Here is a 51,292-nt window from a genome sequence, read left to right as displayed (position 1 = left end):
GGTGAACCAGTATAATAGAATTTAAAGAAAGAACTAGAAGGAGCGAGCAAAATGATCATTGTAACGACGAATGACATACCAGGAAAAAATATTACTGAGGTAAAAGGATTAGCACAAGGAAGTACAGTAAAAGCGAAACATGTCGGACGGGATATCGGCGCTAGCTTTAAGACGCTTGTTGGTGGGGAAATTAAAGGATATTCTGATCTCATGAGAGAAGCAAGAGAAGAAGCACTCCAGCGCATGGTAAAAGAAGCGGAAGCACTTGGTGCCAATGCAGTTGTTGGGATGCGCTATCAAACGGCGCAAGTGATGACCGCAGCAGCAGAAGTCATTGCATATGGAACAGCGGTGGTTGTGGAGTAAGCATGTTAAAAATAGATGAGTCTATTAGAAGAAAATATATCCCAAGCCATGTTTGGACTCAGCTTCATCCAATCCATGTTAAAGATGTTAAAACATGGATTTTATTTTTGACTTTCCTTTTATTAGATGCCATATGTATTCTTCCAGTGGTAGGAAATACGTTTCATAAAGGCTTTTTTCTTGCTATTATTATTCCGGTTATCTTTATTAATGGATGGGCAGTTACTATTCTTGTAAGAAACTCTTATTCCACCCAAATGGAAATGCTTTATTTCGTTTTAGCAAACAGTGTGGTACTGGTATTGTGTATGTTTTTAGTTGCCCAAAAAATAGTTTATATAGATGCACAAATTGAATCAAGTGCATTTTTCATTATATCAGTTCTTTTTTACATCGGGTGGATCATTTATTTTACACAATATATCTTTAAAAAATATGCAAATATGAAATGGACATATGGTCAGAAAAATGTATTACTTGAATTACTGCGGATCATAATGCTGCTTTTACCTAGTAACGGTTATAATTTTTATCATTTTTATGTAAAAGGAAATCCGTTTGAAGATTATATAACATCCTTCATTTTTTTGAGTTTAGGTATTTTACCGATCTATTTAGCCGTTTTGTTTTTACACAGAATTTTGTTCATCCTCGCAAACCCACGACTGTTCCGTTTTTATGAGCCAAGTAAAAAAGAAGTAAAACAAGCGGAAGCGAAAGGGAAGAAGATTAAGGTTGGATAATCATCAATCGTTAAAAGAGATAATTGCAATTGGAATGAGAGCTTACTTTAGTTTTTTCCATATTATGTTATAATAGACGAAATTGCCGTAATTTACATAACTGAAAAGTGAAAGAATAGGGAGTCTTACTTAATCATTCTAATAAATTTAGTAAAACTTTGAGGGGTGAGATGAAGTGTTTGAACAAATTGATCAAAAAAAAGCGCTTCTTGATGAAAAAAGACCTTTACCAAATTATACATTAAAAAGTTTACGCGAAAAATTATTGCTTGAATGGACATATCATTCAAACGCAATAGAAGGAAATACATTAACAATAAATGAAACGAAAGTTGTTCTTGAAGGTATTACAGTCGGTGGAAAAACGATGCGTGAACATTTGGAGGTAATAAATCATCGCGATGCCATAACGTATGTAGAAGAAATTGTTCAATCTAATGAACCTTTATCTGAGTGGCAGATTAAAAATATACATCGCCTTATACTTAAAGGAATAGACGAAAAGTACATAGGAGTTTACCGAGACCAGCAAGTGTTTATTTCTGGCGCTAAACATATACCACCAGCTCCATTCCTTATTAAAGAACAAATGGATGAACTTATAAATTGGTATGGACAAGAAGCGGACCAACTACATCCGGTTAGTCGAGGAGCGATGTTACACGTAATTTTCGTTGGTATTCATCCCTTTATTGACGGTAATGGACGCACGTCTCGTTTATTACTAAATTTAGAACTGATGAAAGAAGGTTTTCCTCCAGTTGTCATTAAAGTGGAAAATCGCTTGCAGTATTATGAAGCATTAGATAAAGCACATACTGAAAAAGACTATGATGATTTTATTCAGTTAGTTGCAAAGGAAGTAGATGATTCATTAGATTTATATTTAAATGTTATTTCATAACGGATTCTACTAGAAACGTTTGGATATGATACCAAGCGTTTTTGTTGTATACATATAATTCAAAAGAGAAAGAAGTAAAAGGAAAGCGGTTATTGTGAATAGAACGCTACCCGTCTATTCACAATAATCGCTTTTCATTTAAAGACTGTTTACAATATTTTTCGGCTGTTCGTTTTGAATAACTCTTATTACATTTAACGCTGTTTCAGTCTGCATTTGTTCTTCCGCTTCCACCGAATAGTATGCAGCATGGGGTGTTATAATTGCTTCTTCTAATTGGAGTAATTCGTTACTTTTTTTCGGAGGTTCCTGTAATAATACGTCTAACCCTGCTCCAGAGAGATGCTTCTCTTTAATTAGTGTTGCTAAAGCCTCTTCATCAATAATGCCACCACGACATGTATTGATAATAATTGCACCTTTAGGAAGCTTTCTCATTCTTTCTTCATCAAGTAAATTTTTAGTCTCTTTTGTTAGTGGTACGTGCAAACTAAGTAAATTCGATTGTTCCAGTAGTTCATCCAAAGAGACAGAAGTGACACCAAATTGTTTAAATACATCTTCATCAACAAACTTATCATGAGCAATGAGTTTGACGCCAAACGCTTCAAATCTATTCGCTACTTTTCGAGCGATTTGACCAAATCCAAGTAGTCCAACAATAGTATGGCTTAATCGGTGAATTGGTTCTGAATCTGTTGGATTCCAAATTCCGCCTTTTACCTTTTTATTATAGGTAAATAATTTCCGCAGCATCGAAAGGCTTAAAGCTAGTGTGTGGTCTGAGACTTCTTCTGCACAATAGTCAGGGATATTGCAAACGTATATATTCCGAGCTTTTGCTGCTTCAAGGTCGACATTGTTAAAACCCATGCCAAATGTACAGATGATTTTGCACTGCTCTAACTTGTTAATCAATTCAGCTGGACATTGGAAACCAACCTGAGCAACAATTGCGTCAGCCAGTTTCCCGTAGTTGTCCAAATCTTTTTCAAAGGTATCCTTAGTTGTTATCTTATATCCGATATTATGCTGTTTATACATTTTAATCTCTTTCTCATGGTTTAATCCTTCATCATCTAAAATCCAAACTTTTGCTGTGTCTTCCACAGAATCTCCTCCTTTATTGTTAATGTCGATGTTAACGGTTACTTTGTAATCATTAGAAATATAGATAACTTTCTTTAATGTTTACAAATAGTTTAACATAATCTACAATGATTGTATACAGTATACTATGAAGTGTTGTTCTTATATATAGGAGTGATTTTATGTTAAACAGGATAAATGACCGTGTAAAAGATATTAGCGTACCTCGGATTAGAATATTTGCAAATAAAGTAGCTCAATTTGAAAATGGAATTAATTTAACAATTGGTGAACCTGATTTTTCTACTCCTGAATTGGTGAAAAAAGCTGGAATGACAGCAATTCAAAATAATTTAACTGGCTATTCCCATAATGCTGGATTACTTGAGTTAAGAGAAAGTGTAGCGAATTTTTTTGAAGATACATATCATTTTCGTTATGATCCAGAAACTGAAATCGTTATCACAATAGGTGCCAGTGAAGGGATTGACGCTGTTCTTAGAACTATTTTGGAGGAAGGGGATGAGGTAATTATACCTGCTCCTATCTACTCTGCTTATGTACCTATTGTTCATCTGGAAGGAGCAAAGGTAGTTTACTTGGACACATCAGCGACCGGATTTTTACCTGATCCTGAAAAACTAGAAGGTCTAATAACGGAAAAAACTAAAGCGGTCATTTTGAATTATCCTTCAAACCCAACTGGTGTAACGATCCCGAAAGAACGGTTGGACAAAATCGTTGATGTATTGAGTAAGCATGAAGTATTTGTTATTTCTGATGAAATTTATAGTGAAAATACATTTTCCGGACAGCATCATTCTTTTGCAGCCTATCCAGAATTAAGAAATAAATTATTTTTGCTACACGGTTTATCAAAATCCCATGCGATGACTGGATGGAGAATTGGTTATGTGCTTGGGGCTAAAAATTTAATGGAACAAGTGTTGAAAGTTCATTTGCATAATGCAATATGTGCTTCGTTGCCAAGTCAATTTGCGGCTATTGAAGCCTTGGAAAATTGCCGGGATACTCCAAAGGAAATGAACAAAGCATATATAGAACGGCGTGATTATGTTCAAAATAGATTAAGGAAGATGGGATTGGATGCCATTCAACCAACAGGGGCATTTTATATTTTTCCTTCGATAAAGAATATAAATGTATCTTCTCTCGAATTTGCCGAACAATTACTAGAAAAAGAACATGTGGCAGTTGTTCCGGGGAGTGGATTTACAAAATACGGAGAAGGTTTCATCCGAATTTCGTACGCAAATTCGCTGGAAAACTTAAAAGAAGGGTTAGACCGGATGGAGAACTTTATAGCATCAATTAAATAAGTGATGGAAATTAAAAACTTGGCTTATCGCCAAGCCTTTATGGCGAAAGCCAAGGTTGAACTTATGGAGTAAGAAAGTTTTATACTTTTGTATGTAAATACTTTTCATGATAGATGGTGGCGGTGTGCTTTTGACCGCCATGAGAGTTTCTTACCTTCCAAAAAAGGCACATAAGCCAATCATGCGCCTTTTAAATGACATTATTTATTTAATACAGCCTTAATTTTGTCGATGGCCCAGTCTAGGTCTTCTTTTTCAATCACTAATGGTGGGGCTAAACGAATCACATAATCATGTGTTTCTTTACAAAGCAGTCCTTCCTTCATTAGAGCCTCGCAGTAAGGACGAGCTAATTCTGTTAACTCAACTCCAATGAATAATCCTTTTCTACGAATTTCTTTGATGATTGGATTATCGATTTTTTTCAGTTCACTTATGACGTAGTTTCCTAATTGTTCTGAGCGTTCCGGCAATTTGTTATCAACAATTACATCGAGAGCAGCTACTGAAACTGCACAAGCCAGCGGATTTCCGCCAAATGTGGAGCCATGTGAACCAGGTTCAAACACTCCTAGAATCGATTCATTTGCTACCACACATGAGATAGGGAAGACTCCGCCACCAAGCGCTTTACCTAAGAAAATAATGTCTGGTTCAACATCTTCCCAGTCACATGCTAAAAATTTACCACTACGACCAAGACCGGCTTGAATTTCATCAGCAATAAACAGGACATTTTCTTTTTGACAAAGTTCGTATGCTTCTCTTAAGAAACCTTCAGGAGGGATATTGACTCCTGCTTCTCCTTGGATAGGTTCAATTAAAAAACCGGCTGTATTTTCATTAATTGCAGCTTTTAATGCATCAATATCTCCAAAAGGAACAACTTTGAATCCTGGAAGCATAGGGCCAAATCCACGTTTATTTGCTGGTTCAGAAGAAAGAGATACAGCAGCCATCGTACGACCGTGGAAGTTATCGACACAAGCAATTATTTCAGCTTTGTCTTCCGCTACATCTTTTACTTCATAAGCTCAGCGACGAGCAGTTTTAATTGCTGTCTCTACTGCTTCTGCTCCCGTATTCATCGGTAACGCCATTTCTTTATTTGTCAGTTTACAAATTTTTTCGTACCAAGGATCAAGCTGATCATTATGAAAAGCGCGTGAAGTTAATGTTACTCGTTCAGTTTGTTTTTGTAGTGCTTCCAAAATTTTAGGATGACAATGCCCTTGGTTAACGGCCGAATAGGCACTTAAAAAGTCCATATAACGATTTCCTTCTGGATCTTCAACCCATATTCCTGAAGCTTTCGATATAACGACAGGTAGTGGCGAATAATTTCGAGCACCATATTGTTCTGTTGTTTCGATTATTTGTTTACTGCTTTGTACCATATAATCACTCCATTTTATTAAATTTAGTAAAATCATTATGTAAAAAATATTTACATGAAAGTGTTTACAAATACAATAACATACTCTATACTATTTGTATACAGTATACGTAAGTTGGAAAGAGGTGATTTCCTTGCGAGTAATCCGACCGACGGAAACGTTAGCAGACCAAGCATATAACTTACTTAAAGAAGCGATCACTACAGGTAAACTTAAGGCAGGAGAATCTTTACCGGAAGAAAGATTAGCAAAAGAAATGGGTATTAGTCGTACCCCGCTTCGTGATGCGTTGAACCGTTTGGACGTGGAAGGTTTGATTCAACATCAGACAGGTAAGCCTGCTGTCGTGGAGGGCTTTACGAAAGAAGATTCGTTGAATTATATGGAACTTAGAAGTATTTTGGAAGTGAAAAATATTGAAAAGATAATTTCTAAAGTAGATGAACCCTTCATAAAAGTTTTAAAAGAAAACTTGAAGGAACAATTAGCTGCTATCAAAGAAGATAATTATAAAACTTTTATTGAATTAGATAGAGACTTTCATTTACTATTAGCGCAACTTAATCAAAATAGTGAGTTTCGGAAGACGCTACACCGGATGAACACTGGAGTCAACCGTGCATTCTTAATTTTATCGAGTACAGTTGTTCAAAGTGCAGAAGAAGCCTATCAAGAACATGAAGAAATAGTTGATGCTTTAGTAGAAAAGGATGTAATTTTAGCGAGAAATAAAATGATCGTCCATATGAATAACATTGAAAAAAGATTTTTAAATTATTATAACAAGAGCGAAAATAAATAATAGAAAGTAATCTATTAAGGGAGGGGTTGCATGGGGAATACAAAGTGGAGTAATTCTGAACAATTACGTGCATTATTATGCGAATTAGTAAGTTGTGATAGCAGAACTGGTACACAAGGTGAAATTAACTTTGCACATAAATTGAAAGAAAAATTGCTAGAACTAGACTATTTTCAGACAAATAGTTCACATATAAATTTGCATGATGCAGAGCGAGAACGAAATGCGGTTACTGCTTTTTATAATAGTGAAGTTACAGATGAAACAATCGTTTTGATAAGCCACTTCGATACTGTCCATACAGAAGAATATGGCGATCTAGGAGATCTGGCTTTTCAACCTGAAAGATTAACTAAAATCTTGAAAAATCGTATGGAGCTACTAACTGAAGATGCACAAGTCGATTTGAAATCAAATGAATATTTATTTGGCCGGGGAACGATGGACATGAAGATGGGACTTGCTTTACATATGCATTTATTGGAAAAAGCAAGTAATGAAAACTGGCCCATTAATTTGCTGCTTGTAACTGTGCCGGATGAAGAGGTTAATTCAGCTGGAATGAGAGAAGAGGTAAAAGGACTAACTGAATTACGAGAGAGATATAATCTTCACTATAAATTATTTTTGAATAGTGAACCATCATTTTCTCAAACACCACGAGATGAAAATTATTATATATATTCTGGGACCATCGGTAAAATCATGCCTTCAGCCTTGTTTTATGGTCGGGAAACACATGCAGGTGAACCATTAAATGGTTTGACGAGTCATTATATGGCTTCCTACTTAACACAAGCAATGGAATTTAATGAAGAGTTTGTTGAGGAAGTTTATGGAGAAGAAACCCCTTTACCAATATGTTTGCAAGTAAACGATTTAAAACTAGATTATTCCACGCAGACATCGCATCATAGCTATGCATTGTATAACGTGTTTATGATGGAACGAAATGCAAGAGAGATCATGGATATTTTTAAGGCAACTGCTGAAAGAGCAATGAAGAACTGTCAATATGATTATTTAGGAATTTGCAAGAGAAAAGGAATGGAACCAATTGGAGAAATTAAAGTATTAGAGTATGGTCAATTGCTAACATATGCCGAAGAGAAATTTGGGGCGGACGCGGTTCAAGAATTAATTAAATTGGTGACGACAGATGAATCATTAGACGATCGGGAAATGTCCATTCAAATAACCGACACCCTTATGTTGCACTGTTCAGAACTTGCACCAGCTACCGTACTATTTTTTGCACCACCATACTATCCCGCGGTCAACTCAAGCGAAAATCGAAAATGAAGTGATTAAGGAAAAAATCAAATTGTCCGAAGAGACATTACAGGAGAAATTTGGGGTGCAAGCGAAACAGATTCATTATTTTAATGGAATTTCCGATTTAAGTTATGTTAATTATAATGGAACAGACAATGGGTGGCAGGCATATCGAAACAATATACCTGTATGGGGAGATGTGTACAGTATACCGTTTGAAGAAATGCAAACATTGCAGGCACCAGTGATCAATATCGGACCGTTTGGAAAAGATGCTCATAAATTATCAGAACGTATCCATAAAAACAGTGCATTTTTGTATACACCGTATGTGCTTAAGGAAGTAATTTCTAGTTTATTCTCTAAAGAGGTAAATGTATGATCTACCTTTAGTCTTTTTATTGGAAATGAAAACGATACCAAGGAGGAAGTAAAATGTTAAATTATCAAAGAACTGAATATGGAAGATTAAAAAAAGTGTTATTGTGTAAACCCGATTATTTGAAAATTTTACAGCCGATTAATGTTATTCAAGAGAAGCATTCTGAAAATAATATTGATACAAAAAAGGCATGTGCAGAACATGAAGAGTTTATCAAAGCATTAGAAGATGAAGGAGTGGAAGTAATTCTTGCAAAAAACCATGTACGTTATCCTTATCAAGTAAATACTCGCGACTTAGGGGTTACTACTCCAAAGGGGATTGTTTTTGGTCGTTTTTATAATCCATACCGTTGGGGCGAGCACCGATTAGTTGAAGAAACGTTTAAAGAAAATGATATCTATATCTATGATAAACACACGGAAGGTATATTTGAAGGTGGAGATTTCATGTATCTTGATGAAAATACGGTAGCAATCGGAACTGGAATCCGTTCAGATATAGTTGGAGTAAGACAACTTGAAAACACATTAAGCGATTTAGGGATAAATGTTATTCCTGTGGATTTTGCGGAAGAGTTTTTACATTTAGATATGATTATGAATGTAATAGGAGAGAAGACTGCAGTAATTTGCGAGGAGGCGGTTCCTGTTGAATTTGTAGAATACTTAAAAGAAAAAGACTTTACATTAATTACTGTATCAAAAGAAGATGTATTCTTGCATAAATGTAATTTACTTAGTGTTGGTAATAAAACTATTATTTCTCATAATCAGGCAGAAGACGTGAATGACAAACTTGAAAAAAAAGGTTTTAAAATTATTCAATTAAATCTTAAAGAAGTATTAAAAAGTGGTGGTGGTCCTCGTTGTATGAGTTTTCCGTTATTGCGTGAATAACAATAGAAATGGAGTGTGATTGTTATGGAAGCGAAACTTAATGAAACAAACAAGAATGAAGACTATAAAATAACAAAGTCGGGTCTCTTGAAATTTATTATCCCTTCATTATTCGGTATCATTATATTTTTGGTACCGATCAAAGAAGGTGAAGCGTTTAATATTCCACTTGGTATAATTACGGAGTCTTTAATTAATGCATTTGAAGGCGTTTTACCATTTATTATTACCTTGGTCATCATAGTTTCTACTTTACTTTCAGTAGTCGAGTATTTTTTAAAACCAAAGTTCATTACATCATCCAAAACTATGGTATCTTTATTTGGTGTTTCTGCTTTTTGGTTGGTTATTCGGATTATTGGAATGGTCGCTATTGTCATGACGCATTTTCAAATTGGTTTTGAAGTCGTTTATTCCGATATTACTGGTGGCACCATGTTAGGGTTACTTTCGACCTTGATTATGTGGTTTTTAGTCGCATCATTTTTGCTACCTTATTTGATTAATTTCGGGATTATGGAATTCACCGGCACAATTCTTAGAGCGTTTATCAAACCGCTGTTTACGTTGCCGGGAAGATCAGCTATCGATTTGTTGGCTTCTTGGATAGGTAACGTAAACGTGGGAGTCGTATTAACTAGAGAACAATATTATAGTGGATTTTATACAGGTAGGGAAGCAGTGGCTATAGCTACGAATTTCTCGACAGTATCATTACCGTTCTGTCTTGTAATTGCACGCGTGCTTGAAGTTGATCATATGTTTCCAATTTTTTATCTAACAATCGTCATTGCAGGGATTGTTTGCGCGATGGTTATTCCTAGAATACCACCGGTCTCAAGAATTCCTGATACTTTTTATGTAGAAAATCATTACACAGAAGTTGTACCCAAAAATAAATCGAAATTTGCTTGGGGTTTAGAGCAAGCTGTAAAACGTGCTGAAAGTGCCGGCTCATTAAAGGAACAATTGAAACAAGGGTATGACGTGTTTGTCGGTATCGCTTTTGTTTTGATCCCTCAAGTTATGGCAATAGGGACAATCGCGCTAATTATTGCAGAATATACATCATTTTTTAATATCATTTCGCAACCAATGGTCTATCTTTTAGAATTGATGCGAATTCCGGAAGCGCAAGCTGCGGCACCTGCTACAATAGCTGGTTTTATCGATATGTTTATGCCGGCAGTGCTTGCATCGGGAATTGAAGCGGAAATAACTCGCTTTTTCGTTGGAGCCTTATCGATTGTCCAAATTATATATTTAACTGAAATGGGTACATTGCTCCTTATTTCAAAAATGCCAGTTAATTTTTGGCATTTATTGGCTATCTTTATTCAAAGAACATTAATTTCCATTCCGATTATCGTTTTAATTGCTCATCTGATCTATTAGCCTTTATCTAGATAAATAAAAAATATCTCCCACCGATTACTAAATGTAGTCGGTGGTTTATTTGGGTAACCTCGTAAAATACTAATTTTTTACATAATGTGGTTGTTCCGATTTTTATGAACCGAGTAAAAAAGAGAAGCATAGGGAAAGAAGATTAGATGGACTGCTACATTAAGTGGTGGATATGGAAAAAAGGGGGCAAATTCACCTTTGCATTTTATGAAAAACTTCAGGGACATTTTTTGGATACATTGCAAATCTCTTAAGCTCCCTCACAACCCTAGATAATGGTAGTCCAACGACATTATAATAATCGCCGACAATCTGTTTCACAAACATCGCACCAATACTCTGAATCCCGTAAGCTCCCGCCTTATCATACGGTTCATCTGTAGAAATATACCAGTCTATTTCCTCTTTTGATAAGCGCCAAAATTCAACTTCAGTCCGTTCCGTAAACACGACCTCTCCATCTGAAGATCGAATTAGCACCCCGGTAAATACTTCATGGACGTGCCCACTTAGTGCCGAAATCATGTCGAAAGCATCCGTTTTATCTTTCGGTTTTTCAAAAATTTCACCGTTATAGGAAACAACCGTATCGGCAGCTAAAACTACTTGATCTGTTATTGACACACTGCTGCCTTTTAATATGGCTAATTGTTTCACTTTCTGTTCTGGAACACTAGTAGTAATTTGCGATTCATCAACATTTGTAGCTTGTACTATAAAAGGAATATTTACTTGTTTCAAAAGCTCTTGCCTTCTTGGTGAGGAAGAAGCTAAAATTAATTTGTTTTGCATGAAGGATTCCTCCTAAAAATTTAAACGATTTTTATCTATTATACCGATGTATATATTATCACACTATCGTCTACATTAAAGTTGTATAACTTATTTGACAATGAGAATGGTGAGGATGGGGTCGATGAATAAAAAACCGGTAATTTTGCTAAATATTGATTCGTTAATGTCAAAGCCTCTTGAGGTTGCAGTTCAAACGGGAAGAGCTCCTGCACTAGCGTTTTTAAAGGAGAAAGGAATTTATCTTTCGGATGTTGTTAGTTCGTTCCCGACGATGTCCGTGACGATTGACAGTAGTTTATTAACGGGTACCTATGCTGATGAACACCATATACCAGGTTTAAACTGGTTTGATACAACCAAAAAAGAAGTTGTCAATTATGGTACAGGATTTAGGGAAACATGGCGTTTAGGAACAAGAAGATCTATTCATAACATGCTTTACCGACTGAATCATGAACATTTAAGTCCAAATGTATCGACAATTCACGAAGACTTAGCGAATCAAGGGATTCCTTCCGCCTCCATCAATTCATTTGTATATCGGGGAAATACTGCTCAGAAGTTAAAAGTGCCTAAACTGCTTACAACACTTACTTACTTTCAAGATGGGGAGTGGATAGCAGAAGCACCGCAAACTTTTTCATTAGGAGCTTTTTCTAGAATAAAGCCTTGGAATTTTACCGCAAAAATAGCAGCTGGAAACTATAAATATGTTTCTAGAGAATTACGTCATTTAATTCGGAAAGATAAACTGCCAGCTTTTACGTTTTGTATTTATCAAGATTTAGACTTACGTATTCATTATAAAGGACCGATGGATTTAAAAGGAATTTCCCGCATTGATAAACAAATTCAAAAGATATTTAACTTATATTCCAGTTGGGATGAAGCACTAGAGCGAAACATATGGCTTGTTATGGGAGATAATGGCCATGCGCCGATGCATGTAGATACCAAAAAAGCATTAATTGATTTACGAAAAACTTTTAATAAATATCAAATATCAAAACTGGAAAGACCTATCCATCGAAAAGATCAGCTCGTCTTTTGCGTAAATCAGCGAATGGCTTATATTTATGTTTTAGATCAAAGAATCACTATGACAACGTTAGTTGAACGATTAAAAAAGGATAATCGAATCGATGTCATCGCTTGGAAGGAAGAAGAGTGGATTCGGGTGGAATCTGGTGTAAAGCCAGGCTCATTACATTACAGACGTAGTGAAGAAATGAAAGATGAGTTTGGCCAAACGTGGAAAGTAAGAGGGGAGCTTGAACTGTTAGATCTAAAACTGAATAAAGATGGTACATTAACTTACAATGATTTTCCAGATGCACTTGCACGTCTATATGGTGTATTGAACTCTCAGAGCGGTCGATTTATCGTCGTTAATTCTAAGCCAGGTCATGAATTTAAAAGCCAATTAACACCTACTCATCTAGGTGGTGCAGCTCATGGATCGTTACATAAGCAAGAATCCAACGTTCCGATGATTATTGCTGGTACAGCAGAAAAACCAATATATCCTCGCATCGTTGACTTAAAAGAGTTTATTATGCGGATTGTTTCATAAATACGGATTATTTAACCCATAGCAAACTTAGCTATGGTTTTTTATTATGATATAATTTTAACAAGTAGCTTTTAGGAGTTGATATCGATGGAAATAAAGGGGCAGATCGTAAAAGGAAACGTTATCGATAACGAAACGCGGTGTACCCATTATCATACTGAAAAAGATCGAATTGCGATTAAATTTTATTGTTGCAAAACATATTTCCCTTGTTACCAGTGTCATCAAGAGTCCGGATGCGGAAAGCCAAAACAATGGCCGAAAGACAAGTTTAATCAAAAGGCTATTATATGTGGTGCTTGTGGTGACGAAATGACGATAAATGCTTATTTGGAATCCGATCATATTTGCCCCAATTGTCGAGCCGCTTTTAATCCAAATTGTTCCCTTCACAAACACCTATATTTCAACACATAATTATTACTAATTTAGTCAGTAAAATTAATTATTTTAAGATTAAAGATTGAGTAGTATTTTTATGAAGTATCATAGTGATAGTGGTGATTTAAGGAGGGATTTAATTTGGATTAAATACGTTGGGGTGTTTTAAGTACTGCCGGGATTGCACAAAAACAATTATTTCGTCATTTATACGTGCTAATAAATGCACAAGTTACAGTGATTGCTAGTAGTAGTGGAATGAAATCGTGGCGGAGAGAGAAAAAATAATCATCGAAAAAGCGAATGAAACTCGAATGGAGACGTTAAATAATGATCTGTATCGATAGGAAGTAGAACATATTTCGCAGGGCAATCATGGATGGGAAGACTGAATTGAAATATAAGCTAGAAAATACATTCCATAATATGCGTGTAATTGAAGCTTGCTATGAATCAGTTCGTAGTGATAAAGCACTCACTATAAGCTATATAAAGGGACGAATTTAGTCCCTTTTTTCACTCATATCCACTGGTTGTTTAAAAAATTTTACCTCTTTATAACACTTTCTGCAGACAGGTAAATATTTTTCGTTTCCGCCGATTTCGATTTGCTTCCCTTCATATATAGGGTACCCGTCTTCATTAAAGCGGAGATTCATAATTGCTTTTTTATGACAAAACCAACACTCCGTTTTTAGTTCTTTAATATTATCGGCGTAAATTAGTAAGTATTCTGAGCCTTCAAACAAGTGATTAAAGGAATCATTTTTAAGTCCATAACACATAACCGTAATATTGTGATTATCAACAAGTTCCGAAAGTTGTATAACTTGATCTTTTTTCAAAAACTGGGCTTCATCAATCAAAACGGAGGTAGGCTTTTCAGATAGTTGTAGTATAAATTCCTTTATATTTAATTCGTGATCGAATGTGTAAGCATCTATTTGAAACCCTGCCCTACTCCATATTTTTCCTTTTTCGAAACGATCATCTATATGAGAGGTCATCGCAATAACTTTTTTTCCTTGTACTTCATAATTATAAGCAACTTTAATAATTTCAAGGCTTTTTCCTGCAGCCATTGTTGAATAATAAAAGAATAATTTTGCCATCATAGTCCTCCGCTTCAGAACAATTTATAGTTTTATATCAGTTATTATACCATTAAATAGATTCAATGATATAGGTAATGAAATACAAAAAAACAATGTACCTAAAATAGATACATTGTTTAATCCACTAGCTTCTGAAATTTTTTATTATCAATAATATCGGTTAACAAAGGATCTTCGTTAGCCCAATCGGCTATGGAAGGGTCGGAATGAATTGCTTTAGATAAATGATCTAAGCCCTCCTCTATTTCACCTACATTAATTAACGCGACGCCCTTTCCGTAATAGCTATATGCTTCATCAGGGTATTGCTCAATCAAGTTATCATATACATCAATTGCATCATCGAAGCGCTCCATTAAAGTTAGTAAATATCCTTTATAATCCAAGGTATTAAGTATATCTTCTTCTCCGTTTTCTATTAACAGATCCAAGTATTCGATTGCTTTTTCGTAGTCTTCAAGCTCTTCATATATATTCGCGAAGTACCACAGAGTATCTAAATCGAAAGGAGCAAGTGTTAAATATGATTCAAAAGCTTCAATTGATTCTTCATATTCATATAAATAAAAATGTGTCGATCCTTTACCGTATAATGCAAAGTCTAGCTGTGGTTCAATATCCAATGCTAAATCATAATAGGTTAATGCTTCCTCATATCGTTCAAGATAAAATAAGGAGTTTCCCATATTTGCATACTGTTCTGGCTCATTTGGCTCTATTTCGATTGCTTTTTTTGCATTGTCGATTGCTTCTTCATACCGGCCTAGACCATTTAACGCAACAGCCTTGTTATTAAATATTGTACCCATATCTTCTTCATATTCCAATGCCGTATCGATCACATCAAGTGCTTCCTGAAATTCATCCAATTCCAAGAATATATATCCTTTTTCACTTAGCAAATATGGATCTTCCGGATATTTCTCAATCCGTTCATTTACATAAGCTAATGCTTCTTTATACTCCCCTTTATCATAATAGTCATCGAACAACTCCCTAGAAAAACTTGGATCAGATGATGAAAACAACGTACATCCAGCTAACAATAAAAATGCAAAAGGTAAAAACAAAATTTTTCTCATCGTGTAAGACTTCCTTTCTGAGATGTAAAACACTCTTTCACGAGCTCCTTTTCAATAAAACCAAAAAAAACTGAAAAAAGAAAGAGGAAAAATACATGCGCCTAAAGTACCGAATATATAAGTTTAATGCATGTTATAATTGGGTAAACATATAGATGGTTACATAGATAAAAGAATTGAGGGGGAAGAATATGGCGAATTGGTCAGATAAAATCAATTGGAGTGAAGTTTTTTTCGATTGGGGAATTATTGCATTAAAACTAATCATCCTTTTTGTATTATATATGTTAGTAAAATCAATTGGTCACAGGGCGATTCGTAAATCGTTTGAAAGAAAACATAGAAGAGAATTAGCGGCAAAGGAACATGCTATTTCTATTGGACGTAGAAAAACACTTCAATCCATTGCTAGTAATGTGTATGCTTATATGTTACTATTCGTATTTATCAGTATCATCTTCGAACTTTTTGGATTAGATATTAAAGCTCTTTTAGCCGGGGCTGGTATTATTGGACTAGCGATCGGATTTGGAGCCCAAGGATTAGTCAGTGATGTCGTTACGGGATTTTTTATACTGTTGGAAAGACAAATCGATGTGGATGATTATGTCACAGTAGCTGGATTTGATGGGATTATTGAAGAAATAGGTCTCCGAACAACAAAACTAAGAGGTTTTGATGGAACGCTTCATTATATCCCAAACAGAGAAATTGCCAGTGTTAGTAATCATTCCCGTGGTAATATGCGTGCACTCGTTGATATTACTCTTTCCTGTGAAGCGGATATTGATGAGACAATTATGCGCATGCAACAAGCATGCGATATGCTAGCTTTAGCAGAGGAGTCAATTATTGAAGGTCCTGATGTTTTAGGGGTAGAATCACTTAATTCTTCGGAAGTTGTTATCCGGGTTATTTGTAAAACGAAAAACATGGAGCAATGGAACGTTGAACGACAGCTTCGTAAAATTCTTAAAGAAAAGTTAGACGAATTAAAATCATAAAGAAAAACTTCCTCAACCTAAAAAAAGGATAGGCTAGGAAGTTTTTTAGTTATTTTAACCGGCAATTGGAGATGATCGTGCATTTTCTTTTAATGCGATTTGATGAATCGTAATTTCTGGACGGCTGCCGATCCGAATGTTTACACCAGTTTGGCCGAGCCCTTCGCTAATATAAAACGGCTTACCGTTATGTCGGTGCAATCCTTTAATCATATTCATTCTAACGAGTTTTCCCATTTTAACTAAATGGTACGGTTTTGGCCAATGAATTTGTCCGCCATGAAAATGACCAGAAAGTAAGTAGTCAAAATGATAGTTTTGCATTACTAAGACAACATTTGGATCGTGCGTTAAAATGAGATTATATCCCTCTGCTGTACCTTCATATGATTTTTCCACATCGCTGCGACTTGTACTGAAATCATCAATTCCAATAATATTTAAGCGATTACCATTTATATCGATAGACTCGTTATTATTTTGCAACGTTTTAATTCCATAAGTATTTAATACTTCTTGCAATTGCTTAAAATACGGTTCCTGAAGAACATAATCATGATTGCCGAAAACAGCATAGATCCCGTGTGTCGGTTCAAGTTTTTGTAGTTCTTCTAGATAAGGAATTAGCTTTGGAATACTTTTTTTCCGATCAAGAAAATCACCGGTTAGTGCAATTAAATCTATATCATGATTTCTTACATTTTCCGTAATCATTTCTGGCGAAACAGAAATGTTTTCCAAATGCATATCGGAGAGGTGAAGAATTCTTAACTTAGCTTGATTCTCCCCGCCATCCAATTTTATCACATTAACCGCAACAGACTTTGTGTTCTTATATCCTCTAAATACATAGTAACTTAATAATAAAAATAATGAAGTAAATAGCAAAATGTCCCCTCCCTATTACCATTATAAAGGAAGGGGAGTAAAGTTTAACTTGTAATTACTGGTAATTAGCTTAAATGATATTTTTTCATTAATGATTTCTTCGACATAAATAAATACATCGGTTCTGGAACTCTTTTATTCATAGCATTGGATGAGGCTAAAAAATATATGGGAAAAAGTGCCACACGTTTAAAAGATCTAAAGTAGTAATTTTGAATCGTAACCGGCTCAAACCCTAATTTTTTACTCCCTTTATGTAGCAATGTAATACCGATAAGTCCTTTGATTTTTGATTCCTGTTTATGCGTATTTAAATAATGGTAAACAAATGGAAGCGAATCTTTAATACTTTTATATACAGCTAACCCTCTTTTAATTTCACTAAATTCGTGAAATCGGCTTAATAGTTTGACATTATGAAGGTGAATTTTTATAAGAACATCATTTTTATTTATTTCAGTTCCATCGGATAATATTACGTTTTGTCCTTTATATTTGATAACTCTAACACGCAAAATTGTCTTTTCACCGCAGCTTTTTTTAACATATTGTAAACGAGTGAAATTATAATAAACCCAATCGATCATACTCCAGATAAACAGACAGTATATTTTTATGTTCATCGTGCACAGAACTCCTTTTTTAAACTTATTATTCAAAATAAATATAAAAATATGAGCGGAAAATTTAGGGGAATGAAATTTTAAAAAATTCGTAAACTATGTTCGGAAGGATGATGAATGTTGCGAATTTTATTTTTACCATTTTTAACGATACCTTCTGGTCATCATCATGCTGCAGATGGAATTAGAGCAGAAATCGAAACATTAAACATACCGTGTCAATTTGAGAAAGTTGACATTCTTTCTTACGGTTATGGAAACATAGAAAAATTAATTTCTTTGATCTATCTCCAGTGGATTCAGAAATTTCCACAATTTTACAGCTTTCTCTACTACTTAGTATCTGTAAAAGAAAAGAAAACAACGAAACGGTATTATTTATATGAATGGTTATTTTTAAGAAAAATGAAGCAATTAATCAAGGAAATGAAGCCGGACATTATTATTTGCACTCACTCCTTACCGTCTTATCTTGTCGCACAGTTAAAAAGTGTTCAAGTATGGAATGGTATTGTAATTAACGTGTATACAGACTATTTCATCAATCAATTATGGGGACGGGAGCATATTGATTATCATTTTGCTCCAAGTCCTTGTATGAGAGAGAAATTAATTGGAGAAGGAGTAAAACCTCTACAAACAATCGTTACTGGAATTCCGATTCATCCTGTATTTAGGAAAGAGAATAAGAAAGCCAAAGTAACCAACTATACCGTTTTAATTTGTGGGGGAAATACTGGGGCAGGCTCAATTGATCGATTTCTTGATCAATTAGCCCCATCAGGCTTGATTATGTACAAGGTACTTTGTGGAAAAAACATCAAACTTTATCGATCCATAAAAAATAGGAATCATCCATATATAGAGGCTCTTCGTTATATTAATGATAAAGAGGAAATGAACAAATTATATGATAAGGCAGACGCAGTTATCACGAAGCCAGGAGGAATTACAGTTACGGAATGTCTATGGAAGAAGATCCCGATTATTGTGTATGAAGCTTTACCTGGCCAAGAAGAAATGAATTTACGTTTTTTAAAAAAGAACAAGCTAATCTTCCATTTGAAAGACTGGAAACATTCCCAACATGTTGAAAAGCAGATTTTACATATGTTACACCAAAATCTACTAATTCAACAGCAAGTAAATTATTTTAAAAATAATCTTGTCCAAGAGGGGATTTGTGCAACAATAAAAAAAATAGTCTTGAGTAAGCAGTAAAATAGAAGCTGCCCAAAGTTTAGGTCAGCACTTTTCCAACTTAATGAAATTTTTTAACAGCTTCAATGATACTCTTATAAAAGCTGGTAGGTCGTCAGGGGTTCGGCTTGTGACAAGTTGGTTCTGGCAGACAAATACTTCCTCATCGTGATAGGTTGCTCCAGCATTTTCTAAATCAACTTTAATGGATTTATATCCAGTTACATCTCGACCTTCTAATGTTTTAGCTGTAATGGTAATTGTGGTCCATGGCAGATTGCAAATACTGGCTTATCCGCGTCCATAAACGCTTTTGTAAACCGATCATCGGCGCTCGTAATATATCTGGAGAAAACCCCGCCTGGAAGAAATAATGCATCGAATTCCGTCGATTGAACATGATCAATACTTTCGTTGCTTCGACATCGGTTTCATTTTTACTTTTAATCTTATTGCCGCTTTCTTTTTCGATGATAATGACTTCATGTCCATCTTCTCTGAATGCATTGGCTGGCTCTGTGTACTCGGAATCCCTCAAACATATCCGTCATTAATTGCTATTTTAGCCATCAATATGTCTCTCCTTTTAGAATACTTACTTTATCTAATACTTTAATTGAAAAAAATTAAACATTTTACCGAAATTTTGATACATAGGGATTATTTTTTTCAAAGAAACGCCACGGATAATTAGCAGCTTCGCCTGTATTTCTTACACCGACTCGTGGTGAGGTGGCGATATCGCCGATAGGAGTCCCCTTCACAATATAAAGAGGTTTTTTTGATATATCGTGACCGTAATGGTTCATTGTAATTCCAAGCGCTTTTGTTAGTTTACCTGGTCCATTCGTCAAGTCTATTTCTTTAATCGTTTCACCTCGATTACGTTTCATTTGTTCAATGCCTCCAGCTGGTTCAATCGCTCGAATTAGTACAGCATGAGGCGTTCCAATTTGTCCTGCTACAATATTTAGTAAAGTATGTGAATGCATTTGATATGTATAAACAAGTCCCGCTTCCTGAAACATAACTTCTGTTCGTTTCGTTCTTCGATTACGATAACTATGTGCAGCTCGATCCTCTGAGCCTCGATAAGCTTCCGTTTCAACAATTCGGCCGACTAGTTTTTGATCAGAAATCTCATGTACAAGAAAACACCCTAATAATTGTTGAGCAAGTTCTAAACATGGAGCTTGATAATATGATTTATCCAATGGCTTCATTCCAATTTACCTCCAACCATTCTGTTTCTATATGAGGATGTTCAAAAAGTCCGGTAAAAATGACACTACGAATTTCGCACGAATGCTTGCTTTTCCGCTCCTTGAAAAAGGAAAGCACTTTTTCTGCATGCCAGATCTTTGCTCATGTATTTAAAAGCATACATTTCGTTGACGGGAGCTGCGCCGCCTCGAACTTCTTGATCCTTTTTCCTTTTTAAACACGCACTATATATATTATCAATCTGAAATAGAATAATTAAAACTAAAATGTTTGATGAAGAATGAAACTAGTTATAAATGCTTAGGTCGTTTTTACGTTGTGTGCTTTTATGAAATATGAAACAATAAACGATGAAAATATATTAAAAGAAGGGAGGAGACTAGTTTGGAGGATCTCTTTTTTGCAGGATTCTTTTTGGGAATGATGGCATTTGCTGGACTCTTTATTATTGCCGGTATTGTTCTTTTTATATTGCAGGCAATCGGACTTTTTAATATAGCGAAAAAAGAAGGAAGAGGAGATATTGCTTGGCTAGCTTGGATTCCAATTGTCAGCCAATTTTTACTCACGTACTTAGTGGAAAAACATGTTCATGAAGGTCTGAGAGGGAAAGTAACGTTATTATATGGTATTGCGATAGCTGTATCTGTATTCTTTGGATATTTTCTCCCATTTGTTTTCTTCATTCCAATTGCAGTACTCTGTTATGCTCTATATTTTATTGCAGAGTTATATTCAGATAATCCGCTATTTCATACTGCACTGGCTCTTGTCTCAATTGGTTGTTCAATTCCCATTCAAATTTTTATGTTTAGAAAGAATACAAAACCATTGGTCAATGAATCTGTGGGAGAGGGAACATAATATAGTGGAAACAAGCATTATTTGTTTCATGCAGTAAAATGATGAGTTAATATTTGTAACAAAACTAGCAAAGAAACATAAATAGGTAAAGAGCTTCATATGGTTAGGTGGCAACGTTAAAATGTTGACAAATAATGAATGAATAGAGTTATTATTGTAAACATGATATTATTGGAAAGCCTAAGTGTTTATTGTTTATATTAGCTTATAAAGGAGGTGTAAAAATGGAAGAAAACGTACTTATGGGATTAATTGCAGCATTTCTTGCATTTTTTGTATTCTTATTTATCGTTGCTATCATTCTATTTTTCTTTCAAGCAATTGGATTATTTAAAATTGCTAAACGTGAAGGAAAGGGAGATATTGCCTGGTTAGCATGGATTCCAATTATTAATGTATTTTTAATGACTCTCTTGGTAGAAAACGATGTTCACCCTTCAGTTAGAGGGAAATACACGTTATGGTATGGAATAGCTTTTGTACTTTCTATAATCTTGAGCTTTTTCGTACCGTTTGTTTCTTTTGTTCCGATGGCGATGTTTTATTATGCATTCTATTTCCTTGCAAAAAGATACTCGGAAAAAGCTGTTATACATTTAGTTATCGGAATTATTACATTCGGTTTCACTATCCCAATTCAAATTTTCATGTTCAGAAACCGTGAGATGATCGATCCACCAGAAGAAATCGTGATGTGAACAAACAAATAGAATCCTTATTGAGTACAGCATTCTCTCCCTGAGTGCTGTATTTTATTTCTACTTGAATTTTTAATCATCAAGGTTACAATGAACTAAATACTTTTTAGATTGGTGTTATTATGACAATTATTGCGAAACTGCCGTATATAAAGGTGATTCGAGAAGTAAAAAGTGTTAAAAAAATAGAGTGGGAAGATCAGCGAATGATATGTTTGTTTGAAGAAAAAATTACTACAGCTTTTCGGGAATTTCCCCTAGAAGAAGTTATAGATCTTTCTCATCGAAAAATAGGAGAGGAAAGTGGATTTTTATTCATCCATACGAATCATGGTGTATATTCTTATACGTTAAAAACGTCACCAGAATATTTTATTAACGCATTCAAGACTTTAAAAAATAGCTGATCACTATGAATCTTGCTAAGCTGCTTATGCCCTTTAATGGGGAAACATGGTGAACGGTCACAAATCCAGGAGTACATGTGTCCATTGTATCCAAAATTCACAGAGAATGGTCATATAGACAATGTCTATGTGACCGTTAAATCAATGTTTCCCAAAGAACGGTCAAAAAGCAAGTCGTTATGTTCCACAGAATTATGTAAAATTTTAAAAAAGTATGTAGTCAAAAGATCAAAAGAGAAATCAAAACAAACTAATAAGAGTTCTGATTTTACCATGACTATATACTTTTTGTCTCATCCACTTTTAATAGTAAGGAGATATTAACAAATAAACGAGTACTCCTGATAAACTAACATATAGCCAAATTGGCATTGTCCAGCGAGAAATTTTTCGATGTTTAGCCACATTTCCGGATAATCCCCAAACGAGGGAGAACAGTGCAAGAAGTACAACGATCGGCGCTAAGGAAATATGTGTAATCAAAATAAAGTAATAAATATTTTTCAATAAACCTTCTCCACCATATGATGTACTAGGTGCTAAGTAATGATAGGTTAAATAGGTGACAAGAAATAAAGTTGTCGTTGTAAAAGCCGCAAAAATAAAATTACGATGCATTTTGATATTTTTCCGTAAAATAAAAAATAATGCCGCTAATAAGAAAATAAATGTAAAAGAATTAAAAATGGCGTTTAATCTTGGTAATAGTGTTAAATCAAACGGGATATCGCGATCTTGTTTAGGTAAAAAAAATAAAAATACAATAATAAGATTGATTAAGATAGTTAATGAAATAATCATTGGTGTATAATTTTTTTCCTTAACAGTTTGTTTCGGCTGCATACTTTCTCCTCACTTCTTAAAATAATCTTACTTTCTATCGTATCAAAATTACTTTATATCTACAGTAAAATGATATAAATTTTACAGATGTTTTGTCCAAACTGTGACAAATAGAAAAAGTGGAACTCAATTATTTCCCTAAGAAGTAGAACAATGTTTACTAAATCATACATTAATTAAGGAAGCGGCCGTAATTGGCATTCCAAATGAAAAATGGGGTGAAAAAGTAATCGCGTTTTTAACTGTTTATGATGAAGAAAAATTTGATGTGGCAAAAATGAAGGGATACTGCAAAGAGTTTCTTGGCGGTTATAAAATTCCTAAACAATTTTTCATACTAGATGAATTACCTAAAACGGATGTAGGAAAAATTGATAAAAATAAACTGACAAAAAGCCTAGTGTAAGTAGCTAGGCTTTTATTATATAGAGATTCACAACACGATTAGTCCCCAAATGTATAAACTAATTAATGTAATAAATAATGTCGGAATTGTTAAGATAAAACCAACCTTGAAATAATATCCCCAAGAAATATGGATACCGTCTTTGTTTAAGACGTGGAGCCAAAGCAATGTTGCAAGTGAGCCGATCGGTGTTATTTTTGGACCTAAGTTTGTTCCAATAATATTGGCATACACTAGCATTTGTTCCGTCATTTTATCTATGGAGATGTCTCCAATTGCAATAGAGTTAATCATCACTGTAGGTAAATTATTCATGATAGAAGATAAGAAAGCTGCAAGAAACCCAGTTCCCACTGTTGCTATAAATAGTCCTTTATCGATCAAAAAAACTATTATTGTTGAAAGGATAGATGTCATCCCTACATTTTTCAGTCCATATACGATTACGTACATACCAATAGAGAAGAAAATAACCGACCAGGGCGCATTTTTAACTACTTGATGTACATTTGTTACTTGAAAATGTTTTCCGCTGATTAATAGAAAAATTGCAGCCGCTCCTGTGATGAACGATAAAGGAATCTGAAACACTTCACTTAAAATATAGCCAATAATTAGGATAGCGATCATGTACCAAGTAATTTTAAAAAAAGCAATACTTTTAATCGCATCGATTGGTCGCTTTACTAAATTCTTATCAAAGTCTTTAGGAATTGTTTTTCTGAAATATAAATATAAAACTAGTAAACTAGCAAGAATACTAAATAAATTTGGCACAATCATGGCAATCGCATATTCGACAAAACCGAGTCCAAAAAAGTCTGCGGATACGATATTGGTCAGGTTACTGATGATAAATGGTAGTGAGGCTGTATCCGCAATAAATCCGGATGCCATAACAAAAGGTAATAACATTTTATCAGTAAAATTAAGAGAACGAATCATCGCAAGTACGATTGGCGTAATAATTAACACTGCTCCATCATTAGCAAAAAGTGCAGAGACAAGCGCACCTAAAATAATGATGAAGATAAACATTTTCAACCCATTCCCATTAGCAAGCTTTGCCATATGTAATGCTGCCCATTCGAAAAAACCTAATTCATCAAGAACTAATGAAATGATGACTAACGCAACGAATGTAAGAGTAGCATTCCAAACGATTTCCGTTACAGCAATCACGTCTTGAAACGAGACAACTCCAAATATAATTGCAACCATTGCACCGATAGAAGCAGACCAACCGATAGACAACCCTCTCGGTTGCACGATTACTAAAATAAGTGTAAAAATGAAAATAAGTAAGGCAATTAATACTTCCATATTTATCCTCCCATTTCATTGATTATATAACAATCTTCATTTTTTCGTAATCTTTTAATCGAAACTTAATTTACATCAATTCTTAGATTGGCGGAATCGTTTAAGATAAAGATAGAACAAATAAGGAGCATTAAACATGACAAAGGCAATCTACCAATTAGAACCATTAAGTTGCCCATCATGTATTAAAAAAAATTGAAACAGCATTAGGAAAAACAGAAGGAGTTAAGCTGGTAAAAGTATTGTTTAACTCAGGAAAAGTAACAACAGAATTTGACGATTCTGTTGTTAAAGTAGATGAAGTTGCAAAAGTTATTAGGTTATCCGGTTATTAAAACAAAAGTATCTTAAATGAGTACCTTTTCCAATCACTTCATTAATCATTTAAGATAAGATGGAGCTTATTTTTCTAAACTTAGAGATGATAGGCTCTTTTTTCGCCAGCTTAGTAGCTCATATAGTATAGAAGCGCATCAAAAAAAGTTAGCGGAATAGTTAGAAAGTATTATTGACGGATTAATTTTTTTATACTATTATACATTATAATCTTATAATCTTATATTATTGTAACTAATCATAAAGGTTGTAGTTATAAATTAATAGAATTGTAAGGTGAAAATTATTTTTAAGGAGGATTATATTGCGAGCGCTTACAATGTTTGAGAGTAAAAGGTGGTCGGCTACTTTATTGAGTTTTTTATTAGTTATACCTCTATCAATTATTTTTCAAGGTCAAAAACAAACGATTGATGCAGCAAACAGTGAGTACAAATTAGTTGGGTATTATACATCATGGGCACCTCCAGCAAATCTTGATCCAAATAAATTGACTCATATTAATTTTGCTTTTGCTGATGTTTGTTGGGACGGAGAACATGGAAATCCAGAAGTTTGGGCACCAGAAGGGGAAAGTAGTACATGGCCATGTACTGATTTACAGGGAAATGAGACAGAAATTCCAAACGGTAGTGTTGTTTTAGGTGAACCAGATGGAGATTTTAAAGCACTTCAAAAATTACGAGAATTAAAAGAAATCAACCCTAATTTGAAAACACTTGTCTCAATCGGTGGTTGGTCATGGTCTTATAATATTTCTCTTGCAGCTAGAACAGAAGAAACTCGTAAAATCTTTGCCCAATCTGCAGTAGAGTATATACGGGAATTTGATATGGATGGCGTCGATCTCGATTGGGAATACCCGGTCGAGGGAGGTATGTGGAATAATCATCGTGACCCAAGTGACAAACAAAACCATACATTATTGCTACAAGAAATACGAAATGCACTTAACGAGGCAGAAGTGGAAGATGGAAAGGAATATTTATTAACAATTGCTTCAAGTGTTAGTTTCACCTACACGGAAAATAACGAACTAGATAAAATCTCTGAAATTGTTGATTTTATCAATATTATGACATATGACTTTAATGGAACATGGGCGCCAATGAGTGCACATAATGCCCCTTTATATGAAGATGGACGAGCTATGGATGCTGGAGTTCATCCATATCACATTGATCAAGCTATTGAAGGGCACTTACAAGCTGGAGTACCTAAAAATAAATTAGTAATGGGTTTGCCTTTTTATGGAAGATCATGGGGTAATTGTAATGAAGAAAATAATGGTGAAATGACTACTATCAATGGTGGATATCAACTGTGTGATGGTAATGGAGGAGGTGATTTAGAGCCGGGAGTTTATAGTTATGACTATATAAGAGCAGAATTGATTAATAAAAATGATTATAAATATTATTGGAATAATATTGCCAAAGTTCCTTACTTATACAATGATGAAAATGGTGAATTTATCACATTTGACAACGTAGAATCAATAGGATATAAGACGAGTTATATTAAAGAAAAGGGACTCGCTGGCGGAATGATTTGGGAATTAAATCAAGATGATAAGGATTTTAATCTACTAAAAACAGCATCTAGCAATCTAGGAATTTCTAGTGAAGTCCCAATTGATGAACCAGAGGCTCCGATAGAGGACCCAGAAAACCCTAATAATGATGAAAATATTGAAGATGGCGACGAAGACGACGATACCGGTGAAGATGAAAATATTGAAGATGGTAACGAAGACAATGATACCGGTGAAGATGAAAATATTGAAGATGGTAACGAAAACAACGATACCGGTGAAGATGAAAATATTGAAGATGGCAACGAAAACAATGATACCGGTGAAGAAGAAAATATTGAAGAAGGCAACGAAGACAACGATACCGGTGAAGATGAAAATATTGAAGAAGGCAACGAAGACGACGATACCGATGAAGATGAAAATATTGAAGAAGGCAACGAAGACAACGATACCGTTGAAGATGAAAAGGTTGAGGATGGCAACGAAGACAATGATACCGTTGAAGATGAAAATATTGAAGATGGCAACGAAGACAACGATACCGGTGAAGATGAAAATATTGAAGATGGCAACGAAGACAGCGATACCGGTGAAGATGAAAAAATTGAAGAAGGCAACGAAGACAACGATACCGGTGAAGATGAAAAAATTGAAGATGGCGACGAAGACAACGATACTGGTGAAGATGAAAATATTGAAGATGGCAACGAAGACGACGATACCGGTGAAGATGAAAATATTGAAGATGGCAACGAAGACAACGATACCGGTGAAGATGAAAATATTGAAGATAGCAACGAAGACAACGATACAGGAAACGCAGAAGATAACAAAGATGATAACAAGGATAACGGCTCAGGAACTGGTGTTGACAAAGGAGATATAGAAGACATAAATGAAGGCTCTAAAGCAGAGGGTAAGCTGCCTTCAACAGCATCAAATATGTTCAACAAATTAGTCGTAGGTACCATTGTAATTTTGATTGGTGTTGGTATATTTTATATGCAAAGAATGAGACAGGACAAAAAGGAATAATTAAAAAATTTTTTTAACATTTAAGAGACCTAAAGTAATAGCCTCCTACGTGTAAACGAAGAAGGCTATTTTTAACTTTCAAGTAAACTATTTATCTTATAGAGGATGTTCAAAAAGTCCGGTGAAAATGACACATCGCATTTCTTCGTTGGCTTGCTTTTCCGCTACTCACGTATTTAACTGCATACGTTCCGTTGACGGGAGCTACGTCGCCTCGAACTGCTCGATCCTTCATCCTCATTTTGAACACGCACTTATAGTGGGCTTTTTTTAATATTTAAAAACTTCTTATCTTAATGAATTGATTTGTTTATTGTAATTGCCAAACGCTAGATTCACCCGGTGTTTCACCTTGAGTCCACCATAAGGCTTTATAAAGCTTTCCACCATATGATACGACATCACCATTTAAATAAACTGTATTGGCACTCCACTCTGGTGCTTCCGGATTTTCATCATTTCCGTCATCTCCACCATTTACGAGCAACCAAACACTAGATTCACCTGGAACATCTCCTTGTGTCCACCATTGTGCTCGATAGGTTTTACCATTGTATGTTACTTCATCTCCACCTACATATACTTCATTAGGATTCCAAGCTGATGCATCATCTCCTGGTTCACCTGGTTCTCCCGGATCCTCTGGTGGAACGAAATCACCATCAAAGTTTGCATCAATTACTTGATAGAAAGCATTTGCTGTATCAGCGACTTCCCAATATGCTAGAATAACATGATATCCTGTACGCTCAGGGACAACACAATCGTGAGTAACATTGAAATCAGGACGTTTTCCACCATCGTCAATGCTACAGAATAATTCTAAGTCAGAACGTTTTAATGGTGAGTTAGGATCCCAATTTTCTTTAGTAATATAATAATCCCAATTTGCTGTAGCATGTGGAGCTGTTAATGTCCAACTGAAAGTTTGAGCTCCACTTGACATTGGAACTTTTGCCCAGCGGTTTTCTCCTTGTTCATCCAATTTTGGAAAAACTCCGCCCCCGCTTGCAATTTGTCCATCTGGTACTCCAGCTTCGGGGAAATTCCCAGGTCCTTCAATACTATGTGGTTCATAAATAACTGCTCCACAATCAGAGTTAACCCCTTCTTTACATAAAACAGCTCTACTCTTTGGACTATCTACATACCCATGTGCAGAAGCTTTAATACTAAAACCAAAAGAAAGCGTTAATAAAATTAATCCACCTAATAGTAGGTATAACGGATTTACTCTTAATGAACGTAATTCCAAGAAAACCATCCTCCCATATTTAATAATTTATTTTGTGAATATTTTGGAGCTGTCTAAAAATCTTTTTCCACCCTCCTCCTTTTCCTGAAGAACATAACATTATAATGTTAATAAACTTATAATATATTAATTTATAGTAAAATAAAAGGGTCTTACTATTCATTTTTTACAGAAGTTTAACGTAAATTAATACATTACTCATAGACAGTTTGAAGCATGTTTAAAGTATTTTCCGACAAATTACATTACCTTGAATCATTTTGGCTCCGCAGAATATTAGCTTTTAGAAGGTCGGACGCTAGGAAAAACTCGTTCATCCTTAAGAGAGCTTACTGAAATGGCACCTGAAGAAGCGGTTGTTTTACGAGATGGCATCCAGGAAACTATCCCTGTAGAAGAGGTTGTAAAAGGGGATAGAGTCATCATTCATCCAGGTGGGATAATTCCTGTTGACGGTAAGATCGTCATAGGGAAAGCATTCATTAACGAAGCAGTAGTTACGGGAGAATCGATACCGGCGCAAAAAGAGGTTAATGATTCGGTATTTAGTGGTACAATTGTAGATAATGGGTATATGGAAATGATCGCACAAAAAGTCGGTGATGATACGACATTTGCTAAAATTATTGAACTAGTAGAAGAAGCACAAGAATCAAAATCGAAAAGGGAAAAGTTTTTGAATAAGTTTGCGAGTACTTATACACCAGCTGTTGTTGTTTTATCAACGGAAAAAGTGGAGATGAGATTAGCGCTATTCTTTGCTGAACTTATTGATAGTGGAAATGATGGAATCACGGTGGAGCTTCCAATGAGTAAAAAAGACTTGGCATCCTTTTTAGACCACACCGAAACATTAAGTAGACGGCTAACAGATTTTGAAGCAGAAGGATTTATTAAACAAAAAGGACAACGTAAAATTACTATATTGGATTTACATGGATTGTTGTTGTGTGAGGTGAAATACAGTGCAAATTTATCACGCGAAAACTATTAAGGAAATAGACCAAAATGCAGAGCGACAAGGTTTTAGCTTATTTACTCTCATGGAAAATGCTGGTCGCGGTCTTGCTGAAAAAATAAAGCCATTAATTAAAACAGATGACCGCATGATTATTTTATGTGGTAAAGGCAATAACGGAGGAGATGGTATCGTTATTGCTCGTTATTTATTACAAGAAGGGTTTAATGTCACTTTAACATTTCCACTCGGTATGCCGAAAACAGAATCCGCTAAAGAACATCTACATTATTTTAAAGAACAAAAATTTAAAATTGATTCTTGGAATCGCAACGAACAATTTGATGTTATTATTGATGCCATCCTTGGGATTGGAACGACTTTGCCACTTCGGGAAAATGTCCGGGAAGTTATTAGTTGGAGTAATTCTAAAGCAGCATTACGAATTTCAGTAGATGTACCAACTGGTGTACAGTCAGATGATGGAGAGACAGACGATATTGCTTTTTTAGCGGATTATACATTTGCTTTGCACGGAGTCAAGCCCTCCGCATTTTTACTACCTTCAAGTACATATTACGGGAAATTGGATGCAGTTTCGATTGGGCTTAAGCAAAACAGTAACGTACATATCACTTCAAGAAAGAGAGTAGTCGAGACCATGCCAAAAAGAGATCCCGATGCTCATAAAGGCACATTTGGAACTAGCTTACTCCTTGCAGGTAGTGATGAAATGCCCGGAAGTGCGCTTTTGGCAGCAATAGGCGCTATTCGATGTGGCACAGGAAAATTATTGATTGGAACAACGAAATTTGCTGCCTCTGTTATTGCAACGGTTGTTCCCGAAGCGACTTATTTATTTAACGGATTGGAAAGAGTAGCAAGAGGAGAGTTTCCCGGGAAAATTACAGCGGTCGGCATCGGACCTGGAATTAATGATGAAGAACTGGTTCGAAAAGCACTTGATCATTTAGTGGAAGTTGAAGCACCTCTCGTTGTTGACGCGGGTGCACTTTTAAAGCGAGAGGATCATTGGGTTGCAAAAAGTCCTCTTATTTTTACGCCGCATCCGGGAGAGTTTAGTCGCTTAACAGGATATTCTGTAAAAGAAATCCAAGCAAATAGACTAGAGGTTGCAATTAAGTTTGCGAAGAAGCATAACGTAATTCTCGTCTTAAAAGGGAACTATACAGTTATTGCATTTCCGGATGGAGAAATTTTTATAAACCCAACGGGAAATAGTGGACTAGCAAAAGGTGGCAGCGGAGATGTACTAACTGGAATGATCGTAAGTATGCTGAACACACATAAATCGATAAAAGATGCTGTTATAAATGCAGTTTATATTCACGGACTATGTGCAGAAAAATGGGCTGAAAATTATGGAGAAGGGAGTATGGTTGCAAGTGATTTTAATAAATTATTACCGGTGGTACTAAAAGAGTTAGTATAGAATAACTACTGTATTAGTTAATGATAATCAAAACTAGTTCTAAGCTCGATTAGCTTATCTATTCATCAAATAAATTTTCCCTCAAATCACTGTATGTTACTATATGAGGATGTTCAAAAAGTTCGGTAAAAATGACACTGCGAATTTCGCACGAATGCTTGCTTTTCCGCTCCTTGAAAAAGGAAAGCACTTTTTCTGCGTGCCAGATCTTTGCTCATGTATTTAAAAGCATACATTCCGCTGCCGGGAGCTGCGCCGCCTCGAACTTCTTGGTCCTTTTTATCCTCCTTTTTGAACACGCACTATATGAATACATTGATGGTAAAGAGGGGAAATTGATGGGAAAAGAGGAAAATGCATTTAAACAGATAATCCCGGGATTAATTATCTGTTTAGCAGTCATGTTTCTAGGAATATATGGAGCAGAATTTATCGGCTTTTTAATGAAAAAAATTGGGTTATTGTCTTCAGAAAGTAAAACACCTGTTTCCGGAATTTTTGTTGCGATTATTATTGGCATCATTATTCGAAATACGATAGGTTTACATAATAGATTTAAAAAAGGGGTATCTTTTTCTGTAAAATATGCACTTAGAGCAGGGATCATTTTATTGGGACTGCGCTTAAGTTTAGTTGAAGCAGTAAAACTTGGTGCATTAGGGATCCCATTAATCGTTGCTTGTATTGCGTCAGGACTGCTATTGACGTTATATTTAACTAATAAAATGCAACAGTCTACTCGTCTTGGAACATTAATTGCCTGTGGTACGGGGATTTGTGGAGTTACAGCAATAATGGCTACTTCGCCCGTTATTGAAGCAAAAGAAGATGAAATATCTTATGCTGTTGCTAATATTACAATTTTTGGGTTAACAGGCATGGTGCTTTATCCGTTTGTGGCAAATTTCCTTTTTGCAGATGATCCAATTAAAGCTGGGATGTTCCTTGGTACCGCTATTCATGATACAGCACAAGTTACAGGAGCAGCGCTTATTTATGATCAGATGTACAATGTGAATAAAGTAGTCGATGTAGCTACAGTTACAAAGTTAACTAGAAATCTATTTATAATCGCGATCATTCCTTTAGTATCGTATTTATATTTTAAAAATTCGAGTAAGGAAGAGGCTAACGTAAGGAACGAGCTCCCAAAATGGTATACGTTCATTCCATTGTTTGTCATAGGATTTATATTTTTTTCATTATTGCGTACAATAGGTGACGTTACATTAGAAAATATGGGAGCTGCATTTGGAATTTTTACGCATTTATTATGGAACGCAATCTATATAAAACTCAGTTCATTTGGCACAACTTATCTACTTGGAATGGCAATGGCCGGGGTAGGTTTATCAACTAATTTTAACATGTTCCGTGGGATTGGCATTAAACCATTTTATATCGGCTTTATTGCTGCTGTTTCTGTAGGGATTATAAGTATAACTTTGATTTCTTTATTTGGACACTTAATTGTCATTTAGTCTACTGTTAAAACTTCGAATATTTTCATCTGTATCGTTGTATGTATTCAGCAAAACTATGATATTCTATAGTAGCATGGGAGGTATTAACAGTGAAGAAATTTACATTATTCACATTATTTATTTTAGTATTAGCAGCTTGTAACTCTCCTCAGGAGTCAAGCGAAAATGAACAAGCAGACGATATAGAAACAGAAGAGGCAGTAGACGGGGCGGCTCAGGAGGAAGAAGAAAAAGAGGAAAATGCCGAAGAAAAATCTGAACAGACAGAAGATGGAGGGGAAATGTCAGCGGAAGAAGAGGAAGAACAAGATACTGCAATAGAATCTACTGATGAAAATGAAAAAGACAAGCATCAAGAGATCGTTGATTTAGCTTATGATATATTTGATGCGCAAAATGATAATGACTACGATTTTCTTCAGTCAGTCATCTCAAAGGGAACAAAGCTTGATAAAAAAAATACTATATTCATTTTCGAAAATGTCACTTACCCACATGAACAAGAATTTCTTACAGATGATGATTTAGGTGAATTGGAACTTCGTTATACACATGAGGAGAACGCAGACTCAGTCATCGTTGGATTCGGTGCCATTGATTACGAAAATGAATCAAGTTTTGTGATCGACTTTGAATTTATTAAAGAAGATGGAAAATGGAAAATGAACGATATGGATATTAATAAGTAAGATATAATATGTTTTGCAAATATATTTAATAGATCGCTGATACTTTACTAATAGTTATCTGAATTATTCACAGAAATATGTTCTGTCATGCTTAGGATAAAATTCTTACATTAGGTGGATCTTTTATTCGTTCATCAGCTCTAAAACTACTTTTTCCACTGATACTGTTCTTTGCGACCAGATATTGTATATACCTATCGGTGAACATTGGATTGCCTGCTACAATAAAGTTGGTTAAATAGAGCAGAAAACACAATTCAAAAAATAAGATTTTTTATTTTTTCTTCGTTCCTATTTGCATCTTGCCATTGAAATCGAAAATAAACAAAAGAAGTACAGTGCCAAATAATATATATTGCCAACGAAATTCCGGATCAAATATCCAATTTATAATAACCATTACCACAAAAAGTAATATTCAAAAATTGTGCTTTTTATAACCATAATACCTCACAAGTAGAAAGACCGTATGTGTAGACTAATCATAATGACGATTAGTTAAATGATTGAAGTTGAGTAAATTTATTATTGGAAAATAATAAATTTAATTAGAAATGCTTATCTTAATTGATAACTTTTTCATATATGACACCTCAATTATGAATGTGATATACTAAATCGGTGTTTTATGTTTTAAAACTTTTAGGAGGGATATTATGTTTTCGGCATCATGGAATCGGTTATGGGCGATGCATTACGATATAAAAGACAGAATCATGTTTTTCGTCAAACCGAATGCATCACAGATGGGTTCATCAAAGCAAGGAAGTCAAGAAACAAGCAATAATAATGATGGAAATCAAATAGAACCACCATCAAGTTATTCGAAATCGCAATTAATCGGTTTATTTTTAGGACCATTATTATTTATTATTATTCTCTTATTTTTTCAGCCGGCAGACTTGTCGAAAGAAGGGGTTGCAGTTTTAGCAAGTACAATTTGGATTGCAACATGGTGGATAACAGAAGCGTTACCGATACCAGTAACTTCTCTCTTACCAATTGTGTTATTTCCACTTACACAAGGGCTTGAGATTAATGAAACGGCGGCAGCTTATGGAGATGAGACGGTCTTTTTATTTATGGGTGGATTTATGATAGCACTTGCAATGGAAAAATGGAATTTACACCGTCGGATTGCACTCACAATTATTTCTATTATTGGAACAAATACCGATCGAATTGTTTTAGGATTTATGGTTGCAACAGGATTTTTGTCTATGTGGATTTCAAATACAGCAACGGCAATGATGATGGTTCCGATGGGACTAGCAATTACTTACCAAGTAGCTGAGGCGTTAAAAGATACAGATATTGATACGTCAAAAGAGAATTTTGCCTTTGGTAAGGCGTTAATGCTTGGAATTGCATATTCTGCTTCACTTGGTGGAATTGCTACTTTAATCGGAACTCCGCCAAACACATTGCTAGCTGGTGCAGTAAATAAAATGTATGGTATTGAAATATCTTTTGCTAAATGGATGCTTTTTGGTGTTCCTTTTGCATGGGTTTTCATTTTTCTCGCTTGGTATTATTTAGTGAAGATGGCGTTTCCATTGAAAATAAAAACATTACCTGGAGGTCGTAATGTTTTTGATAAAGAGCGAGAAAAATTAGGTATAGCTTCGACAGAGGAAAAGTTAGTTCTGATAATATTTTGTTTAGCAGCTTTTTCATGGATAACACGAACATTTTTACTAGATAAGTTTATTGGTGGGTTAAGTGATGGGCTTATTGCAATGGCTTTTGCAATTGTACTATTTGTTATTCCCGCCCCTAGTAAACCTGGTGATCGACTATTAGACTGGAATACAGCGGTAAAGCTACCTTGGGGAATTTTATTACTGTTCGGTGGTGGACTAGCTATAGCAGCTGGATTCGTTGCTACTGGACTATCTGAATGGTTTGGTACTCAGTTGTCAGGATTACAAGGAGTTAACTTAATTGTAGTTATCTTTATTGTTGCGGCACTTGTTTTGGCATTGACGGAAGTAACATCGAATACAGCGACAGCTTCTATGATGTATCCAATTATGGGATCTCTAGCAGTGGCGTTAGGATTCCACCCTTATGCTCTAATGATTGCTGCCGGGGTTGCTGCTTCATGTGCATTTATGTTACCAGTTGCTACACCGCCAAACGCAGTTGTGTTTGGATCAGGTTATTTACGGATTCCAGATATGATGAAGGCAGGATTTGCTTTGAATGTAATCGGAATCTTTTTAGTAACGTTAACGATTTATTATTTTATCCCACTCGTATGGGGTATTGATTTAACGGTAATTCCTGAATCATTTCTATAAATAAGAAGAGTGGAGTTTAAACAGATGACTCCGCTCTTCTTTTTAATTTTGTTTGCAAAATTTTTACGATTGCCACATAAACGACTGGTAAAATGGCTGCAAATAATACGATTCCTTGCCAAGCAAATGTTTCCCAAATCGGTACAAGTAATGTCGTACCCGCTGATACCCCAATATAATAAGCGACAAGATAAAGGCTGGATGCACTTCCTTTATGATGGGTTGCTTCTTGTGAAACAGTTGCCGTTGTGAGCGAATGGGAAACAAAAAAACCAAGACAAATAATACCAAGTCCTAGAATAATAGCTAAAAGTGAGGTTCCTAGCACGATAAACATTCCGGCAGATAAAATGATTACTCCAGCCACTCGCATTGTACTTAAACTGAACCTTCCTACTAACCAGCCTGCAATTGGTGCTCCGACAACGCCTAAGCTATATGCAAAATAAAAATAAGAAATTTGTTGTAATGTTAAATTGTACGGAGCCTCTAACAAATGAAACGGTAAAAAAGTCCACATACCAGTAAAAGACGTCTGCAATACAATTCCTAGTCCAAACATTAATAACAGGGAAGGATTTTTAAAATGATAAAGAAGTCCAGCAATATCTTCCATAAACAGTCTTGTAGATTCGGTGAAATATTTTGATTTTGGTAATGTAAAAAAACCAAATAAAAATATAATAACTCCAAACACACCGAGTATATATAATGCTGTTTGCCATGAAAATGACTCGGCAACAAAACCAGTTATAAAACGACCCATCATGCCACCTGCACTATTACTGGCAATGTATAAAGTCGTAGCAAATCCGAAATGCTTTCGGTCAATCTCCTCCACCATATAAGCAAGTGCAGCACCGGACACCCCGGCTAATGTAAAGCCTTGAATAAAGCGGAAAAATACAATTAATGTAAAAGACTCCATTAGTGGTATGATGAATAATAATATTGTAGTACTGATAATCGAAAGGTGGATAAATAGTGTGCGCCCTTTACGATCTGATAAAAATCCGATAACAATTAAGCCAATAATAAGTCCTACGGTTGAAAGTGACATGGATAAACTAGCATAAGAAATTGAGATGTCAAAGTCTTTTGTAAATATTGGTAGAATTGGTTGCATACAATACATTGTTGCAAAAATAAAAAATGATGCTGCACCTAAACTGCAGACTATTTTCCAAAAATCCTTATCTTTAATTGTATATTTTTGTTGATTCATGATAACACCCAATCGTTTAATTATGTTTTAACAAAGTTGTAATCAAATAAAAAATATGCTGCCTGCCTTTAGGTAGAAGACTTAAGAAAGGGGTCAAATAAAACACATCTGATTCTAGTAAAGGTAATTTTAATTATACACTATTTATATACTAAATTAGTATAGTATAATGAATAAATAGTATATAAGTTAATTTTGGAGTGATGAAGTTGAAAAAAATTAATGTTGCTATTCAAGACGAATATGCAGATGATTATGCTTGGTGTTACGGGTGTGGGAGATTAAATGAGACGGGTCTAAAACTAAGAACAGGTTGGGATGGTGACAACACACTTACAATCTATCAACCTCGTAAAGAGCATACAGCAATTCCTGGATTTATTTACGGCGGATTAATCGCTTCTCTTATTGATTGCCACGGTACTGGTTCGGCGGCACTCGCTTTACATCGAAAAAATGGACATGAACCAGGGGACGGAATAGAACCACCACGTTTTGTTACCGCTTCTTTACATGTCGATTTTATTAAGCCAACTCCTGAGGGTATTGCGCTTCATGCAGTTGGTAAAGTCGAAGAAATCCACCCGAAAAAGTGGAAAGTAACAACCGAAGTTTTTGCGGGGAATGACTGCTGTGCCAAGGGTGAAGTAGTTGCGGCCGTTATGCCAGAAACTTTCATGAACAAGAAATAGAAACGGAACAAAAAACGTATCATCGTAAATTATTGAGTAGAGTCACGCTTACGTTCTAATCATTCCCGTATGAGTGGAAAACTCTTGGGAAGGGTCAAAGACGTTGGTGCTGAGTCGGTGTGTAGTTGCTGAGTGTCTCATATAGCATGCTTAGTGGCTGCAGAAAGATACATAGTCGCTTACGTATCATACTTAGTGGCTGGAGAAAGATGCAGAGTCACTAGCGTAACATGCAAAGTAATTGAAAAGACGCGTAGTGGCTCCTCTTAGATGCAGGGGGGCAAAACCTAAAATATAGATTTGCTATTCGGATAATTAAAAGCTCCCCTCGAAAATCCCAATTATTTACTTTAGTTGTTATGGTAAACTTGATGTAATTATGAAAGAAAAGGTGTGAACGATAACAGAATGCAAAATGAAAAAATATTGAGTTTACGAGATTTGAGGATGAATTTTGGAACACATAACGTTTTACAAGGAATTGATTTGGACGTATACAGAGGACAAATCATCGGTTATATTGGTCCAAATGGAGCAGGGAAGAGTACGACATTAAAAATTATGCTGGGACTCCTTGATGATTACGAGGGAAACGTTGAAATTTTTGGAGAAAATATCGCAAACGGTGACGTATCTTACAAACGATGGATTGGATATGTGCCAGAGAATGCTGAGCTTTATGATACTTTAACAGCTGCTGAATATTTAACCTTTGTTGGAGAACTTTATGGGATGAGTCGTAAAGAGGCGGAAGAAAAAGCGCTAGCTCTTTTAACACAATTTGAAATGGAAGATGTATTTCATCAGCGTATTTCATCTTTTTCAAAAGGAATGCGGCAAAAAGTAATTTTAGTTTCTAGCATGTTACATAATCCGGATTTGATTTTTCTTGATGAACCATTAAGCGGCCTGGATGCAAATAGTGTTATGGTTATTAAAGATATAATGGAACAGCTAAAAGAGCAGGGAAAAACAATTTTTTATTCGTCACATATGATGGATATTGTGGAACGGATTAGCAATCGGATCGTTTTATTAGTGAATGGAAAAATTGCAGCGGACGGGACTTTTGAGGAATTAAAAGAACAGAATAAAGAAGGATCATTGGAAGGCATTTTTAATCAACTAACAGGTTTTGATGCGCATAAGGAGACAGCGGAAAAGTTCGTTCAGATTGTTACGGGGAATGAGTCAAATGGATGATTTTCGTTCATTAAAAGTTCTCGATCATTTCCGTCGTGCGTTTGAAAAATTACATATTGATTATGTTATGATGCGGAAAATTCTTCATATGAAATTTACGATGGATGGGAGACGTGTCCCAACCATTTTCAACCAATCAAAGGAGTCTAAAGGAAATCAATTTCTCAAATCACTTGGATTGTATATGCTTTTTAGCTTAATCATGATTCCTTTTGTTTTCGGAAATGAAATTATGTTTCAAATGAGCATCATTTATGGGATGACGATGTTTTTTCTCATGACCTCTATGATCGCTGATTTTTCAGTTGTTTTGTTAGATTTAAGGGATACGACTATTCTTCATACAAAGCCGATACATTCGAAAACGATTAATGCAGCAAAATTCATTCATGTCCTTATTTATATGGTTTTATTGACAGGTGCATTTACACTTATACCAGCAATTGTTATGTTATTTGTCCATGGTATTTCTTTTTTTATCTTATTTATCGTATCCATTTGTTTCATTCTTTTATTTGTCATTGCTTTAACTTCACTTGTTTATATTTTTGTTCTACGATTTTTTAGTGGGGAACAATTGAAAGACTTGATTAACTACATTCAAATCGTCTTATCTATAGGAATATTTGTTGGATACCAAATCGTCCTTCGTGCATTTGATTATACATACTTATTTAAGGTTTACGATTTTTCTTGGTGGCATGTTTTTATACCACCGATGTGGTTTGCCGCGCCTTATGAGTTATTTTTATTAGGTAATACAGATAGACCACTCATCATACTAACGATCATTGCTATCGTTGTTCCGATGATTGCTATTTATTCTTACTATAGACTTATGCCTTCATTTGAAAGAAACTTACAAAAACTAATGAAAAACGCCGGGAAACCGAAAAGTGGAAAAGGGAAAATTAGTTTGATATTAGAGCGTATTGTCTGTTTTAAAAAGGAAGAACGGATGTTTTTTCGTTTTGCAATTCAAATGATGGGAGAAGAGCGTGAATTTAAGTTAAAAGTATATCCTTCACTCGGTATGGCTCTCGTATTTCCATTTATTTTTATTTACAATGAATTGAGTTATCGAACGATTGAAGAAATTAGCAACGGAAATATGTATTTATGGATATATTTTGTGAACATGGTCATTGGTACAATTGTTTATACGTTACAATTCTCTAGCAATTATAAAGGTGCATGGATTTTTCCGGTAGCAGGATTTCGTCATCCCGGCTTAATGTATCGTGCATCATTAAAAGCTTTTTTAGTAAAATTCTATGTACCAATATTTTTGTTTGTTTCAATTATTTATAGTTATATTTTTACATCAAGAATCATTCTCGATTTAATCATTATATTTTTAGCTGCAATTCTACAATCCCTTTTCGTCATCCACATAACATATAGAGGGAGTTTTCCATTTTCTAAACCGTTTGAAAGTTTAAAGCAAGGATCTAGCAATACGATCCTGACATTTGGATTAATGTTTATCTCGGCAATTTTTGCGGGAGTGCATTTTCTTATTTTACAAATACCTTATGGATCCGAGAGCTATTTAATCGCTATTGTTATCGTTGTTTCTGTCATGTGGAAAAGAATGTTTAAAAATAATTGAAATTTGTATAAAATTAAAAAACCCATGTTTTACGGGTTCGAATTATTCAATTTTGCCCTAGAGAAAAATTGAATTTTACTAGGTAAACTACATGTTAAAAAGCAAAATTGCCATTTTGACGGTTATATTATAATCGATTATGCTAATGGTGTAAGTATGAAAGTTGTCCTTGCTTATCAAGAGGCGGTAAGTATTTAGGACACTAATTCGAGTAGGAAGGAGGATAGTGTATTTGTTTTGTCGTTAGGAGCGGCAATTAGAATGGCATCTAATTAGACCCGAAAAGTAACTGTATAATGTATTAACATTCTATTCGGTGAAGTGATTAAGGGACCCCCACTTCATTGAATTGGGAGAATTATTATTTGGAAGTACGGAAGTAGGAGGAAAAACTTCTAGCCTGTGCATGATGGAGCACGGGCTATTTTTTTTGGGTAAATTTATAGACATTTATGTCACGTTTGGTATAGTAGATAAATCCAATGATTTTTATTCCCAAAAATGTAGTTGGATACGGAATCAGAGTCATATTCAATCCACTCACATATATAATCTGATCCCGTAATAGCATACGATTATTTTAATAGTAGTAAGTAGTTCAAATCACTTCGATTACAAAACTCGTGTACAATTTTTCATCAACTAAAACCTCAATTTTCCAAAATCCACTTTTATCTAAGCTTAATTTTGCTGCGTTTTCTCCTTGAATTTCATCTTTGTATAATTCTACTGTTTCCCCAGTTTCCTCATGAAAGCCCGTTAATGTATATGTTTTTCCAACAAGATTCTCTGTTTGATCAAAAAATGTGAGTTGATACAGTCTTCCTTGTCCTTTTTGAAAACTAGGTTCATCCGGATCTCCATTCATTTTTGTCATTCCAAAAACTTGCTCTGTACCATGATAAACAACATCATCTATTGAAATAAGCGGGCTTTTTCTCCAATGCTCATCTTGATTGGAACAGCTTACTAGTAAGGTACAAAATAGAGTGATATATATGAATTTTTTCATGATTATTACCCTTCCTTGGTAAGAACGTTTAAAAGATTTCTCATTACGTAAAAAATCGAATATTGGTTTACTTTCATTTATTTATAGTAAGAAAGACTTTTCCTTCAATTATGTAAGAGCATTCTCCCCGAAGCAAGCCGCTTCAAGCTAATCGAAAGGCCGTTAAGTGGTGAGTAGTTCAACTGTCATGATATAATAAGTATACAAAGACTGTAGGAGAATTACTATGAAAGTAACCGTAACATCACCGACAATACATCCAATTATTGTACCGACCAAATCTTCGTTAAGGTCATTTAATTTTTATTTAGTAAAACATAATCATGCTGTTTTTCTCGTTGATGCAGGAGTAAATACAGATACGTGTTGGGAATATTTTATCAATACTTTACAAAAAGCTAGAATTGAGTTAGAAGACTTAGATGCGATTATCTTAACTCATAATCATTTCGATCATATTGGGTTAGTCAATCGTATTCGGGTAAAGAAAGAAATTCCTGTCTATGCTCATCCAGATGCATGGATTCGGTTAAAAAGGGAATCGGCATTTTTAAACGCTCGTATATCATTCTTTGAAGATTTATACGCTCAGATGGGATGTGGATCGGAAGGAGACAGACAGATTAATCGATTAAAAAAAGCAATCGATAAGAATGATTCACAAAAAATTAATGGGAAGATCTGTCCACTATCTGATGGAGAAAAGATTTTTGGATTTGACGTTATCGAAGTACTTGGGCATGCTCCAGATCATATTGCATTATGTGATGAAGAGACAGGAGTTTTATTTGCTAGTGATCTTGTAATTGAACATTCTTCGAGTAATGCGTTAGTAGATCTCGGTTTTGATGGTAAACGGATAAAATCACTTGTCCAGTATGAGAGTTCATTAAAAAAAGTGGCTGAACTACCTTTAAAAATTATTTATTCTGGTCATGGTGAGACGATCAAAAATCCCCTTCAAATAATTGACCAAAAACTGACTAAAATTGAGAATAAAGCAGATAGACTACTTACAAAATTGGATGAGAGCCGAACTGCCGCAGAATTAGCAAAATTGCTCTATAAAGATCGGTACGAAAAATTATTTCCACTTATTATGTCGGAAGTGGTTGGTCATTTGGACCGACTGGAACTTTTGCAAAAAGTAGAAAAAGAAATTCGGGATGGTATCTTCTATTATTCCGTAAAATAGGGGGAGGGATTTAAGGTGAAAATAGGTATTATTGGTGCGGGAGCAATTGCAACGTATCTATTTGATGAATTGAATGGAAAAAGAAATGAAAAGATTACGGTAATGAGTGTTTTTGTCCGAAACGATGAAAAGTATGAATATTTAGAAGGTAAGTACGACCTTAAATTATTTACAGAAATAGAAAAATTTCTAGAATCAGGAATAGATGTTGTTGTCGAGGCAGCGAATGTTGAAGCGGTTAGAAACTTGTTGCCAACAGTCTTGAAACAAAAAGAGACTGTTTTAATTAGTATTGGAGCACTAGCTGAAGAAGATTTCCTAAATGAAATTAAAACAATTGCTGATACGTTCAATCGGAAATTGTATGTACCATCAGGAGCTATTGGGGGTCTTGATCTTATTCAAAACACATCTGCAGTGGGGATACTTAATGAAGCAACACTCATTACAAGAAAACCTGCAAATACGTTAGTTGATAAGCCGATTGATGAATCAACAGTAATTTTTGACGGAAAAGCTAGGGATGCTATTAAAAAGTACCCGAGAAATATGAATGTCTCGATTGCGCTAGCTTTAGCAGGGATCGGGTTTGACCAGACGAAAGTAACCTTTATTGCTGATCCAACCATTAGTAAAAATATTCATTCGCTTGAAGTTGTGGGTGAATTTGGCAAGGCGACCTTTACCATTACAAATGAGCCATTACCAACTAATCCTAATACTAGTTATTTGGCCGCAGTAAGTATTATTGGTATGCTCAAAAAGATGATAAAGCCAATGCAAATAGGTTGAGTAAAGTCGAATAGAGTCACTTCATAAAATGTTTTATTACCCGGGAAATGATTAAAATGCGAAAAAACTAGTTTTCTGTCGAGATGAAACTAGTTTTTTCTTTTGAAACAAAATAGTTACATTTTTTACAACCGAATAACGATATAGTTAAATCGTTGTAATATAAGTTTAAAAGCTTGAGAAGCAGGATATATATTTATTACACTAATTATGAGATAACTGCACAAGGGAGCTGTTTTTGTTTATTCTGTTTTTAAAAGGGTTGATATAGTTGGAAAGAAATGCTTATTTTGATAATGCAAAGTTATTATTAATCTTTCTCGTTGTTTTTGGTCATCTCATTCAGCCATTCATAAGTGATTCAAAAAACCTCGGTACGTTATATACATGGATTTATACGTTTCATATGCCAGCCTTTATTTTTCTTGCAGGCTTTTTCGCAAAAGGATCTGGTAACCTAAAATATATTATGAAACTGGCCAAGAAGTTAATTATTCCTTATTTCATCTTCCAAGCAATATACACAGGATATTATTTTTTTATTGGAAAGAGCGATTGGCTGACAGATAGTATCTTTTATCCACATTGGTCTCTATGGTTTTTGTGTAGCTTATTTTGTTGGCATCTTTTACTAATAATCTATCGGAAATTACCTGCTTTCGTTGGAATTAGTTTGGCTGTATTTTTAGGGACTGTAATCGGATATTTTGATCAAGTTGGTCATACATTTAGTTTATCAAGAACATTCGTGTTTTTTCCGTTTTTCTTGATTGGATATTGGGTTTCTGCCGAACAAATTCGCGTTTTAAAGCGAAACAGTGTGCGAGTTATTTCTATCATTGTTATGGCGTCATTTGCGGTTTTAATATACTACTTACCTGAAATAAATTCAGGTTGGTTGCTTGCATCAAAATCTTACAGTACTCTAGGCGCAGAGACATTAGGAGGATTTGCAAGACTCTCAGTTTATATAACTTCGGCTCTTATGGCTGCATCTGTTCTTGCATGGATTCCGGAAAAACGTTATTCCTTTACGATGCTTGGTGAAAGAACACTTTATGTTTATTTATTGCACGGGTTTATTATTCAATATTTCCGACAAACGGAATTTTTGTATATGGATAATTTCCTCGATTTCATCGGTTTTGTTGTCATTTCAGTGGCAATCGTCTTTATCCTATCAAGTAAGTTTATTGTAAGTATATGGCAACCTTTAATTGAAATAAGCACTTCTAAATTAAGGGAGTATTTTCGGCGCAAAGAGGACATGGAAGATAATAATATGAGTGCTTAAGTGAGAAAAGTCGTTGGAGATGCATCCTTTCTGAGGTGCCCTCCAACGATTTTATATAGGTTGAGTTTTTCGGATAACTATAATGAAACAACGTGATTATTTTTCGCATAATACCATCCATTCATCTATCGCAAAGCTATCAATCATTCCGTTCTTGATTTTTATCTGATGATACGTATGTATGTCTTTAGAACTGTGTACTAAAAAATCAGCGACTTCACGTATTTGTTCCTCTGTATCTAAAGTTCGTTTACTCCACTCATCAAAAGGTAAAACTTTTTTTCTTCTATTTTCTTTTATTATTTCCAAGTTTACTTGTTCCAGTAATTGTTTCCACTCAGAGATTTTAAGAGAGCGGACATGACTGAAATCGCGCATTTTTTCCAGAGTATTGATAAAATGATCAAGTTCTTTATCTTCTGAAGCAATATTATCAATGAACATGAAATTACCCGTTGGTTTTAAAACTCGAAAAACTTCTTTTATAAATTTTTCAGGTGTAGGAAAATGATGGGCGGCAATTCTACAGGTGACTACATCAAATCGATTATTAAGAAAGGGCAGATTTTCTGCATCAGCTAAGATAAATTCGATATTTTCAAGCATGCTTTGTGTAAGGTCTGTAGCGTGAACAAATTTCACAAAAGGAGATAGATGTTTTGCGACATGCCCACCGCCAGTAGCAATATCAAGTACACGCATCGTTTTTTGAGGATTAATCCATTCCTTTAATAAAGATAAATCTGAACCTGTAGAATGGGTGGAACTTATAATGTAAGCATCTTTGTTCTTAGAAAAAGCTTTTCGAACAGCATCCTTTTCGTTCATTTTAATCTTCCTTTCATTTAGCTTTATCATACTATATGAAAGAAAAAATTCCATTTTATCTAAAAATAAGATGGTGTGGTCGCCAAATGTCGTTCTACTCCTCGTATATTATCTAAATATTTGTTGGAAAAAACATACTACGTAGAGTAAACAGAGTCGAGTAGTTAGTTTATTTCAATTATTATTGACTTAATACAGTACTGGGTATAATGTAAGATATATATAGGAGGGGGTCTTTCAAATGGAATATGATCAAAATGTGAAAAATCGACTTAAACGAATTGAGGGACAAATAAAAGGTGTTTTGCGGATGATGGAAGAGAATAAAGATTGTAAAGATGTCATCACTCAGCTATCTGCATCACGCTCAGCAATCGATCGAACAATTGGTGTGATTGTTAGTACTAATTTAATTGAATGTATCCAAAAAATGGAGGAAAATAATAAATCGGAAGAGGAAATTGTCCAAGAAGCAGTGGATCTACTTGTAAAGAGTCGGTGAAAGAGTATCGACTCTTTTATTTATATACTCTCACTCCCTTATATAATGAACAATTGCGTTAGTTCTGATATTCAAAATAACATAATTAAAAGTAACAAACACTTAAAACAATTGTGATATAATAGGTATTAAATTGCCTTCCGGGAGGATTAGCGTCAATATGAAAATACATAAATTTTTTATGCCTGAAATTATTTTTGGTAGCGGTTCCATAAGCCAAGTTGGTCAAAGCTGCATTCGTTTAGGGGCACAAAATATATTCGTGGTAACAGACCCAGGAGTCATTTCAGCAGGATGGATCGAACCAGTCATTGATTCTTTTAAAGAGGTAGGTCTTAGTTACACAATATTTTCAGAAATAACGACGAATCCAAAAGATTATGAAGTAGAAAATGGCGCTTCTCAATATCGCGAGGCTCAATGTGATGCAATTGTTGGCGTTGGTGGTGGTAGCGCAATTGATGTAGCAAAAGCGATAGCAATTATAGCAACCAATGGCGGGAATATCATTGATTATGAAGGCGTTGACAAAATAAAAGAACCGCTCCCCCCACAAGTAATGGTAGCGACAACTGCTGGTTCTGGATCAGAAGCTTCTCAATTTTCAATTATTATAGATTCAAAAAGTAAAAATAAATTAACGATTATTTCAAAATCGCTTGTACCAGATATAGCGATTATCGATCCGGATACGTTAGTTACTAAAAGTGCTTTACTAACAGCAACTACAGGATTGGATGTTTTAACTCATGGAATTGAAGCATATGTCAGTATTGCATCTACACCATTAACTGATGTACAAGCTAGCAACGCTATTAAACTTGTTGCAGAAAACTTGCGACCGTCAGTTGCTTCTAAGATGAATCGCGAGGCAAAAGAAAATATGGCTATGGCTAGTTTACAAGCCGGTTTAGCGTTTTCTAATGCAATTTTAGGTGCTGTTCACGCTATGAGTCATGCGATAGGAGGGCGTTTTCTCCTACCTCATGGTGATGTCAATTCAATTCTTCTGCCACATGTGATGGAGTTTAATTTTATTGCGTCTCCTCGTAAATTCGCTAAGATAGCTGAATTGTTTGGCGAATCTAAACTGAATTTGAATGTAATGAATGCAGGGGACATAGCAGTAAATCACGTAAGACAATTATCAAAAGATATAAATGCACCACAGCGGTTATCGCAATTTGGGCTAACGGAAGACGATGCTTCTAAAATAAGTCAGCATGCATTAGAGGATGCTTGCATGATTACAAATCCTCGTGATATTTCGCTTATAGATATAGAAAAATTATTCAAAAGTGCATTATAGGAGGCCAACTAGATGATAGAAAGACAACAAATGATCGACAGACTAGTCGGTGTCAAATCATCAAAGCGAAACTATTATACAGCTTTAAAAAATTCCGTTTTAGAACTACAAAAGAAAAATACCCAATTAGAGATTATTAATGAAGTAATGAAAAGTTTTAATGTGGAAATGTCGATGGATGAGATGTTAAAAAACATCTTAGAAAAACTTCAAAAAATATTTATCTTTAAACATCTTGGTTTATTTCAATTTAATCGAGAAAGTGAAAAATTACTCATAATGAATGTTTATCCTAAAGTATCTACTCACATGCATATTGGAAAACATATCCCGATAGAGGGTTCTCTTTACTGGGAAGTAATTGAATCAAATACCTTTCGAAATTATGTTGTAAATAAAGAAGACAATTATATTGAGCATACTTCATTTGCTTATTTAGAATTAAAACAAATTCTTATTTTTCCTTTGTTTGCGAAAGGGAAGATTATTGGTTTATTTAGTTTAGGTAGTGAGGAAATTTCTAATTATGATCAAACAGATATTAATTTTTTACAACAATTATCCGATCAATTAGCGGTTTCGATGGAAAATGTTCGTTTATATAAGGAAGTGTTAAATGGGAAAAACGAATGGGAACAAACTTTTTCAGCGGTGGTGGATACGATACTATTATTAGATGCCAATGGTCATATAATACGATTCAATCATGCAGGAGAAAAAATGTTCCAATTAAACGATTTAAAAAGTAATAGTCATTTACCTATAGAGCAATTATTGTATGGTGAAGCGGGAATGAAAAATACTTTTATTAATCGATGTATCGAAACGAAACAGCCAACATACGAAGAATTAAAATGGAAAGATCAATATTATTATGAAGTATATGCGTATCCAGTGGTAAAAGAAAATGGTGACGTTTTTCATATAATTGTCTACATGAAAGATGTAACGAAAAAACGCCATTATGAAGTTCAGATCATGCAATCGGGTAAATTGGCAGCACTTGGAGAAATGGCAGCTGGAGTTGCTCATGAGTTAAATAATCCATTGACGGCAATTTTGGGAAATGCCCAGTTGTTGTTAAGAAAAGAATCTAAAATGAATTCAACTTATGAATTACTGAATGATATTTTTGAATGTGGTAAAAGGTGTCAAAATATTATCCGTAATTTACTCACCTTTTCAAGGCAAGATGAATATTTATTTGAATTATTTTCTGTAAATGATGCGGTAGATCGAGTACTTAGTTTAATAGGCTATCAAATAACACAACAACATATAAAGTTAAACGTAAATCTCGATAAAGAGATTCAGCATATTGATGGTTGTATTCAACAAATTGAACAAATTATTATTAATTTTTTATTAAATGCGAAAGATGCATTAATAGAAAAAAATGATAATTCAAAAGAAATAAGTATTGAAACGAATCAATGTGATCAATGGATTTATTTATCGGTTAAAGATAATGGAATAGGAATTGGTAATGAGGAATTAAAAAATATATTTCATCCTTTCTTTACAACGAAAAAAGAAATAAGAGGTACAGGATTAGGTTTATCAGTAAGTTTAGGAATTGCTGAATCCCATCAAGGAGAAATAATTGTTGATAGTAAAGTAGGAACTGGAAGTACGTTTATTTTAAAAATACCGAAAGTTCATACCAATCACCAATAGATATTGGAGGTACATATGAATAAGGCATTAATTATTGACGATGAGCGCGAAGTCGGGAACTTCTTAACTCATTTTTTGTTGGAAAAAGATTTCGAGGTTGATGTTGGTTATAGTCGTAGTGATTTTAAAAGATTATGTGAAAGAAACATATATGATCTTGCGATGATCGATGTTAAATTACCAGATACAAATGGACTCCAAATTTTAAAAGAAATTTCACGGTCAATGCCTCGATGTAAAACGATTATTATGACAGGATATAGTACAGTTAAAGTGGCTGTCGAAGCAATTAAACTAGGAGCAAGTGATTATATAGAAAAACCATTTGATGATATTGATCATTTGGAAACGATTATCGATAATCTACTTCAAAATAAGACAAGCTTTATTGAGGATGAAATAGGTAGATTAGCAAGAATGAGTGGAATCTTTTTAGATAAAAACGTAAAGATGAAGCAGTTACTGACACTTGCATATAAAATTGCCCCTAAAAATATAAATGTACTCATTCAGGGAGAAACTGGGACTGGGAAAGAATTGTTAGCTCATTTTATACATCATGCAAGTAATCGTAATAATCACCCATTTATTCGAATTAATTGTGGTGCCCTTTCAGAAACTATTTTAGAAAGTGAATTATTCGGGCATGAAAAGGGTGCGTTTACAGGAGCTACAAAAGAACGAAAAGGCGTTTTTGAAATAGCGAATAAAGGGACATTATTTTTAGATGAAGTTGCCGACGCTTCCTTAGCAACGCAAGTTAAACTTTTACGAGTAATAGAATCTGGTGAATATATGAGGGTCGGAGGGGAAGAAGTACGAAAAACGAATACTAGGATCATATCAGCGACAAATATTGATTTAATAGAGGCAGTAGAAAATAAAACATTCCGCCAAGATTTACTATTTCGACTTGATGTCGTTCAATTAAAAATACCTCCATTGAGAGAACGGAAAGAAGAAATCATTCCGATAGCTAACCATTATCTAAATAGGATCGATAATCGAATCTTGCTAAGAGATGACACGATAGAATTATTACTGGCATACGATTGGCCAGGAAATATAAGAGAATTATCAAATGTAATGAAACGTGTATTATCGTTATTAGATAAAGATGAACATATTATAACGCCAGATTATTTACCAGATCAGATGAAAACCGAAAAACCTCATATAAAAAAAGAGCAACGTCATTTAGAGGAAACAGATTTCAAACTGTATATACAAAACTGGAAGAAAGAAATGCTTAAAATTTGGGAAAGTGAACAAATAGTTGCTATAGATGTGTTACTTGATAAAGTTAAAGAACTAGAGGATTTTACCGGGAAAGCTTATATTCGTAAAGTTCTAACACATACAATTGGAAATCAAAAAGAAGCGGCAGATCTGTTGGAGATAAATCAACGTAAATTACGTTATTTACTACATGAAAAAGGGCATTCTTCTTAAAAATGCGTTGGAACTAACATAGTTTTCAACTTAGCTAGCCATGATATTAGAAAATTTATTCTAACAAAAAAACAGCAAAAAACTTCGATCCAGAACTTAACGGTCACTCTAAAGGAGAACAATCGCACGGAAGAAGTAAAACGTAGTTGAAGTAAACTGTGACATAACTATTTAATTATCACTGGAAAGAATGACTCGACCTCCAAGATGTCGGGTCATTCTCCAAGACGTCGAGTCGATTGTCAAGATGTCGAGTCATTCTCTAAGATGTCGAGTCATTCTCCAAGATGTCGAGTCGATTTGCAAGATGTCGAGTCATTCTCCAAGACGTCGAGTCGATTTCCAAGATGTCGAGTCATTTTCCAAGACGTCGAGTCATTCTCTAAGATGTCGAGTCGATTTGCAAGACGTCGAGTCAT

General features: G+C 34.7%; 46 protein-coding genes and 3 pseudogenes. 34 read left to right on the top strand and 15 right to left on the bottom strand.

Annotated features, from left to right (window positions below):
- Nucleotides 1-51: 51 nt before the first annotated feature.
- The 3 genes from SPD89_RS14195 to SPD89_RS14185 all read left to right on the top strand — a co-directional run bounded on the left by SPD89_RS14195 (nucleotide 52) and on the right by SPD89_RS14185 (nucleotide 2,013).
- Nucleotides 52-366, top strand: coding sequence for a YbjQ family protein (locus tag SPD89_RS14195; protein ID WP_336262605.1), 315 nt, complete (start codon nucleotides 52-54; stop codon nucleotides 364-366).
- A gap of 2 nt (nucleotides 367-368) precedes the next feature.
- Entirely contained in the window at nucleotides 369-1,109 is a 741-nt protein-coding gene (locus SPD89_RS14190; RefSeq protein ID WP_336262604.1) for a hypothetical protein, read from the top strand.
- 175 nt (nucleotides 1,110-1,284) lie between these two features.
- Nucleotides 1,285-2,013, top strand: coding sequence for a Fic family protein (locus SPD89_RS14185; protein WP_336262603.1), 729 nt, complete (start codon nucleotides 1,285-1,287; stop codon nucleotides 2,011-2,013).
- 138 nt (nucleotides 2,014-2,151) lie between these two features.
- On the opposite strand, the gene SPD89_RS14180 is transcribed toward SPD89_RS14185, so the two are convergent.
- Nucleotides 2,152-3,123: a C-terminal binding protein gene (locus SPD89_RS14180; protein WP_336262602.1), complete on the bottom strand. Its 972-nt coding sequence runs from the start codon at nucleotides 3,121-3,123 to the stop codon at nucleotides 2,152-2,154.
- Nucleotides 3,124-3,284: 161 nt separating this feature from the next.
- Between SPD89_RS14180 and SPD89_RS14175 the strand changes: the two genes are divergently transcribed.
- On the top strand, nucleotides 3,285-4,442 hold the full coding sequence (locus SPD89_RS14175; protein ID WP_336262601.1) for an aminotransferase class I/II-fold pyridoxal phosphate-dependent enzyme: 1,158 nt from the start codon (nucleotides 3,285-3,287) through the stop codon (nucleotides 4,440-4,442).
- A 200-nt stretch (nucleotides 4,443-4,642) separates the two neighbouring features.
- On the opposite strand, the pseudogene SPD89_RS14170 reads toward SPD89_RS14175, so the two are convergent.
- Nucleotides 4,643-5,839 (bottom strand): annotated as a pseudogene (locus SPD89_RS14170) (ornithine--oxo-acid transaminase).
- Between the two features lie 133 nt (nucleotides 5,840-5,972).
- On the opposite strand from SPD89_RS14170, the gene SPD89_RS14165 reads away from it, so the two are divergent.
- The 5 genes from SPD89_RS14165 to SPD89_RS14145 are packed head-to-tail and all read left to right on the top strand — an operon-like array spanning nucleotide 5,973 to nucleotide 10,592.
- Entirely contained in the window at nucleotides 5,973-6,641 is a 669-nt protein-coding gene (locus tag SPD89_RS14165; RefSeq protein ID WP_336262600.1) for a GntR family transcriptional regulator, read from the top strand.
- A gap of 30 nt (nucleotides 6,642-6,671) precedes the next feature.
- A complete protein-coding gene (locus tag SPD89_RS14160) occupies nucleotides 6,672-7,943 on the top strand; it encodes a M20/M25/M40 family metallo-hydrolase (protein WP_336262599.1) in 1,272 nt (423 codons plus the stop codon).
- Nucleotides 7,944-7,998: 55 nt separating this feature from the next.
- Nucleotides 7,999-8,298, top strand: coding sequence for a hypothetical protein (locus SPD89_RS14155; RefSeq protein ID WP_336262598.1), 300 nt, complete (start codon nucleotides 7,999-8,001; stop codon nucleotides 8,296-8,298).
- A 53-nt stretch (nucleotides 8,299-8,351) separates the two neighbouring features.
- A complete protein-coding gene (locus tag SPD89_RS14150; RefSeq protein WP_336262597.1) occupies nucleotides 8,352-9,197 on the top strand; it encodes a dimethylarginine dimethylaminohydrolase family protein in 846 nt (281 codons plus the stop codon).
- A gap of 24 nt (nucleotides 9,198-9,221) precedes the next feature.
- Nucleotides 9,222-10,592 carry a YjiH family protein gene (locus SPD89_RS14145; RefSeq protein WP_336262596.1) on the top strand — a complete coding sequence of 457 codons (1,371 nt, stop codon included), beginning with the start codon at nucleotides 9,222-9,224 and terminating at the stop codon, nucleotides 10,590-10,592.
- Nucleotides 10,593-10,796: 204 nt separating this feature from the next.
- Here the strand turns inward: SPD89_RS14145 and SPD89_RS14140 are convergent, their stop codons facing one another.
- Nucleotides 10,797-11,396 carry a Maf family protein gene (locus tag SPD89_RS14140; protein WP_336262595.1) on the bottom strand — a complete coding sequence of 200 codons (600 nt, stop codon included), beginning with the start codon at nucleotides 11,394-11,396 and terminating at the stop codon, nucleotides 10,797-10,799.
- 124 nt (nucleotides 11,397-11,520) lie between these two features.
- Between SPD89_RS14140 and SPD89_RS14135 the strand changes: the two genes are divergently transcribed.
- A complete protein-coding gene (locus tag SPD89_RS14135) occupies nucleotides 11,521-12,972 on the top strand; it encodes an alkaline phosphatase family protein (protein WP_336262594.1) in 1,452 nt (483 codons plus the stop codon).
- A gap of 87 nt (nucleotides 12,973-13,059) precedes the next feature.
- Nucleotides 13,060-13,389 (top strand): CHY zinc finger protein, encoded by a 330-nt coding sequence (locus SPD89_RS14130; RefSeq protein ID WP_336262593.1) that lies wholly within the window; start codon nucleotides 13,060-13,062, stop codon nucleotides 13,387-13,389.
- A gap of 467 nt (nucleotides 13,390-13,856) precedes the next feature.
- Here the strand turns inward: SPD89_RS14130 and SPD89_RS14125 are convergent, their stop codons facing one another.
- A complete protein-coding gene (locus tag SPD89_RS14125; protein ID WP_336262592.1) occupies nucleotides 13,857-14,465 on the bottom strand; it encodes a thymidine kinase in 609 nt (202 codons plus the stop codon).
- Nucleotides 14,466-14,584: 119 nt separating this feature from the next.
- Nucleotides 14,585-15,550: a tetratricopeptide repeat protein gene (locus SPD89_RS14120; RefSeq protein WP_336262591.1), complete on the bottom strand. Its 966-nt coding sequence runs from the start codon at nucleotides 15,548-15,550 to the stop codon at nucleotides 14,585-14,587.
- A gap of 191 nt (nucleotides 15,551-15,741) precedes the next feature.
- Here SPD89_RS14120 and SPD89_RS14115 point away from each other — a divergent pair, with 191 nt between their 5' ends.
- Entirely contained in the window at nucleotides 15,742-16,554 is an 813-nt protein-coding gene (locus SPD89_RS14115) for a mechanosensitive ion channel family protein (protein WP_336262590.1), read from the top strand.
- Nucleotides 16,555-16,608: 54 nt separating this feature from the next.
- Here SPD89_RS14115 and SPD89_RS14110 read toward each other — a convergent pair whose 3' ends face one another.
- Together SPD89_RS14110 and SPD89_RS14105 are read right to left on the bottom strand one after the other, a co-directional pair.
- Nucleotides 16,609-17,445 (bottom strand): metallophosphoesterase, encoded by an 837-nt coding sequence (locus tag SPD89_RS14110; protein ID WP_336262606.1) that lies wholly within the window; start codon nucleotides 17,443-17,445, stop codon nucleotides 16,609-16,611.
- Between the two features lie 62 nt (nucleotides 17,446-17,507).
- Nucleotides 17,508-18,065 (bottom strand): YkoP family protein, encoded by a 558-nt coding sequence (locus tag SPD89_RS14105; protein ID WP_336262589.1) that lies wholly within the window; start codon nucleotides 18,063-18,065, stop codon nucleotides 17,508-17,510.
- Between the two features lie 120 nt (nucleotides 18,066-18,185).
- Here SPD89_RS14105 and SPD89_RS14100 point away from each other — a divergent pair, with 120 nt between their 5' ends.
- Complete coding sequence (locus tag SPD89_RS14100) at nucleotides 18,186-19,286, top strand: MGDG synthase family glycosyltransferase (RefSeq protein WP_336262588.1); 1,101 nt, start codon at nucleotides 18,186-18,188, stop codon at nucleotides 19,284-19,286.
- Between the two features lie 24 nt (nucleotides 19,287-19,310).
- On the opposite strand, the pseudogene SPD89_RS14095 reads toward SPD89_RS14100, so the two are convergent.
- Both SPD89_RS14095 and SPD89_RS14090 read right to left on the bottom strand, forming a co-directional pair.
- Nucleotides 19,311-19,672, bottom strand: a pseudogene (locus SPD89_RS14095) (DJ-1/PfpI family protein).
- A 228-nt stretch (nucleotides 19,673-19,900) separates the two neighbouring features.
- Nucleotides 19,901-20,488: a DNA-3-methyladenine glycosylase gene (locus SPD89_RS14090; RefSeq protein WP_336262587.1), complete on the bottom strand. Its 588-nt coding sequence runs from the start codon at nucleotides 20,486-20,488 to the stop codon at nucleotides 19,901-19,903.
- A gap of 385 nt (nucleotides 20,489-20,873) precedes the next feature.
- Between SPD89_RS14090 and SPD89_RS14085 the strand changes: the two genes are divergently transcribed.
- The 3 genes from SPD89_RS14085 to SPD89_RS14075 all read left to right on the top strand — a co-directional run bounded on the left by SPD89_RS14085 (nucleotide 20,874) and on the right by SPD89_RS14075 (nucleotide 22,458).
- On the top strand, nucleotides 20,874-21,353 hold the full coding sequence (locus tag SPD89_RS14085; protein ID WP_336262586.1) for a hypothetical protein: 480 nt from the start codon (nucleotides 20,874-20,876) through the stop codon (nucleotides 21,351-21,353).
- A gap of 224 nt (nucleotides 21,354-21,577) precedes the next feature.
- The gene (locus SPD89_RS14080; RefSeq protein WP_336262585.1) at nucleotides 21,578-22,051 is read left to right on the top strand and encodes a hypothetical protein; all 474 of its coding nucleotides are present in this window, start codon (nucleotides 21,578-21,580) and stop codon (nucleotides 22,049-22,051) included.
- Nucleotides 22,052-22,173: 122 nt separating this feature from the next.
- Complete coding sequence (locus SPD89_RS14075; RefSeq protein WP_336262584.1) at nucleotides 22,174-22,458, top strand: hypothetical protein; 285 nt, start codon at nucleotides 22,174-22,176, stop codon at nucleotides 22,456-22,458.
- Nucleotides 22,459-22,761: 303 nt separating this feature from the next.
- Here the strand turns inward: SPD89_RS14075 and SPD89_RS14070 are convergent, their stop codons facing one another.
- On the bottom strand, nucleotides 22,762-23,301 hold the full coding sequence (locus tag SPD89_RS14070) for a DUF420 domain-containing protein (RefSeq protein ID WP_336262583.1): 540 nt from the start codon (nucleotides 23,299-23,301) through the stop codon (nucleotides 22,762-22,764).
- A 154-nt stretch (nucleotides 23,302-23,455) separates the two neighbouring features.
- Here SPD89_RS14070 and SPD89_RS23105 point away from each other — a divergent pair.
- Nucleotides 23,456-23,707: pseudogene (locus tag SPD89_RS23105) on the top strand (AMP-binding enzyme); the annotation flags it as partial.
- A 27-nt stretch (nucleotides 23,708-23,734) separates the two neighbouring features.
- Here SPD89_RS23105 and SPD89_RS14065 read toward each other — a convergent pair.
- A complete protein-coding gene (locus tag SPD89_RS14065; protein WP_336262582.1) occupies nucleotides 23,735-25,030 on the bottom strand; it encodes an arsenic transporter in 1,296 nt (431 codons plus the stop codon).
- Between the two features lie 242 nt (nucleotides 25,031-25,272).
- On the opposite strand from SPD89_RS14065, the gene SPD89_RS14060 reads away from it, so the two are divergent.
- Nucleotides 25,273-25,365 carry a hypothetical protein gene (locus tag SPD89_RS14060; RefSeq protein ID WP_336262581.1) on the top strand — a complete coding sequence of 31 codons (93 nt, stop codon included), beginning with the start codon at nucleotides 25,273-25,275 and terminating at the stop codon, nucleotides 25,363-25,365.
- A gap of 305 nt (nucleotides 25,366-25,670) precedes the next feature.
- Nucleotides 25,671-27,938: a glycosyl hydrolase family 18 protein gene (locus tag SPD89_RS14055; RefSeq protein ID WP_336262580.1), complete on the top strand. Its 2,268-nt coding sequence runs from the start codon at nucleotides 25,671-25,673 to the stop codon at nucleotides 27,936-27,938.
- A gap of 310 nt (nucleotides 27,939-28,248) precedes the next feature.
- Here SPD89_RS14055 and SPD89_RS14050 read toward each other — a convergent pair whose 3' ends face one another.
- Nucleotides 28,249-29,193 (bottom strand): lytic polysaccharide monooxygenase, encoded by a 945-nt coding sequence (locus SPD89_RS14050; RefSeq protein ID WP_442961167.1) that lies wholly within the window; start codon nucleotides 29,191-29,193, stop codon nucleotides 28,249-28,251.
- A gap of 337 nt (nucleotides 29,194-29,530) precedes the next feature.
- Here SPD89_RS14050 and SPD89_RS14045 point away from each other — a divergent pair, with 337 nt between their 5' ends.
- The 5 genes from SPD89_RS14045 to SPD89_RS14025 all read left to right on the top strand — a co-directional run bounded on the left by SPD89_RS14045 (nucleotide 29,531) and on the right by SPD89_RS14025 (nucleotide 36,080).
- Entirely contained in the window at nucleotides 29,531-30,187 is a 657-nt protein-coding gene (locus tag SPD89_RS14045) for a helix-turn-helix domain-containing protein (protein ID WP_336262578.1), read from the top strand.
- Nucleotides 30,159-31,604 (top strand): NAD(P)H-hydrate dehydratase, encoded by a 1,446-nt coding sequence (locus tag SPD89_RS14040; protein ID WP_336262577.1) that lies wholly within the window; start codon nucleotides 30,159-30,161, stop codon nucleotides 31,602-31,604. Before SPD89_RS14045 ends, SPD89_RS14040 begins: the two co-directional genes overlap by 29 nt.
- Before the next feature lie 338 nt (nucleotides 31,605-31,942).
- Nucleotides 31,943-33,085 carry a YeiH family protein gene (locus SPD89_RS14035; RefSeq protein WP_336262576.1) on the top strand — a complete coding sequence of 381 codons (1,143 nt, stop codon included), beginning with the start codon at nucleotides 31,943-31,945 and terminating at the stop codon, nucleotides 33,083-33,085.
- Between the two features lie 92 nt (nucleotides 33,086-33,177).
- Entirely contained in the window at nucleotides 33,178-33,777 is a 600-nt protein-coding gene (locus SPD89_RS14030) for a lipoprotein (RefSeq protein ID WP_336262575.1), read from the top strand.
- Nucleotides 33,778-34,433: 656 nt separating this feature from the next.
- A complete protein-coding gene (locus SPD89_RS14025; RefSeq protein WP_336262574.1) occupies nucleotides 34,434-36,080 on the top strand; it encodes an SLC13 family permease in 1,647 nt (548 codons plus the stop codon).
- 16 nt (nucleotides 36,081-36,096) lie between these two features.
- Here the strand turns inward: SPD89_RS14025 and SPD89_RS14020 are convergent, their stop codons facing one another.
- Nucleotides 36,097-37,305, bottom strand: coding sequence for an MFS transporter (locus tag SPD89_RS14020; RefSeq protein ID WP_336262573.1), 1,209 nt, complete (start codon nucleotides 37,303-37,305; stop codon nucleotides 36,097-36,099).
- A 203-nt stretch (nucleotides 37,306-37,508) separates the two neighbouring features.
- Between SPD89_RS14020 and SPD89_RS14015 the strand changes: the two genes are divergently transcribed.
- The 3 genes from SPD89_RS14015 (at nucleotide 37,509) to SPD89_RS14005 (ending at nucleotide 40,812) form a co-directional block, all read left to right on the top strand.
- On the top strand, nucleotides 37,509-37,997 hold the full coding sequence (locus SPD89_RS14015) for a PaaI family thioesterase (protein WP_336262572.1): 489 nt from the start codon (nucleotides 37,509-37,511) through the stop codon (nucleotides 37,995-37,997).
- A 408-nt stretch (nucleotides 37,998-38,405) separates the two neighbouring features.
- A complete protein-coding gene (locus SPD89_RS14010; RefSeq protein WP_336262571.1) occupies nucleotides 38,406-39,200 on the top strand; it encodes an ABC transporter ATP-binding protein in 795 nt (264 codons plus the stop codon).
- Nucleotides 39,193-40,812, top strand: a complete 1,620-nt coding sequence (locus SPD89_RS14005; protein ID WP_336262570.1) for a hypothetical protein — start codon at nucleotides 39,193-39,195, stop codon at nucleotides 40,810-40,812. The genes SPD89_RS14010 and SPD89_RS14005 overlap by 8 nt, the downstream gene beginning before the upstream one ends.
- 598 nt (nucleotides 40,813-41,410) lie before the next feature.
- Here the strand turns inward: SPD89_RS14005 and SPD89_RS14000 are convergent.
- Nucleotides 41,411-41,824 (bottom strand): hypothetical protein, encoded by a 414-nt coding sequence (locus tag SPD89_RS14000; protein WP_336262569.1) that lies wholly within the window; start codon nucleotides 41,822-41,824, stop codon nucleotides 41,411-41,413.
- 226 nt (nucleotides 41,825-42,050) lie between these two features.
- On the opposite strand from SPD89_RS14000, the gene SPD89_RS13995 reads away from it, so the two are divergent.
- The 3 genes from SPD89_RS13995 to SPD89_RS13985 all read left to right on the top strand — a co-directional run bounded on the left by SPD89_RS13995 (nucleotide 42,051) and on the right by SPD89_RS13985 (nucleotide 45,105).
- Nucleotides 42,051-43,019, top strand: coding sequence for an MBL fold metallo-hydrolase (locus SPD89_RS13995; protein ID WP_336262568.1), 969 nt, complete (start codon nucleotides 42,051-42,053; stop codon nucleotides 43,017-43,019).
- 15 nt (nucleotides 43,020-43,034) lie between these two features.
- On the top strand, nucleotides 43,035-43,811 hold the full coding sequence (nadX, locus tag SPD89_RS13990) for an aspartate dehydrogenase (protein WP_336262567.1): 777 nt from the start codon (nucleotides 43,035-43,037) through the stop codon (nucleotides 43,809-43,811).
- Nucleotides 43,812-44,082: 271 nt separating this feature from the next.
- On the top strand, nucleotides 44,083-45,105 hold the full coding sequence (locus SPD89_RS13985; protein WP_336262566.1) for an acyltransferase family protein: 1,023 nt from the start codon (nucleotides 44,083-44,085) through the stop codon (nucleotides 45,103-45,105).
- A 96-nt stretch (nucleotides 45,106-45,201) separates the two neighbouring features.
- Here SPD89_RS13985 and SPD89_RS13980 read toward each other — a convergent pair whose 3' ends face one another.
- Nucleotides 45,202-45,933 (bottom strand): class I SAM-dependent methyltransferase, encoded by a 732-nt coding sequence (locus SPD89_RS13980; RefSeq protein ID WP_336262565.1) that lies wholly within the window; start codon nucleotides 45,931-45,933, stop codon nucleotides 45,202-45,204.
- Nucleotides 45,934-46,174: 241 nt separating this feature from the next.
- Between SPD89_RS13980 and SPD89_RS13975 the strand changes: the two genes are divergently transcribed.
- The 4 genes from SPD89_RS13975 (at nucleotide 46,175) to SPD89_RS13960 (ending at nucleotide 50,873) form a co-directional block, all read left to right on the top strand.
- The gene (locus tag SPD89_RS13975; protein WP_336262564.1) at nucleotides 46,175-46,435 is read left to right on the top strand and encodes a metal-sensitive transcriptional regulator; all 261 of its coding nucleotides are present in this window, start codon (nucleotides 46,175-46,177) and stop codon (nucleotides 46,433-46,435) included.
- A 160-nt stretch (nucleotides 46,436-46,595) separates the two neighbouring features.
- Nucleotides 46,596-47,744, top strand: coding sequence for an iron-containing alcohol dehydrogenase (locus SPD89_RS13970; RefSeq protein ID WP_336262563.1), 1,149 nt, complete (start codon nucleotides 46,596-46,598; stop codon nucleotides 47,742-47,744).
- 12 nt (nucleotides 47,745-47,756) lie between these two features.
- A complete protein-coding gene (locus SPD89_RS13965) occupies nucleotides 47,757-49,421 on the top strand; it encodes a sensor histidine kinase (RefSeq protein ID WP_336262562.1) in 1,665 nt (554 codons plus the stop codon).
- A 15-nt stretch (nucleotides 49,422-49,436) separates the two neighbouring features.
- A complete protein-coding gene (locus tag SPD89_RS13960; protein WP_336262561.1) occupies nucleotides 49,437-50,873 on the top strand; it encodes a sigma-54-dependent transcriptional regulator in 1,437 nt (478 codons plus the stop codon).
- Nucleotides 50,874-51,292: the final 419 nt, after the last annotated feature.

This window comes from Pseudogracilibacillus sp. SO30301A, assembly GCF_037072025.1.
Taxonomy (GTDB): Bacteria; Bacillota; Bacilli; order Bacillales; family Amphibacillaceae; genus Pseudogracilibacillus.
The sequence above is the reverse complement of the archived record's forward strand: the minus strand, read 5'-3'. Positions and strand labels throughout refer to the sequence as shown.

What these genes read in the sequence shown, in the direction of transcription:
- SPD89_RS14010 (WP_336262571.1), top strand. Translation starts at nt 38,406, where the DNA reads ATGCAAAATGAAAAAATATTGAGTTTACGAGATTTGAGGATGAATTTT.
- SPD89_RS14140 (WP_336262595.1), bottom strand. Translation starts at nt 11,396, where the DNA reads ATGCAAAACAAATTAATTTTAGCTTCTTCCTCACCAAGAAGGCAAGAG.
- SPD89_RS14035 (WP_336262576.1), top strand. Translation starts at nt 31,943, where the DNA reads ATGGGAAAAGAGGAAAATGCATTTAAACAGATAATCCCGGGATTAATT.
- SPD89_RS14145 (WP_336262596.1), top strand. Translation starts at nt 9,222, where the DNA reads ATGGAAGCGAAACTTAATGAAACAAACAAGAATGAAGACTATAAAATA.
- SPD89_RS13995 (WP_336262568.1), top strand. Translation starts at nt 42,051, where the DNA reads ATGAAAGTAACCGTAACATCACCGACAATACATCCAATTATTGTACCG.
- SPD89_RS13975 (WP_336262564.1), top strand. Translation starts at nt 46,175, where the DNA reads ATGGAATATGATCAAAATGTGAAAAATCGACTTAAACGAATTGAGGGA.
- SPD89_RS14025 (WP_336262574.1), top strand. Translation starts at nt 34,434, where the DNA reads ATGTTTTCGGCATCATGGAATCGGTTATGGGCGATGCATTACGATATA.
- SPD89_RS14160 (WP_336262599.1), top strand. Translation starts at nt 6,672, where the DNA reads ATGGGGAATACAAAGTGGAGTAATTCTGAACAATTACGTGCATTATTA.
- SPD89_RS14045 (WP_336262578.1), top strand. Translation starts at nt 29,531, where the DNA reads ATGGCACCTGAAGAAGCGGTTGTTTTACGAGATGGCATCCAGGAAACT.
- SPD89_RS13965 (WP_336262562.1), top strand. Translation starts at nt 47,757, where the DNA reads ATGATAGAAAGACAACAAATGATCGACAGACTAGTCGGTGTCAAATCA.
- SPD89_RS13960 (WP_336262561.1), top strand. Translation starts at nt 49,437, where the DNA reads ATGAATAAGGCATTAATTATTGACGATGAGCGCGAAGTCGGGAACTTC.
- SPD89_RS14150 (WP_336262597.1), top strand. Translation starts at nt 8,352, where the DNA reads ATGTTAAATTATCAAAGAACTGAATATGGAAGATTAAAAAAAGTGTTA.
- SPD89_RS14105 (WP_336262589.1), bottom strand. Translation starts at nt 18,065, where the DNA reads ATGAACATAAAAATATACTGTCTGTTTATCTGGAGTATGATCGATTGG.
- SPD89_RS14000 (WP_336262569.1), bottom strand. Translation starts at nt 41,824, where the DNA reads ATGAAAAAATTCATATATATCACTCTATTTTGTACCTTACTAGTAAGC.
- SPD89_RS14075 (WP_336262584.1), top strand. Translation starts at nt 22,174, where the DNA reads ATGACAATTATTGCGAAACTGCCGTATATAAAGGTGATTCGAGAAGTA.
- SPD89_RS14120 (WP_336262591.1), bottom strand. Translation starts at nt 15,550, where the DNA reads ATGAGAAAAATTTTGTTTTTACCTTTTGCATTTTTATTGTTAGCTGGA.
- SPD89_RS14190 (WP_336262604.1), top strand. Translation starts at nt 369, where the DNA reads ATGTTAAAAATAGATGAGTCTATTAGAAGAAAATATATCCCAAGCCAT.
- SPD89_RS14135 (WP_336262594.1), top strand. Translation starts at nt 11,521, where the DNA reads ATGAATAAAAAACCGGTAATTTTGCTAAATATTGATTCGTTAATGTCA.
- SPD89_RS14005 (WP_336262570.1), top strand. Translation starts at nt 39,193, where the DNA reads ATGGATGATTTTCGTTCATTAAAAGTTCTCGATCATTTCCGTCGTGCG.
- SPD89_RS14195 (WP_336262605.1), top strand. Translation starts at nt 52, where the DNA reads ATGATCATTGTAACGACGAATGACATACCAGGAAAAAATATTACTGAG.
- SPD89_RS14020 (WP_336262573.1), bottom strand. Translation starts at nt 37,305, where the DNA reads ATGAATCAACAAAAATATACAATTAAAGATAAGGATTTTTGGAAAATA.
- SPD89_RS14065 (WP_336262582.1), bottom strand. Translation starts at nt 25,030, where the DNA reads ATGGAAGTATTAATTGCCTTACTTATTTTCATTTTTACACTTATTTTA.
- SPD89_RS14090 (WP_336262587.1), bottom strand. Translation starts at nt 20,488, where the DNA reads ATGAAGCCATTGGATAAATCATATTATCAAGCTCCATGTTTAGAACTT.
- SPD89_RS14015 (WP_336262572.1), top strand. Translation starts at nt 37,509, where the DNA reads ATGAAGTTGAAAAAAATTAATGTTGCTATTCAAGACGAATATGCAGAT.
- SPD89_RS14070 (WP_336262583.1), bottom strand. Translation starts at nt 23,301, where the DNA reads ATGCAGCCGAAACAAACTGTTAAGGAAAAAAATTATACACCAATGATT.
- SPD89_RS14175 (WP_336262601.1), top strand. Translation starts at nt 3,285, where the DNA reads ATGTTAAACAGGATAAATGACCGTGTAAAAGATATTAGCGTACCTCGG.
- SPD89_RS14125 (WP_336262592.1), bottom strand. Translation starts at nt 14,465, where the DNA reads ATGGCAAAATTATTCTTTTATTATTCAACAATGGCTGCAGGAAAAAGC.
- SPD89_RS14130 (WP_336262593.1), top strand. Translation starts at nt 13,060, where the DNA reads ATGGAAATAAAGGGGCAGATCGTAAAAGGAAACGTTATCGATAACGAA.
- SPD89_RS14115 (WP_336262590.1), top strand. Translation starts at nt 15,742, where the DNA reads ATGGCGAATTGGTCAGATAAAATCAATTGGAGTGAAGTTTTTTTCGAT.
- SPD89_RS14080 (WP_336262585.1), top strand. Translation starts at nt 21,578, where the DNA reads ATGGAAGAAAACGTACTTATGGGATTAATTGCAGCATTTCTTGCATTT.
- SPD89_RS13970 (WP_336262563.1), top strand. Translation starts at nt 46,596, where the DNA reads ATGAAAATACATAAATTTTTTATGCCTGAAATTATTTTTGGTAGCGGT.
- SPD89_RS13980 (WP_336262565.1), bottom strand. Translation starts at nt 45,933, where the DNA reads ATGAACGAAAAGGATGCTGTTCGAAAAGCTTTTTCTAAGAACAAAGAT.